Below are 57,671 nucleotides of genomic sequence, written 5' to 3' on the forward strand. Positions count from 1 at the left end.
ACGATTGTATTGCCAGTGCGGAATTTATCCAAATTGACCAATTCCAAAATCTTTGATTTCAGATCATCCAAGTTTTCTTTTTGGCCTGCTGATATAAAAATTGTATCTGGGTGACTTGATTTTAACTCATTGATAAATTGTTGATTAGCTTTATCTATCTTATTTGCTACTTTAAGGAAAGGTACGCCAAGGTTTTCAAGCTTGTTGATATCTCTACTGATCTCTACCATATCTGTGTCGCCGAGATCAAACAGATAAAGGATCAAAGAGGCCGTCTTCATTTTCTCTTGTGTACGACTTACACCAATGGCTTCAATGGTATCGGTGGTTTCTCTGAGTCCAGCTGTATCGATGAACCTGAATATAACTCCACCAATGTTGATTTCGTCCTCTATGAAATCTCGTGTCGTCCCAGCGATGTCAGACACGATAGCTTTTTCTTCATTGAGGAGGGCATTGAGTAGGGTGGATTTGCCGGCATTTGGCTTTCCAGCAATGACTGTCGGCACACCATTTTTGATCACATTTCCCAAGTCAAAGCTCCCAATCAGAAGTTCAACTTCACGGAGTAGTTTTTCTACCAATATTTGCAAATCATCCCTGCTGGCAAACTCTACATCTTCTTCTGTAAAGTCAAGCTCCAACTCAATCATGGAAGCAAAATGAATCAGCTCTGCTCTCAATTTTGATATCTCACCACTAAAACCACCCCTCATCTGATTCAATGCAGCTTGATGTGAAGCTTCTGAATCTGAATGGATAAGATCTGCAACTGCTTCTGCTTGCGCCAGGTCAAATTGACCATTGAGAAATGCCCTCTGTGTAAATTCTCCTGGCTTAGCGGGTCTGGCTCCTTCTCTAATCAAGAGCTTTATCACTTGATTGACAATATAGGAAGATCCATGCGTTGATATTTCCACCGCATTTTCCTTGGTAAAAGACTTCGGAGCGATAAAAAGTGAGACCAATACTTCGTCAATGATTTTTTCACCATCTCTGATCGTACCGAAATGTATGGTATGTGAGTCTTGTTTCTCAAGATCTTTTCCTTTGAAAACTCGATTGCACATGCTAATAGCATCTTTTCCTGAAAGTCTGATAACTGCGATAGCACCCACACCTTGTGGTGTAGCTAAGGCCACTATTGTATCTTCTTTTTCGTGTAACCTGAACATCATTATTTAGTAAATCGCTTCACAATACCATCCAAACCTTCGATAAATGGCTTTGGTTCACGATAACCAGGCAATTGTGTGATATTCTCCATGGTGGCATCCATGACTACAAAATTTGGGAAAGAGGTCACCCGCATGGTTTTGGCCATACTTGCTTCTGTATATTCTTTGCCTTTGAAGCTAAACTTTCTGTCAGTCTTTTCAGCATGAAGTTTTACAGGGTAGAAATTTTCATTGACGTAAGCTATTACCTCTGAATTAGTAAATGTCTCTTTGTCCATCTTTTTACACCATCCACACCAATCCGTGTAGACATCTACCAAAATCATCTTAGGACTAGAGCTTGTTGCCTTTGCAGCTTCTTCAAAAGTCATCCATTTGATATCTTCTTGGGAAAATGCCGCTGCACTTACCCCGAAGATAAAAAGCATAAATACACTAATTTTTTTCATAGGTCAAATTTAACAATTTCTATTTCTGATTATACGCTTTTTTGCCAGTAAACTTCAATTCATTGGCTCAATCGGTTCTTAATGGTCAATATCCATAAGTATCCAATATCAATTTATATCGGAAGTCAGATAAATCGGAATTTTGTAATGTTATTGGCAAAGTTCCGTATATCCATATTTCTATTTATTCCTAACGATATAGCTTCTATAAGGGATACATGATTTTACATTCATAAAGAAATCTTACCTATTTTATAGCTTTCAAAGAGGGGTTATCTGAATTTTTCTATAAAGTATGCATCTTAAAGTATTAATTATTTAACAAAAAATTTCAATATATTTACATGGGTAAGTGAATAAAACCAACTCTTAACGCCAACTAATCATGATGAATTTTACAAGCAGAGTTTTATTGCTATTTGGAATTTTGATTTTCAGTTTGACAAATTCTTATTCCCAAACAGCACAAGGGACTTGGAAAGGTGACTTAGCTGTAATGGGTCAAAAGCTGCCACTTATCATACACCTCAATGAATCTAATGGAGAATGGGAGGGAAGTATAGATAGTCCAAGCCAAGGAGCGATGGGAATTAAGATGAGCAAAGTACTTTTTGATGGCATGATGCTTAGTTTTGAGATGAGCGTAGGTAATGCATTCTATGAAGGGGTAATGGTAAATGAGGAAATTAAAGGGAACTTTTCACAAGGGGGAATGAAGCTACCTTTGGATTTCAGACGCATCAGAGATGGAATCGCTGATGAAGTTATGCCAAGGAGACCACAGCATCCTGTTGAGCCATTTGATTACGAAATCAAAGAAGTAAGTTTTAGGAATGACCAAGCAGATATTATGTTCAAAGGTACACTTACGACCCCGTCGGATGAGGATTCATACCCTGGTGTAATATTAATTAGTGGATCTGGCCCTCAGAATAGAGACCATGAAATGATGGCACATAAACCCTTTTGGGTGATGGCTGATTATTTGACATCACGTGGTATTGCTGTGTTGCGTTATGATGAAAGAGGGGTAGGTGAGTCTTCGGGTTCTTTTGCTGACGCCACCACGATAGATTTCATGGAAGATGCAAGTGCTGCTATAGATTTTTTGAAGAAGCAGGATAAAATAAACCCTGATCTTATAGGGGTAATAGGTCATAGTGAAGGAGGATTGATTACTTGGATGTTGGGTGATGATAGGGATGATTTAGCTTTTCTCATATCTCTGGCGGGTCCTGTCATGCCTATCACGGAAATGATGAAAAAGCAAACTGAAGATGTGACCAGGGTAGCAGGAGCGAGTGAAGAAATCGTCAAAATGATGACAAATAGAAACCAAGAGGTCTACAAAATAATCGTTGATAGTGAAACAGTTGAAGAGGTGAAGCCTAGAATAAAGGCCTTATTTGAGCAGGAATTAAAAGAACTTAATGTACCTGAATCTTTATTTGAATCAGAGCTTGGCAAGTTACAGCAAGCTTATGAAGCAAAATTAGATCTATGGATGTTGAATTTTTTGAAAATGGATCCCAATACGTATATTCAGAATATAGACATTCCTACTTTTGCTGCTTTTGGTTCTAAAGATCTTCAAGTCAATGCTGCTCAAAATGCAAATAGGATATCAGAGATATTTGAATCTAAGTCAGATTTACTTACTTTGAAAGTGTATGAAAATCTTAATCACCTATTTCAAGCAGCTCAAACAGGTGCCATAGATGAATATGCGAAAATAGAGGAAACGATAAATTACCAACTCCTTGAGGACATTACAGACTTTATCTTGAATCAAAATCCTACAGCAGCATCATCTCCACGATGATCTGCACCACCTTCTAGTTTTCCATTAGAAAGTTTCAATATGGCATCAACTTTTCCAATGATAGGGGAAGGTGATTCATTGATAAGATATCCCTTACTTTTCAGAGCATCGAAGGTCACTTGAGTGAAGACATCCTTTTCAAATCGAATTTCATCGGGAAGCCATTGGTGATGAAATCTAGGTGCATTCACTGCCTCTTGCATGCTCATCTCAAATACGATCACATTGAGAATCGCTTGCACTACAGAGGTCATGATGGTGGATCCCCCTGGTGTTCCTACGATCATAAGTATTTCGCCATCTTTTTCTACTAAAGTTGGTGTCATAGAGCTGAGCATCCTTTTACCAGGTTCTATTTTATTGGCTTCCGCACCTATAAGTCCGAACATATTAGGCACTCCTGTTTTTGCAGAGAAATCATCCATTTCATTGTTGAGGAAAAATCCCAATTCCTCTACATACAACTTGGATCCATAAGCACCGTTTAGTGTTGTAGTAATGGCCAAAGCATTGCCAAACTGATCCATGATAGAGTAGTGGGTAGTTTCATCACTTTCTTGAAAGTTGATCTGCCCATGTGCTACATCTGTTGATTTTGTAGCTTGATCCCAATTGAATGTACTCATTCTTTCTTTCAAGTAATTTTTGTCCATCATTTGAAGCGTAGGAATGAAATTGAAATCAGGGTCACCTAAAAAGAAGTTTCTGTCTGCATAAGCTCTACGCTCAGCTTCGACCAAAACCTGAATATATTCAGGTGAATTATGACCAAAATTCTTTAGATCAAAGCCTTCGATCATGCCTAGTATCTGAGCGATAGTCACACCGCCACTGCTCGGTGGAGCCATCGAAGTAATGGTATGACCTTGAAAGTCAAATTGAATAGGTTCTCTCCATACTGCCTCATAAGATGCCAAATCATCTAGGGTAATAATTCCACCATTTTCTGTAAGGAAATCGACTAGTTTTTGAGCTGTCTCACCTTTGTAGAACTCATCTCTTCCGTTAGTAGCTATCCTTCGGAGTGTTTGGGCTAATTCAGGGTATTTGATAGTATCACCAGCCTGGTATGTCTTTGAAAACTTGGAATTTGGACCATTTACTTCTGTTAATATCGATAAATTTGCCTGTAGACTTGCAGCTTGTCTTTCGGTGACTACTACGCCTTTTTCTGCTAAAGAAATGACAGGGGCGAGGATTTTTTCAATCTGCAAGCTACCATGCATACGATGAACTTCAAAAATCCCCGCGATGGTCCCAGGTACTCCCACAGCCAAGGCACCTGTGGTACTTAGCCTTGGAATGACGTCCCCATTTTCGTCTAGATACATATCCACTGTGGCTGCAAGTGGAGCTTTTTCCCTATAATCTATTGACCCTATCTCTCCATCAGCCTTTCTGAAAACCATAAATCCACCACCTCCTAAGTTGCCTGCAAATGGGAATGCTATGGCAAGAGCTAGCTCAGTGGCTACCATGGCATCAAAAGCATTTCCACCTTCTCGCAAAATGCTAACACCTACCTGTGATGCCTCTTTTCTGGCAGATACTACCATCGCTTGCTCTGCAATCAAGCCTGTGATTCGTGTCTCTTCCTTAATAGGACTGCAAGATGCGATCAATATACTACATCCTAAAAGGTGGTGAATGAATGGTTTCAAATTCATAATTTTAATCTAAAAGTGTATCGTTGAAAAGTTTTAGTATTCTCTTATATTCATCTGTCCAGCTACTTGGTTCTACAAAACCGTGATCCTCTACAGGATATACAGCCATTTCCCAGTTGTCTTTGCCAAGCTCAATGAGTCTCTGGGCTAATCTGACTACATCTTGAAAATGAACATTCACATCTATCATACCATGCGCTATCAACAAGTTGCCCTTCAAACCTTCTGCAAAATAGATTGGCGATGACCTCTTATAGGCAATAGGATCATTGAAAGGCTCATTGAGTATATTGGAAGTATAGCCATGATTGTAGTGAGCCCAATCAGTCACCGAACGCAAAGCCGCTCCCGAAGTAAATGTATCAGCAGCATTGAATAAGGCCATCAAGGTAATAAAACCTCCATAACTTCCTCCATAGATTCCTATTTTCCCTGCTTGAACTCCATGCTCAGAGATTAAGAAATTTGCCCCATCGACTTGGTCTGATAGATCTTTTCCACCCATGTGTCTGTAGATGCCTGTTCTCCAATCTCTTCCATATCCAGCTGATCCTCTGTAGTCAATATCTAATACAGTGTACCCCATGTCAGTTAAGAGATTATGAAACATATATTCTCTAAAATAACTAGACCACCATTTGTGAACATTTTGTAAATAACCCGCTCCATGTACAAATATTACTGCGGCGCCATTGCTTTTTGATGGCTCTGGTTTATATAGTCTAGCAGGTACATTTGCTCCATCTTGGGCCTTAAAGGCAACCAGTTCAGGGTCTCTCCAATTATACGCTTTGAAAGCTTCACTTTGACCGTTAGTCAATTGCTTAGCTTCCGACTTTGTGTCATTTGGCTTTAAATATAGCTCCCAAGGCTTATTGCTATAAGAGTACAATATTGCTATATGCTTTTCATCAGGAGAAAGAGACACGTCATTATTTCCAGTCATGGAAGTCAATTTTTCCATTTTTCCACCCATTAGGGGCATTCTATAAAAATGCCTCTCTCCAGCATGTACCTCAGATGTGGTGAGGTACCATGATTTCATGTCTTTAGAAATAAATGGACTGAACACCTCATACTGACCATTGGTCAAAGCTCTCTTTGAACCTGAATTTACATCTAATAAGTATAAATGAGAATATCCAGTCTCCTCAGATTGGAAATAGATATGCTTGTTGTCTGGTAACCAACCTAAAGTTCCTCCACCAAAAGAAGAACCAATTCCAGGTCCTGCCACCCAAGCTTCATCTCGCTGCCTATCCAACACTTTAAGTGATCCATCTTCAAGGTTGATTCTAGCGATCCACCTGTCTTTGTTGTCATCTGACCTGATGTTTACAATTGCATGCTTCCCATTGGGTGAGAAAATTGGTGATCCTAATGACACGCTTCTTTCTTTAGCCTCCCAAGTTTTCTCGGGGTAATCTTTGGTATAGTCCGGTAAATCAGTAATTCCTTCTAAATCTGATGTACTGACCTTATACACTTTTTCATTATCAATATCATAAATAAAGAGCTCTACTTTGGAAGCTTCGTCACCTACTTTGGACCTGGTATTGATATCTGTAGTATAGCCAGAAGCGTGTGTATAATCTGGGACTACAGTTCTCTTGTTTTCAGCTCGAATGAATTGTAAAAATGTGGCATACTTTTCATCAGGACTAAGCTGGAGACTCATTGCTTGTCCAGTTCCCAAGTAATGTGCAAACTTTTCTTCTTCTGCGATTGCTTCTCGGTAGATTTTTGAAGCCTCTTTAGCCTCTTCTCGTTCTTTGACTACTTGAAGGAGTTCTAAGTTATCTTTCTTGAGCCAAGTTTCCCTTTCGCCCATTTTTTGCTCTTCTCTACTTACTGGTTTGTTGCCTGATTTGATATTTGTCTTTTTCTCTATTTTACCTGTTTTTAGGTCCATAACATACAAATTACTTGACATTTCGAAGCTAATCAGGTCTTCGTTAGCGAGGAACTTTGGAGAGCTGATTCTCTCTCCGAGATTCAAAACTGTCTTTCTTGAGTTAGTAGCAACTTCAAAAAGTATGATATTACCATCCTCAACAAACAATTTTTTGCTTTGATTTAAATTTGAATTGGTAAACCTAGGTACTTGTTTCTTTTGCTCTTCTAAACTTACTTTTTCAATTTTTCCAGTAGCATTGATATTTATCTTATACAGCGAATCAGCAGGATTACCTTCAGGATTATAATTAAAGTAAATGTTTTTACCTTGCTCATCCCAACTTACACTAGAGGGGAAGTTACCCATCCATTTTGGATCTTGCATGATATGCTCTACGCTCAATTGAGTTTGTGCAAACCCATTTGTAAGGGATATAAGAATGATCCCAAATAACAGTTGAATTTTCCTCATATTTTTTGAATACATTTTTTTCAATAATAGGCAATTCAGTCGAAAAATCTTCTAAAAGTGTATAAATGGTCAAAAGGATATCGGAACTGATGAATTATAAATGATTTCTAATCTAAAAGAAACCTCCAAAAATAGCTCACTTTTAATCCAAAAAGTTTTATAGTGTATTTAAAAATTCTTTTAATTCTTTCTCAATGATTTCTAAATCTGATTTGAGTAGCTCATAAGTGGATTGAGAGTTCTCTAGATCTTCTTCAATACTTTCTAGAAGCTTTCTTGTTTGTATTGCTCCAATATAACTCATACTAGGTTTGGCTTTATGACACTTACGTTTGATCAAATCATAATTCTCATCATTATAAAATTCGTCCAATTTTTTTAGGTCTTGAATGTTGGTATCTATTATGATCTGAACCATCTCCTTGATCATCTCAACGTCATCCTCACCAAAAAACTGGAAGATAGTCTGGGGAACTACAATTTGATACATAAATTTGCGGTTTGAATAAATTTAAATGTTTTTTGTAACTAAAACAGCCAAGGTTACATGCTCGAAATTTAGAATATTTTTTAATAAACAGCTATTTTATTTGTGCTTTTTAGTCAAATCGATTATGTTTTTTCTGATTATACGCTTTTTTGCCAGTAACTTAAATTCATTGGCTCAACAGGTTGCTAATGGTCAATATCCATAAGTATCCAATATCAATTTATATCTGAAGTTAGATAAATCGGAATTTTGTTATGTCATTGGCAAAGTTCCGTATATACATAATGTTTTTTTTGTTGAGGATATAGTTTAATTTTGTATCACAAAAAATTATCCAATCCTAGTAAGTGCCGAAGATGAATAGAAACAAAGTCATATTTCTAATTTTAGCAGTTTGTTTTCTTCTAGCAATGTTGTGGATAGGTTATGACATTTCTACTCGTACCACATTTCCTGGCTCTAAAGGAAATCTGAAAGAAAGAATGGCTCCAAGCGAATCAGACACACTTCCTGTAAAAGTGATTGAAGATTAACCCATCATTTCTTTTGAAAAGTAGTTTAACTTGAATATCCACAAGATCAACAATACTTTATTTAGAATATTTACTTTAGGTTTAAGATATTTTGATCTTAGATTTTAATTGTTGCTAATCCAAAATTGAGGCAAAAATTCTATAAAGTATTGATAGGGGCGCGAAAGTGAAGAATAATAAACTTAAACATTGTGCATCATATAAAAATTAACCATCTATTAAAAATTTTGCAAGAATCTGGCATTGAAATCGAAGAGGAGTTCCACCTTGAAGTCAATCCAGCCTATGTAAAAGGAAAAGGAGAAGAAATACTTCGTGAGGTTTTATCATTACTAGATGGTAAAGTGAGTCAACTTCCTCTACTAGATCATCTCAAGTTTGATTTCAAAATCAATAGAAACCTATTTGTTTATGATGATCAAGTACACTTTAATAGGTATAGGTTAAGTACTTTTAAATCTGATCTTTATGAGTCATTTTCATACAACTGGGTAGAGGCTTATAAAAGAATGTGTAGGACATTTGAAAGGGAATGTTTGAAGTCTGGTATACAGACAAGGATCTGGGATGGACCTCCCATAGCTGAGAAAGTTTTTGGTAAATCAGAGGTAGCAGGTGATCTTTCAGGCAATGGTTCATCTGGGTGGAAACTGAATGCTTACAATGATGCACAATATGATCTTGTGAGCAGGCTGCACGGATATAAACTTATAAGAATCCCACTTTATGAAAATTTGATGTTAGGAGGGAGTTTGAAAAAGATTGATGATCTTTTGCTCAATCCAAAGGAAGAATCATTTCAAGCAGTAAGTAACTGGTTAAGACGAAAAATAGAACAATGATTTTGTTAAATCTTGAGATAAACAACCTCTTTTTAAAAAACGAATTTTGATGGCAAGCTTAGATAATTCAAATATCTAAGGCAGTATTTTATTTTACTTCTAATGAAGTAGAAATAAACAATAGAATAGATAAATCTAAAAAAATAACCACTTGAATAATGAGGGTCTGACACAATCTCAAGTTATTCAGTGGCTATTAATCATTTAAATTAACACAGGTCACGATTTAATCTTTTAAAATCGATAACGCCTTTGATTACTAACTCTCCTGTGCCTTTCAATGTGGTCACAGCAACATTTTTTACAGAATTTGCTAAAACACTTCCTGTGTCAGCAGTTCCTTGAAGTGTGGCCTTTAATCCACCCTTGATTCCGTTTACTACATTAGAAATGATAGGTATACCCATAGTTTTATGTTATTTTGGTTAATATGAAATGTTAATTTAATATTTTATCATTAAAAAATGAAATAAATTTAAAGAGAATTTTTAAAAATGTATTTTTTAATTAAATAAACCAAACTAGGTACAGGCTTCTCTGAAAGGGAAGTGGTGTTTTGCGAACAGTTGCTTTATAGAGGAGTAGCTTATCTGTCAGGGAAGTATTCGGTTTAGTCATTATGCTGTCGTTTCAGGACGAATGTGACTTGTGATAGTTTCCTGTGCCAAGGCTGAAGGCCTTTTACACCTCTAACCCAAGGCAGCGCCTTGGGTGTATTAGACGACTTCCTAACCTCCGCCCTGAAGGGGCAACATATAGTAATGTACCTTACCCTCAGCTGGATTATCGTGTGGTTTTTCGTAATACCATAGTCTAGATAAAAAAATCCTTCTACTCTTAATACAACTAAACCAATTCCCTCAGATCTACAGGTACGACACGCGAAACACCAGCCTCAATCATCGTAATTCCGTAGATAATATCAGTGCTTGCCATGGTTCTTTTATTGTGAGTGACTATGATAAATTGAGATTCCTTGGAAAAAGTCTGTATGATGTTATTAAATTTATCAATATTGGCATCATCAAGTGGAGCATCTACCTCATCGAAAATACAGAATGGGGCAGGTTTCAAAAGATAAATGGAGAAGAGTAGGGAAGTGGCCGTCAATGTTTTCTCTCCTCCTGAGAGTTGATTGATCGTCAAAGGTCTCTTTCCTTTTGGTTTAGCCATGATTTCTATCGGGCTATCCAAAGGATTTTCTGGATCTACCAACCTTAGATCGCAATCATCTTCTTTGGTAAACAAAGACCTAAACACCTTAACAAAATTCTCTTTAATTTTTTCAAATGCGTCAAGAAATGTTTCTTTGGCTACTTCATCTATTTCTTTAATGGTTTCGATGAGAGAGTTTTTAGCTTTGATCAAATCCTCCCTCTGTGATGTGATAAAGGTATGCCTCGTTTTGATTTCCTCATAAGCTTCCATGGCCATGGGATTGATAGGACCAATTTTCTCTAGTTTTTCTTTATTTTTTTGTACAATCTGCCTGATTTGTGTATCATCCATAGTCAGATAATCTTCATCTATGGATGGATTTTCTTCCATGAGCTGGTCAAGGTCAATTTCAAATTCTACACTTAATCTTTCCTTCATAGAGTTTAGCTTTAGCTTTACTTCATTGAGGGCATTCGTATATTCTTGGATGATGGTGTCTATTCCTTCTTTGCTTTTCTGCAATTCTCTGATTTGTTTGTCATTGGTATCTATTTCACCACGGGAAGCATAATAGTCCTTTTCAGCTTCGTTTACACCTTTTTCTATGCTTTCTTTTTCAGCGTAAAGTTCAATAAGTTCATCGTCTTTGATCTCATTATTGTCTAGAAGGGTTCTTACTTCTTGCTCAATTGAACTTTGTTCAAGTTGTGATTTCTCTATTCTCTCTTTACTGCTTTCGAAAGCACTTTTCTTAAAGGAAATTTCCTGCTCAAGACTAGTTACTTTATTATTTTGCTGATGAAATAAGATGTTATCTTGATTGAATGCAGTAGATTTTTGACTCAAAAGCTCTGATTCAATTTGTAGTTGTTCATTGAGCGTTTCGAGTTCTATTTCCAAATACTCAAACTTCGCTCTTTCATCATCAAGTCTTGGAGTGATTTCATTGAGACTGTTTTCTAACTCTTCAATTCTCTCTAAGATATCTTCTCTCTTGTTGGCATTGGTAGAAAGCATTTCAGCCAATTGCTCTTTTTTGGTACGGATAGAAACGTACTCTTGATTGATTTCGGCAATTTCTGCTTGAAGTCCTTCAATAGGAAGTTTGTAACTTACTTCTTTGAGTTTGAGTAGATCAGTAAGCTTGCCATCCAAGTTTGATCTAGTTTGACTTACTTTTTTGCTCAGTTCTTTGATGTCCTTTTCGAGTTTCTCCAGGTTTTTGGCCCTACCTATTCGTTTTCCTTCAAAAAGTCCCACCGAACCGCCAGATATACTGAACTTCCTTTTGGTGAATTTTCCGCTTTCAGAAATAAAAATACTTTGGGCATCCGTAGGGAAATCATTGAATTCACCCCTTACCAAATATACATCATCAAGGATGAAAGAGATGAGTTTAGCATATTTTTCATCGTATTCGATGATTTCAGTGGCAGGAATTGCATTTGGAAATAATTTGGATTGTGATGATTGGAATTTATCAAAATCAGCCAATACAAAAAAGTTTGCTTTTCCTCTGGCCGCATCACTTAGTAGATTTACTGCTGCAATGGCTTGCTCCTGAGTGTCTACGACATAGTAGTTCATGTAGCCTTCAAGGAAGTTCTCAATGGTCACTCGATATTTTTCCTCTGTAGTAAGAATATCAGAAAGTAGCGGTGTATCCTTGCTCCATGATGTATTTTTCTTGAGGAACTTGATGGCTTCTGGAAATCCCTCAAGGTTTTCTACCAATGATTTTGTTAGGTTAAACTCATTTTGTTTGGCGTCAAGTTTTCTAGATGATTGGGTTACTTCTTCCCTGATCATTTCTATCAGCTTGTTGAGTTCTTCTATTTTCCTATTATGATCCTCTTCCCTAGATTTGAGTTTGATAAGTTCTTCTTGGCTTTTGTCTAGCTCTTCTTTCAAAATCACCAGCTTATCTTCAAAGTCAGCCAAGTTGGCTTCTTGAGAATAATCATCTGAGGCAGTTTTTTCTAATTCTTGTTTTAAAGTAGAATACTGTATCTGTTTGATTTCCTTATCTTTGGATAATTGATAGACCAAGTCCTTTTTTAAGGCAAATTCTTTATTGAATTCCTTCTGCTTTTCTTGAATTTCAGTGTAAGAAGTTTTTTGTTGATCATAATCAACCTTCAGTTGCTCTATTGTGAATTCCTTTTCTGCCAAGATCTTTCTTGCTGATTCCAATTCTTGCTCTAAGGATCGAATACTAAACCCAGCTCTATCATTTGACTTTCGGTCAACATCTATTTGCTCTCTAAGTTTTTGAGCTCTATCTTCTAAAAACCTTAATCTTTCATTCTTGATCTTTTTATCAGACTCAAATTGCCTGATTTTATTGACATGCTCATTGAGTGTCTTTTGTCTTGAGCTCAACAATTTTTCTTTGTGAATAAGCTCAGATTTGACCTGCTCAAGCATGGATTCCTTTTCAGAAATCTTAGTGCTGAGCATAATTTTCTTATCACTCTCCTGTTCAATTTGTTCATGTAACTTGATCAGAGAGTCACTGTGAGAGGCTACTGATTTTTTGGCTAAGTTGATACTAGCGATTTTGTATTCTTGCTTGATTTCAAAGTATTTTGCCGTTTGCTTGGCTTGCTTTTCAAGGCTTTTAAGGTTCTTGTCTATTTCAAAAAGTACATCTTCGACTCTGTCCAAGTCACCATCAGTGTCTTCCAACTTTCTCAAGGTCTCTTTTTTTCTAGCTTTGAATTTTGAAATTCCAGCTGCTTCTTCAAAAAGGTCACGCCTAGAGTTATTCTTATCATTAAGTAATTCCTCTATCATTTTTAGTTCAATGATAGCATAGCTGTTGGAATTGATACCCGTATCCATAAATAGGTTAGTGATATCTTTTAGCCGGCATGTCACACCATTGAGCAAATATTCACTTTCGCCACTTCTATAATACCTCCTAGTGATGGTCACATGGGTATATTCAGTAGGAAGTAAGTTTTTAGTATTTTCAAATGTCAAGGACACCTCTGCTAAGTTGGTAGGTTTTCTATTTTTGGTACCGTTAAAAATGACATTCTCCATCTTATCAGATCGAAGCATTCTTGATTTTTGTTCGCCTAATACCCAACGAATTGCATCAACTACGTTGGATTTGCCGCAACCGTTAGGTCCAACCACTCCTGTGATTCCTTTGTCAAAATGAATCACCATCCGATCTCCAAAACTCTTGAAACCTTTTATCTCTAGCTTACTTAGCAGCATGCTTCCACTTTTAAAATTTGAATAGATAGCAAATTTATAACTATATTAGATTCATCAAAAAGAAAAAATCGTGGATAACATAGGAAACGTCATATATGTAGTCGCTATCATCATCTACTTCATATACACAGCCATCAAAAAAGGTGGTAAAGATATCGCTCAACCACCATCACCTCCAGAAAATCCCACAGAAGATAGACCAAGACCACAATCTTTTGAAGACCTGCTCAAAGAGATCAGAAAGGGACAAAATGAAGAGAGAAGAGATCTTGAAAATACCGGCCAAGGTGATGCTCATATTCCTAATCGAACGAAGCCAGTTCAGACGAGTTCAGACAAATATGAGGGCGAAAAAAAATATGCATCAGCCTTTGATAAATACTCTGGCACCATCAGTAAACATGAAGTGCCAAAGTTGCAAACACTTGATGAACAAGTCAGGCTTTCTTCAGACCTAATAGGTATAGGAACTGTAGGAGAAGACATAGATAAGAGGCAAAAAGGTGCTAATCGGTACAAAAAACTCTTGCAAGATCCTCAAAACGTAAAAGATGCGGTTGTTCTCAGTGAAATAATGAATAAAAAGTATTTCTAAAAAATTTGTCTAAACATTTCACATTTTAAAAGGTAATACTCTCATCCAATAGTAAATACCTTATCGTAAATGTGATCATGGAAAATGTAGACAACTTCAAAAGCGGGAGACTTAGTCAAGAACGACGAGCTTTCCTCAAAAAATCAGGAGCAATCACTATCATGTCGCTCTTTGGAGCCAGCTTTTTCACTTCTTGTGGTTCTGATGACGATTCTCCCAATGGTGGCAATACACCAGCAACCCCTCAGAATGGGATTACAGTAAATGACAGCTCTGTAGTAATAGATTTAAGTCAAGTGCCATCATTGAGCAATGAAGGTGGTTGGATTTTGATCACTTCTGCAAGAATGCTTGTCATCAATGTAGGTAGTGGGTTCAATTCTCTAACATCGGTCTGTACCCACTCAAATTGCGATAGAAATTGGTCACTTAACAATAATCAGTTTGTATGCTCTTGTCATGGCTCTAGGTTTACTACAAGTGGAGCCGTAGTCACTGGTCCAGCTACAAGACCACTTCAGTCGTTTTCAAACAGCGTATCAGGTAACACACTCACTATTAATAGAAGCTAATGAAAAGGGTCTTTCAGCTCATTATCATTTGCTTTATCACCACTCTAGCAGAGGATGCTTTCGCACAGGTGTACAAGACGGAGAAGGGAAAAGCAGAGTTCCTGTCGAAAGCTCCTCTCAATGAGTTTGTAGGTACTTCAAGCAATCTCAATGGATTGATAGATGTGGACAAGAACTTGGTTGATTTTTTTATAGACTTGAATACCCTCAAAACAGGAATCTCTTTAAGAGATAAGCACATGAGGGAAAATTACCTAGAAACTAAGAAATATCCTTTTTCAGAGTTTACGGGAAAGTTCAAAACCCTCCCAAAATTTGATCAAAAGAACCATGATGAGGTTTTTGTAGTCGGAGTTTTCAAAATTCATGGAGTTGAAAAGCAAGTAGAGATTCCAGCGAGTGTTCAAAAAACTTCTTCAAATGAATTGGCATTTGAATCCAAATTTGTCATAAAGCTTTCTGATTACAAAATAGCAATTCCAAAAGTGGTTTTTTACGAATTGGCAGAAGAGCAAGAAGTTACAATTTCGGGCGTTTTAAAAAAATAAGTATGAGCATCAGGATTTTATTATTGATTTTGTTCTTTACCCAGCCAGTAGCAGCACAGCTTGAAAGGAAGTTGGCGGTAGAAGATGGTGATGTAGACCTAATTTTCCATGCCCCAAGGCACATCAATTTGCTGACTGTTGAGCCGATGGCGAAGAAAGATTTGCATTTTGCTATCATGCATACATTTGGGACTTTAGATGGAGGAATCAGAAATCTTTATGGATTGGACAATGGAGCTAATATCCAATTTAGTTTTGAGTATGGAATTAGTGAAAAATTTTCTCTAGGTGTGGCAAGATCAGGGTTAGATAAATTTTACAATCTATACGGTCGCTATCACCTTGTCGCTCAGCGTAATGATGATCGCATACCCGTATCTATCTCCTTGATGGGCGGAGCAGGTGTCAATACATCAGATTACAGTTTTCTTCCAGCTGGCAATCCTGAGTTTAAAGACAGAACCAGTTATGCAGCTCAATTGATGATTGCTAGAAAATTTTCAGATAGACTCAGTTTACAAATATCACCTTCTATGGCATACTTTGTAAATCCACTAGAGGTATATCAGATTCAAGGAGATCAGCAGCTTTTTCTTGCAGTAGGTATCAGCTCCAAATACAAAATTACAGGAAAATCTTCCTTAACTTTTCAGTATATCCCAAATCTAAATAGTGATTTAAGAAATAATATAGGCCTTGGAATTGATATAGAGGCTGGAGGACATGTATTTCAGATGTATTTTGTGACCTCTCCAGCACTCAATGAGCAATATCTGCTGGCTGGTGGTAATGGTGTACCAGGGGAAGAGTTTCGAATTGGATTCAATGTAAATAGGATTTTTGCTACTGGAAAAAGATAATTTTGGAAATTTAAGACAATTACTGTCATGAATTAGTTTAAATTAAAGTGCCTTCTTATATTGTACATTGATTCAAAACAATAAGAAATGGCAAAAGCTGGAACTGTAGAGCAACAAAAAATACTTAGGATTTTTAAGCTTATCAATTTATTGAGATCGAATATTGGAAAACCCGCTCACAAACTGGCAGAGACACTTGGCACTGATATTAGAACCATATACAGGTATTTCAATTTGTTGGAAGCTTTAGGGTTTCAGGTAATCAAAGAGCATTCGAAATACAAGATTGTGGACAGGGTTCCTTCTCCTGATAGTTACAATTATGGGACTTTTTCGGATGAAGAAATTGCTTTTGTTGGAGGTTTGCTTAAGAAGTTTTCTAAGAAAAATCTGATGAAAGACAGTATTTTACAAAAAATAAACTTAAGGTCTGATTTTGTACAGAATGTAAATCAACTTTTCAATGCAAATTTAGGGAGGTTTGTTGATTTACTCTCAGAAGCCATCAAGTCCAAGAATCAAGTTTTACTCAAGGATTATTACGCAGCAACGAGTGATACCTTATCGGATAGGTTGATTGAGCCTGTCAACTTTAATAAGAATTTCGATGCGATTCATGCTTTTGAAATAGAATCACAGCAGATGAAGATTTTCAAAATTGAAAGAATAGGCGAGGTGATGCTAACCACGAAACCATATGAATTTGAAAGTTTGCATTCGGAATTAGAACAAGGACTGTTTGGGTTCTCGGGAAAGAGTATTTTCCACGTCCACTTACTACTGAGCAAAAGAGCATACCAATTGATGATGGAGGAGTATCCAGAAGCTAGGCAGTTTGTTTATATCGAAAAATTCAAAGATTATCATTTCAAAGGTGAAGTACCCCAGCTTCCAGGACTAGCAAGATTTATTTTAGGTTTACCTGGAGAGATTACCGTCATAGAAGGAGATGAGTTGAAAGAATACCTTACTGCACAGATAGAAAGGATGAAGTTTTGGGAGTGAGATTGAGAAACCCTCTATGTTTCAAATTTATAAATGGTATAAAATACTTTGAAGATTCTAAGATAATGGGTTCAGTTTCGATTGGAAGTAATTTTTAACAAAACTGAGTATTTCACTGGCGTAAAAGTTTGTAATTAACTTGCAATGATGGTTGATTTAATTTAGGGTTACATTGGTTAAATTATTCAACTGCTCAATGTATGACTCTAAAAGTCCTTTGTCTCCCGAACTGATATTTTCATCGTTTTGAATTGCTTGATTGATTTGATCGTATCTTGTTAGGTTTTGAATTTTGTCTGCTGCTTTTTTGATAAAGTCTATATAGTTCACGGGAATATCTGTGTTTTGACTTATCTCTTCTTTGGAATTGTTTTTTATGCTTACCTTTTCTTTCTTTTTGCTATCAATTTTATATTTGGTTAAATCTAAATCTACTTTGTTGATCACTGGCTTAGATTCAACCAAAGTTTCTGCTTTCTCATATTTGTCTCCCTTCATTTTTAGATAGTGGGATTTTAGTTTCAAAGTTGTTGGCACATGTTTTTCAGCATTTCTAATTTTCCTTACTTTTTCTTTGTCTTCAAGTGATATAAAGTTGGCATCATCTAATTGTTTATCAGTTACATCTGGAACTGATTGCTTATAATCTGGTATTACTTCATAATAAACAATTCCTCCTGACAAGACAGCTATTTTTATGATTTCTTCTGCTTCCTTCAAGTGTGTTTTATTACCTTCTTGAGAAAGTGGTGTCATATTTTTCCATTCACCAGGCCCATGTATATTGTGATTCAGCAAGTGACCACGGATATAATAGCTTCTACCACCGTCTCTTCTTAAAAGTAAATCATCAAATATGGGATGTTTACTTTGAGTAGGTTCACTACCATTCGCTCCTTTTTTTGTCAAAATTAAGGCCTCCATTTTAGTTCCCATTTCATTTTCCATGTCTCCATAGATTATATTGGATTCAGGAAGTTCATCTTCATTGATACCGAATAGAATTCCCGCATATTGTCCTAAATTTTTGAGTTCATCATCTATATCTTTTTTCTTTTTTTCTTCCAAAGCTTTATCTCCGCCAGTAGATTGATTTTTCAATGTATCTATTTTTTGTGCTATAGTGACAGCTTCAGATTTAGCTTTAACTTGATCAACTTTTGTTTCATCAATTGCTCTATTGCTGATAAACTCTGCGAAAGTTTGTGGAGTGCTAGCAATCATTAATACAAAATTTGCTCCAACTGGTTTGAAAAATAATCGATGTTTTTTATTATCCTGGGCGTTGAAATCTTCATCAACACCTCTCAAATCCAGTTTGGTTCCATCCTCTTTCTTACTTTCACCTATGCCAATTTTTGCTAAAAATCTCTTTCCCAAATCCTTTATTTTGACCCATAGTTTTTTGATCGCTTTTCCAACTCTTTCTCTCAGTTTATTGATGATAGCGATGACTTTATTGGCTAGTCCGCCGATTCCTAGGAGGTTTGCCAAAAATCCAATAACCAATGGTACAGTTCTAGCAAGGGCATTTTCTATGGTATTGGCTACTGCTGAAATACTACCTGAAGCGACAGCTCTCACACTTTCTACAAATGCACTTACCAATTCTATGATTTGAGTAGCTTTTTGTACAAAAAATGTCACTACATCTATGATAGCCATGGCTGCTTTGATAAATGCACCAACAGGTGAAAGCATTCCCATCAGCCATTTGATACCAGCACTGATGATGGTATCTCTTATCATGGTTTTGATACCTTCAATGACCATTTCTTTGAGGTCATTGAATTGTTCTTTGATATATTCCCATAATCCTGCAAGTCCCTCATTTTTCAATATCATGATGATTTCAAATCCTGTTTCCAAGGCTTTCATGATGGGCTCACCAATGACTTGGACACCTATAGACCTCACCCTGTCCCAGGTGAATCCAAGTATCTGACTTACCAGAGAGAAGATGCCTTTCAAGGAGAATATATCTTCTGGAAGCTGTATGCCTGCACCGCCCATTGCTCCTGTGAGCCATCCAATCAGCCCCGCTTGAAGGTGAGTCAATATATTTTTACCAAAGTTTTCCAATCCTAGGGCAATGCCACCAAACAAATTCCTCAAAAATCCTATAGGATCATTGATGATCGTCTGCACAACATCTGCAATTGCACTTAATAAGTTTAAAAACATGTCTTTCAAGGCGATAATGACGCCAACAACTTCACCAATAGCATCCAGTGCCATATCAATCAGTCCTCGATTTTCAGCTTGCATTTCTTCTATTCTGGCATCCACTTCTTGCAAGCTTTCCATATATTGAGCTGCCAAGGCATCAATCAACTCTGTTTGCCTTTCATTGACTGTTTCATTCAGGCTATCAAATTGACTTTGTATGGACTCTGCTGCTTCGGTTCCTATACTTTGAAGGTTTTCTGGTAATTCTGCGACATATTGAGCTACTTCGTTTCGACCTTCTTGTATGGTGTTTTTGGCAAGATTGAGATCATTAGCTACTGTATCAGCAATTTTGTCTAATGCTTTGTCCAGGTATTTGATATAGATATCTCTGCCTTCTACAAAAAACTCATTCACTTCATCTGGCATGCCAGCAAATTTGTCATATACCCATCGAGCTGCTCCATCTACGCCACTATATCTTCTCGCTCTGTAATCTCTCATGCTCACTTCAACAAATTTCTCAAACAGTAACTTTGCTTGCGTCGCTGCTGAGGTAAACATCTGCGTTACTTTTTCTTCTAAAGCTTGCAGGATGTTTTCTACCTTGGATTTAGTGCTTTCATAGATTGCATCGATATCAGCAGCTATTCGTGACCTCTCGGCGGAGTCATGATCACCAGTTTGGCTTTGGGTTTGGGCAAGTTCATCAAATGATGCTTGACGATCCCCATGCATAGCTTGTAGTTGCTGCTGACTGAGAGCCTCGGCTGATGTGGCTGTAGCACCAAGCGTAATTTGTTCACTAGACCTAAATTGCTCTGGCGCACTGCTCGAATGCTCTCTGGCAGATTCTGTTGCCGATAGTGCATTTGAGAAGCTAGGTTCATTTGCATTTGCAAGTTGCTCATCATTGATATGGTGAGTCTCCATCTCATGGCCCACCTCATTCAAATTATCTTGAAGTGGTGTACTCACTTGACTTTCTGGCCTAGGTTGAGGCATGGCTCTATCAGCAGAAATACTAGATGGAGATTCTCCTATATGTGGCTCTGGGATATCTTCAATTTCTCTAGCAACTACTGCGTTCAAATCTGGTTCAGCTTGACTAGAAGCTGCAATAGGCCCAGCTGATTGCTCTTGTTCTTGATTAACGAGAGTAGATGCACCATCTTGAATCTCTGATAGATTATTGTGCCTATCAAATTCCGTCGCTTCTTGAGGATTTTCAGGAAGCTGCATTTGCTCAATCTTAGCCATCAGCGCAGCTTTGAAACCTATGGCATCAAAGTCTCTAGGTTCTTGCTCAGCCATCGTCTCTACTTGGTTCGATTGCGCAGCACCTTCTAGTTCATTGGAGGCTAGTGGAGCCGCTCTTTGGGCATTTTGAGCAGTGATCGTTGGATCTTCATGCTGAGTAGTACGGACGACCACTTGTTCTGTAGAATTGATCAAAGAGGCAAAGGCAGGATCCTCGAGAGGAGAAAGGGGATAAGTGCTTGATGATTCCTCTTGTACTTCTCCAATTGGTAATACTGCCGGAGCTACTGACTCAGCAATTGGACTTTCTTTGGGCTTTGACATTTCTACTTTTGAAACATCAGCATCTGTTTGTCCTGTGGATGAAAATTCGGCATTGCTTTCTCCATTTTTTTTAGGCACCAAAAATGGGTTATTGTCAAAATTTGAAAAGTCTTCTTGCCTAGAAATAAATTCTTGATCTAAATCAAGCGATATGTCTGACCATATAGGCTTCTCTACGAATAGCGTATCGCCTTCGTGATGCGAAGCATGACTAGCTTTTGTTTTTGGCTTTTCTATATGAGTAGCTACAGCAGACATTTTTAAAGTTTACCAATCCACATATATTGGTTTTGAAAACCACGGTAATTTAACAACACTTATGCTCCATGGCAGATTTTCTAATAGTAGATCCTGAGCCATTCTTTTTACAACTAACCTATGATTGTCTTCTTCTAGTTTGCCCTCTCTGAGAAAAAACAAGTCTCTCAAGGCTTCTGGAGAGGTAAATTTTAACCTTTTCCAGTTTGATAGAATAGCGTTGAAAAGATTAGAAATTTCTTCTTTGATACTTTCTTCTAGGATGAAAAATCTATCAACAGGATAGTTTTGAGGTATACCACAGAGGTATTTTTCAAAAACCAGTTGATACTCTGGTGGCTGCTCTTTACCACTTGATATGTAATGTAAAGCATGAATTGCTAAGTCAATTTTATCTTTGGATACAGACTTTTTTTGATCCAAAACTTCTATTTTTCTAAAGAAATTCTCCAAGAAAGGATGTATGATTATCAAGCCAGCGTTTTGAATGTAATGGACATTATTATCAATTTTCTGCCTAATGTCTTTGGTGTCAGCTTTTGACATAGCATCATACTGATTTTCAAATTTAATTTTCAATATTGAAGTGAGGTTGGCCTTGTTAGAACTGACCTGCCCATGTTTCAAAAGACTTACAATTTCTTTATCTGAGTACCTAATACTAGGTTTCAAGGGGCTAGTTGAAATATTTGGAAATAGGCTAGTAACTAATTTCGATAAGAAAGCTAAGATCTCAATTTTAGGCTTACCGAAATGCTTTAAAATTGCCTTTAAGAAAAAGGTTGAATTTTCTGAAAAATACCAATTTCTATAAAAAATCAATGCAAGTGTCAGTGCCCTTTTTACAGCATCGGTCTCTAGTATGATAATCCTTTGCTCAAACAAAGACAAATTCGTATCATGGCCCAAGTTCAAAAGTTTAATGATTTGATTGTTTTTAAATTGGAAAAGTAGTCTTAGAAATGTATTTGGTTTATTTCTCAACAGTTGCTTGATGCTTTGTAGCTGTTTTCTATTTTGTGGCTTATTTTCTTTAAACTCTAAGAGGTTGTGCAAATAAACATTGATATCAAAATCACTCGGGCAATACCATGGTAGTCTTCCTGTAGTTAGGTACTCAAGCAGAATCTCCTCGGACTTTATATTTGTACGATGATCATTACCCTGCTTTATAGCATCAGCAATAAGAATCTCATCTAATCTACTTTTGAGCCTTTCTATCAATTTTTGTTCCGTCAAAAATGCTTCATTTTGATTCAGAAGCATATTTTCAATATCGATTTCAAGATTGACATTCTCAAGTCTGACAACCTCATCAAATTGATATTGCAATAAAAGTTTTTCCAATATAGGAAGCACATAATGATGTACAAATCCATCAACATCTCTCATAATTTGCTTTGATGTCAATTTGGATTTGATATGAATATCAAATTCAAGCTTCTCTATTAAAACTTCATTGCCTATCATTATCCTTCTTATTAAGAATTGGACAATTTTGATAAATGCATGACAATTGGGTCTTCGCTCTTGTCTACGCCCATTTTAAGTCGGGTTTCTATAAGCTCTTTCACAAATGGGCTTAACGTTTCAATTTTCTTGCGGTATAAGGAATGCTCCGTATGCCATTCTATCGTATTTAATACCATCGTAAATGCCCATTGATACTCTTTTGAGAATCTTTCATCCAAACACAACAGCATGGCATATACCATCAGCATGGAAAGGATGTACACTTCTAATAAATCTTCCCTATATTTTGAGTATTCCTCTTGAAAAATTCTGGAGTTTAAGCTTTCGAAGGTATACCTAGCCATGTCCAAGTTTCCAATTTCCCTTCCATTTAAGAAATTTTCTGGTGCCTTTTCATACAATAAAACTACTTGCTGTAAATAGGTCAAATCATTCATTAATGTTTCACCGATTTCTTTTTGGTTTACATATTTGACCATTTGTTTTTTGTAATCATTCAATCGTTCCTGAGCAGTTGAACTGCATTCAAATTCATTTTTCTCCAAATGCTCAAAATCTAAAACGGCTGTTTCTACACCACATGGCGTTTGAATGCTTAATAGGACTTCATTTTTTCCAGATGGTACACTTTTTAAAATCAAGCGATCAGAACTTTCAGCATCTAACTTTTGACTATTGAGATACCATGTGAAATTATTTACTGAAACATTAGAGCTAATGAAATAAGAGTTCAGCTTTTCGTCAAACTGGTAAACTAACTCGACCACCTCTCTAGCTAAAACCTTGATAGTCTGATCTATCAACTTTCCGTTTATCATGAATGAGATGGGGCTGTTGAAAGCTGTAAATGCGGCAGATATTATCAGTGAAGAATCTTTGATACTCAAACCAGCATAATTGGATTCCAGAGTCACTTTTGTATTTTGTGGTACGGTAGCAAAAGCTACAGCAACCTGCTGCTTTGGATGCTTACAAACTTGATTTGGTATAGTAAAGACGACTGTTTGGTCATTATCTTTAGGACTGATGGACAGTTTTGCACTAGCTTTTTCACAAGCTGTGACCACTTCTAATAGAATTGTAATCTCCTCCTTCAATTTTTCTTCAATGATCAATTCATCTGATCTTGTACTTTTTACCTCTTTACCATTTATAGACCATTGGTATTTGTTGGTATTTATATTTGATTTGACAACATGGATTTCCTTTTGCTCATTGTATTCATACGATAGTGAAAGATTTCCTTTTTGAAGTACGGTCAAAGTCTTTTCTAGTAGTTTTTTATCAGTCATGAATTGAATAGGAATTTCAAAAGACTTAAAATTCTTATCGACCTTTATAGCATGTTTTTCTATAGAAATTCCTGGTAGTGGATTAACCAATTGAATATCCGCATCACTTGGATCAAGTTCAAAAGGTACAGATATGGTTTCATCGGCGCTTTTACAAATGACTGAATCAATATTGAATTTTACTTCCTTCACTTTCTCAACTGGAGGTGTGACCATAAATGAGATCGCGGGTTGTTTTGAGCAGCATCTATATGGTAAGGCAAAGTCTGCAATGACTGAATTGTCTTTACTTTGATAGAGTAACACAAAAGTACCTGCCTCTGGAACTCCTGCCATATGTTCTAGTCCTGGGTGTTGCGCCACAAAATTTTCAAATTTTGTGGCATGCAAGATCATTTTTTTTCTCTCGTTGATTTCTAACAATATTACTTTCAAGAAATCAGCAGCACAACAATTCTCTTTCAATCTATTTAATATCGCAGTATAATGTTCCTCGAAGTTTTTTCTTATATAATCATTTTGAGGGTCGTTAATCGTTTCGGTGATCAGGCTGAATGCATCATTGGTTAATGTACACAGATTCTCTAATGCACTTTCAAATAGTCTCAGACTGTTTTCATTGACAGCGTTGATATCCTTGGGGATACGATTGATGTATACATTGATTGCAGCCATCAGTCGAGTAGGGTAGGTGACCCTTATGTCTTTGTCTATCTGTAACCATTCGTTGAGGTTAGGTATGACTTTCTTTATATCTGATTCAAAAACTGCAACATAATCGTGATATGATAGATTGGTATTTACGTACTGAATAGATTCAAAACCTTTTCCTATATCTTCGGCACCATCATAGACTATCAAGCTATAGTATGAAGGGTTAATTTTTGAATACTTAGTGGCTTCGGTTTCATATTGGATATCTGACGAAGTTTTCTTTTCCTCAGTAATGGGACTTGTACTAGATGACCCTAATTTTAAAATTGATGCTATGCTACTACTTTTCGATGCATATCGTTCGTCTTCTATCATGACATTTGCATATCTTGATGATGCATAACTAGCAGGTAACTCAATTCCGACTATTTCTCTTTCAAAAAAATCTTTGATATGACCATGTCCTCCATCAGGTTTTGTACTAAAACCAGTCAAAAAAGCACTAACCGTTTGGAGCAAACAGCTCTGTTGAGCTTTCCATGCTGAATATTGGGCATGAAGGTCTTGAAAATGTATGGGATATTGGTCAAGATTGATATCATCTATAACGAGGTCAGCATTGAGGCAAATCACATCAAAGTTGAGCCCATATTCTATGCGTTTCTGATTTATAGTAGCAAGTGCATTAGCCCAATTTTTTGAATAACTTCCTTCTATTCTTACAAAATCCAAATGGCTTAATTGCTGACGAAATCTAGATTCATTGTTGATACTTTGCTGATCAAGATCCGAAAGACCAAACTTCCAGAATGATCTCAATGCCTCATTTGATGTATAGTATCTGGGAATTGCTTTATCACTTAAATCAGCTCGTTGTATTGAAGGCCGCAATTCAATTGCCAGTGTGTTTGATTGTTGGTAATTGTTGATTTTAGCTTCAAATCTATGAAGTAAAGAAGTAATTTTTGATCTGATGTCATGATCACTTGAAATGGCCTTTGATTTGTAAAATTTGTGTCTGTAAGTCGTATCCTTATGATTTCCAAGCAGCAGATGCTTAGGAAAGGCATCAATGGGATGGTTGCATATGGAATCTAATTTTAATGTAAGATTCAATATTTCATTGTACGTGCTTATCAAATCCGTCAAAAAATTGTAATTATATTGACTATTTGGAAAAACTTTTGGAGTATAAACATTCTTGCTTCTTAATATTTCAGGGATTTGAAAACCCAATGCTGTATGCAAAGTCCCAAACAAGTCTAAACATAGTTTATTGAACTTCGTAGCCGTTGACAAACATACTTGGTTATACTTATTGAGGTCAATTTTACCATCATTAGAGATCAATTCTTTGGCTAATATTCTATTGATTTGAAAATCAGGCTGAGGTAAGCCTTTTATTGCTTTGAATTGCTGAAAAATGGCATCCTTTGGAAGTAAATAATTCTCTACATCCTTTGCATGGATCATGAAGTATTTAAGATTGAATGTTTCAGGTATCCCCTGACTATCGCAATCAGTTGTATTACAGACATCGTAGGGTTTGGAATAATTTTCAAGGTAGAGCACCACGACCATATCCGTGATATTTATTTCTGTTAGCTTTTTGGCGCCTGATGAAGCTTTTATTTCTGATGCTGTAAGTAGTTCAAAAATAGGTATATAGGATTTTTTTTCATCCAAAAATCGAGGATATTCTACCTTGTGGTTATTAAAGGGAGCATATCCTACAAAATCAATTTTAGGAATTGTAAGGGCTGTTGTTATCTTATTCGCAACTTTAGAATGAAGCTTAATCAGGTCACCATCTGTAGTCAAAGCGGACCCTTGACTTATGGTCAAAACCTGATTATCATAACTGACATCAAATCCACAAACTATTCCAGCACCAGTGAGAGCAAGTCTCGAAAGTCTATCTTGACTATCAAGATAATGTATGAGCAGATTGAGTTGAGCTGCTGTAAGCAACTGATTATCTGCAAATGATTTATAGCCTGAAGGAATGTCGAAGAGTTTCATGACTTTGGATTTAGAATTTGCTAAATATTAGATTTACCTAGTATGATTTTTCCAGCCATGTCATTGTTATCACAATCATGTAACTGTCCTGGTAAATAGTAATTATTAAGATTTTGAATGGCATTGATAAGCTGAGGTAGGGAGTTTTGCTTTCCTGAAGCTTTTTCCTCTAGAAAATTCTTGAAATATGTTTCAAATTGTAACAGATCATTTTGCTCAGGCTCTACGGTGTTTTTCCTATGTCCCACCCAGCAAATCTTTGCTAAGATATGAGCTGGAATTTCACGCCTGATCAAGTTTTCAGCAAATTTTCTAAAATTTATATCAGAGAATCGTTGCGTATATCCTGGTAACACAATGCTCAACCTAAACGAATAGGGATCGCTGCTACAAGATTTGGTACAATCATCAGCGCAGATGGTAAGGTAATGATCCTCTTTGACCTGATTTTTACCCTCAGGGAGCAATAGAATATGTTCTAAAACATGTATTCCTTCATCTGAAAATGTAAATGCTAGAAACTTTAATGTTTCCAGAACTGCGTTTCTGACTTTTTCCAAAGAGTTGAAAAACCTATACTGTCTTGCTATGATCCTTTTGGGATCATTGACAGATTTGATTCTTGGGTTGATGATATTGAATGAATACTTACCGTTTTCGGATTTCACCAATTCCACTACATCTACAGTCTTCCTTTTGAAATTACCATTTTCAATATTTGAAATTGCAGCTTTATCAGAGTTGATTGCTTTATAAATGTTTTGGTACATTTCTTTTTCTGCATCATGAAAGCTGTCATAGTTTTCTGTAGCAGTCAATATGATTTGGTTGTCATCATCTCTTATTCTCCATCTGTATTGAGTGGCATTTACTTTATAGAGTTCTACATATTTCTCTGTGATCGTTTCCCTTTTGTACGAATTGTCGGCTGACATCTTGATACCTAGCAATCCGGCAATTCTATTTTCTAAGCCAGATACATTGGTGCTGTTCCAAAGGTTATCTGCACTTTGTTTATAGTAGAAGAAAGCGCCAGCTCTTCGACTGCTGATATGATCATAGTTTTCTAAAAACGATTGCTTGTTGGCGTTTACAATTTCCTCTGAAGAGTCACCATAAATGTTTTTCATCAGAAATGCATAATTCCCAAAGTTCTCTGCAAATCTTGCAATCAGGTGATTTTTGATCGTAGATATTCTCTTTGCCTTGTTGTCGAATTTATCGAACAGTGTACTAGGATCAAAATCTTCAAAATTTGCAATTAGGTCTTCTATTCCCTTCATACTGGAAACTACTTGTGTAAAATAGCTGTCTTCAAGATTATTTTGTATAGCAAGTTGTTCTTTTACTCGCTCAAGCTGCATAAAATAACTAGCTAAAACTTGATCAAAAAATAGCAAGTAAGCCTTCAATTGTTTCACTTGAGCATGCCTAAGTGGTGGTTCATTTGTTGAAATACCATGTATGCCAATACCATAGTTATCTGGGAAATTCAATGAAATACTTTGATAACCACTTAGCTGATAGCGTGCTCCTTCAGGCAATTGAAGTGTATTATTAAGTGTTTTGTTTTGTAGTGATTGGGCAATATTTTTATATAATAAATTTTTATAATCCTCAATTTTTTTGGGACTCATATTGATTGGTAAGCCTTCTTTTTTGAATGAAAAAGTACTTTGATTTTTACAAATTGCAGGCTTATGATTTGGCTTCAAGCAAAGATTCCATGCGTCTTCATTTCCTTTTGAGTCTTGACAAAAGCTAATGCTAATATCATGGATAAGCTGAACCCCATCAATCTGAAGTATAAGATTGATCAAATCACTTAATCTAACTGCATTTCTCAATTGACTTTTGGTCAAGTCATCATCTAGGATAAAGCCGTGATTCAGGAGCGGTCCATCAAAAATAGTCGTGATAGGATGACCAAGTTGTATCATTTCCCCTAGGGAATACCATTTAATTTTCGGTGAAAAATAATCTTCAATAGTCAATAAAATCTTAGCTTGTATAAGGTTTTCATCAGCAGTTGGATGAAGTTCGATGTCTGCACATATCTTTACTTCTTGTTTCTCTATCTTTTTGATATCAACCAAGTCTTCACACAGATTGCGATTTGCATGATAAACATTTCTAATACTTTCGATTAACTGTCTTTCATTTTCAATATTATCATCCAAATCTAACCATAAAGTATAAAGTCCTTTTACTGGTGTCTGATGAGTAAGATCTTCTGGAATTCCTTCCAAAATCTTATTGCTTAGGCTCACTTTTCCATCTTTACAGTTGACATAAAGGGTCTTAGAAAAGGGAGCTAAAAAACAATTATTGATTTGAAGAGGTGCTACATCCAAAAAGAGTTTTCGATAATCCAAACTAGTCAAAGCTTGATTAGTCAAGATTTGATGTGCTTCATAGAATTGTCTAAAATCATCATCAGAATGGAGAAGATCGGAAATTGGCATATTGATTCTAAGCCCTAAATCCGTGATGGCATAGCACAAAATCTCCAAAGTTGTAATCCCAGGATCATGGGTATTGTAATCTGTCCATAGTTTTCCTCCAAACTGCTCTATATATTCGATTCCCTTTTTTCTAAGAAAATCAAAATCCATGTCATCTAATGATTGAAGATTTTTCGATATCGTAAGGTCAGAAAGTGCCATAATTTTAGACTTTGCTACAGTGATCTTCGGATAGGTTTATGCTGTGTAATATATCGCTAACTAGGATATTCTTTGGTGAACTTGGTTTAGCTGAATGGCTTTCAATCTTATTATTTACCTTCATCTCAAACTTTGAAATGTGACTTATATATTCAAGATTTTCAATAAAGTATATGATTCTGCTGCGATGGTACTCTCTATTGAAATCTATAGGCCGATCTCTTTCAAACGCCCATGGTGATAGGTGTCGAGTGAGGTCTTCGTTCAGTTTAGCTTGGTAATGGTTGAAGTCCAATCCCTTATTAAGAACAATATTCACATTGATGCTCACTATTTCATACTCAGGATTGATGACATGAAGTTCTACTGATGGGCTAGTATGCAAGCTTATGAAAGCTTTGATCTCATCTAATTTGGACCTGCTGACTCTAGGGTAGGTGATAGCGTCCAGATTGATTTGCTTGATAAAAGGAATGACGACAATAGTTACATGTCCTGGTGCATTGAAGCAATCAGGCTTGGAATGGTTCAAGCATTTTACAATCATCAATTCAGGAAATTCCTCCAAGATAAGTTGCTCAAAATCCCACATGGTGATAGCCCTTTGTTTGTGCCTCAATCTTTCAGACGCTCGCTTATAGAAGTCTCTGTCCAACTCAATACTTCTTCCTCCAAAGCTTTCGTAAGGTTGATAGACTCCCTTTATTTGGGGAATGCGTTGCTCGATTTTTGAGATGGTTTTGCTGGGTAGTGGCTCTGGTAAATGGTTTGCAGAGAGAGGGTTTTTCAACTTAAGCTTTATCGCCTGTGCATGAATGTTGAAGCATTTGCTCACAGCATTATGTTTTGTATCGATGGTCGCAGAAAGCCAAACCAAATTAGGTTCAAATACGGAATTGTTTTCATCAAGAATTTCTGGTAGAGCAATTTTAACCAAACCAGATCTTAAAAAATTGTTCGTTTCATTCACTAAAATGGCATTATCAGGTAATTTTTCCCACTTATTTTTGGACAAAATGTGCCAAGAGATAGGCGATGAAATAGATTCAAGAGGATCCTCAGTACCTTCATCCATTTGGAAAAGTAATGAAAGTATATCTCTAGATTTGCAATTCTTTAGACCTAGAAATAACTTCCCGGAGGGAGTATAAGAATTGGGAAGTAAAGTTTTGTGCTCCATTTTACCGATCCCAAAGGGGTGAATGTGATAGACACTCACATCATTGCTATTGCTTGAGAAGTCTACTCCTGCATGATAGCTGAATTCCAAATCACTAGCTAAAGGAGTATAAGGTTCATTTGGCAATATCTTCTCAGCGTCATTAGAGGTCAGTACCATGGCTAAAATCTTTGGGTAGATCTCGTGCAAGAATGAATTTTGAAGGTTGACTCTGATTTTTGAAGTCGGATAATTCTTAATTTGATCGACTAATTTTAACCGAAAAGAATTGTTGTCATTTTGAAAGAGTTGATTACTATCGGGATTGAGATTCCGAATTTTAATCCCATTTTCGAGCAATTCGGTGGATACTTTAAAATCATAAGCTCCATTTACAATTTTGGTACTTTGTGTATTATTTTGTTTCAGTTCTTCATTTTTTTCTAGTTGCTTTTTAGTTTGCTCATCAATACTTCCTTTGTTCCGCTTGATCATTTTTATAATATTGTCCTGTTCTTTTTGAAGTAGATAGGCATGTCTTATAGAATTTGCAAAAGCACTCGAGGAAACAGGTTTTTTTGCCTCTTCGATATAGGCTTGATAATGATTAGCAAAATCTTCAGGTGTATTTTTCCAATCAAATGCTAATTGCAAAAATGTACAATGCTTAGAAAATGCCTCTGGATAGGAAAAGCTAAAGCTAGATCCCTTGAACGGCCTAGTGGTAAAGGGGTAAAATGGTTTTTGAGGATTGATCTGGGTATGGTCATTTTCTAAAAGGATATTTTTTACCTCAGTGACCTCAACATTTACTTTAATATTCTGAATAGCCTTACTGCTAAGTTCTCGGAATATAGAAAAACCAGTGGGTGAGTTGGTATCAACTTTAAACTTTACACTTGGACTTTCATTTAATTGAGGTACAGAAGATAAGATACCAATAGGGGGAAAGTTACTATCCAGCTCAATTGACAATATGAACTTTCGGTTATGTGAAGACATTTGACTGATCAATGCCGGGTTGATAACAATCCAATCTTTCGCAGTAGAAATTGATAATTCTACATTAGATTTGAATTGATTGATATTGAAGCTTATGCTTTGATGAAATTCAAAATCTAAAATTATCAACCTCTTGCCTTCCTTCAATTCAAGTATGGGAGAGCTTAAGATAAAACCTAAGTTTGGTTTGAATGAATTTGAGTCAGCTAGTGAATCATCAGGAGTATAGCCAAATGGCCACCAATTTTCACCATTCTTGATAAAATCACTTTCCTCCTCTGCGAAGTCTTTTATTCTGAAAACATTAATAGCATTTGAGTCACTAAAAACGTTTCTTATCGCCTCGATTTCTATCTTATTGATACTAGATTCATCTGGATTGAAATAAAGTAATGGCTTGCCATCATTACTTTTTCCTGCATTGAATGTTGTATTTGCTGGTATTTGATACTGGAGCATTTGCTTGGCCAGCTCAATGATCACATACACGCTATCTGCTATAGGCTTCTTCTTTTCTAGCTGTAAGACATTCTGATAGTAGAAATCTAAATGCCTCTTGCTTAAGTCATTAAATCTGTCTTTACTTTGATCCAGAAGTTGTATAAATGCCATGAAGAGCGTCAAGTGTGGAGATAAATCTCCTTTATCTTTGAACTCTTGAATGGTTTTATGAAGAGCTTCTTTGATTGAATTCTGTTCAAATGTATTTTTGAATTTGAGGCTAGCCTCACTTAGGTTCAATTCATTGAAAAAGTCAGCCCAATGTCCATCCTTGATATTATCTTCATTGAAAAAATTCAGTTGATAAGCTAAGTTGTAGGCAAATAGAACCCAGTCCTCATGATCGAGATCTATGAGTTGGGTTTGAGAAGGATCCAAATCGGTCAAATATCGATTAGATTGGCTACTGCCATTTCTCATCAAAATGTTTAATATTTTTGAGTCAGGTTTGCTCATTCTTTATTCATATTTCAATTCCTTCATTTTTATAAAAAGGGAAAACCATATTCCTTCTGGAGTTTGTCGCTCTTACTAGGTAAGCTATATTGATAATCACTTTTCCATTTATTATTTGATCTTCATAGATATCGATTTTTTGGACTGCTATGCGCGGCTCATAATATAGTATAGCTGTCTTTATCAAATCTGAAATGTAAGTGATCAAAGTTCTGTCTAATGGGTTAAATAGAAGTTCTTGCAGATTGCAACCAAAGTTTGGATGCATAAGTCTCTCGCCTTGACTGGTAGAAAGCAATATCTCTAAACTGCTCTCGATATCACTTTCAGCCTCTAGCATGTTGACTTTCCCTGATTGCTTTTGAAAGGTGGGTGGAAATGTCCAACCTCTGCCTAAGAATGGTTTTTGATCACTCATATTATCCTATTAAAACTGTGAATTCACCTGCCATGATGCTGCCCCCATGAGCTGTAGCATCACCCATACGAGCGGCGGGCATGCCATTGATCAGTACCGTAGAAGAACCTGCGATGATGCTATCTGGTGGCCCTGTACAAGTCGCCATATCTCCCACACGAGCAGCAGGCATGCCACCGATCAAAACTGTAGGCTCCCCCGGTGGAAGTATGGGGCCTCCCACATGCGGTACTGTCCCAGTGACCATTGGGCAAGTGTGCATATCGTTGATTCTTGCGGCGGGTAAACCCATGAGCTATTATGATTAATTGATCTGAACTATGCTCCCTTTAACCACAGTGGAAGCGCCACTGCTTATTTCTGCTCCAGCATTTCCCTCAAGTTTAAGTTGAGAGTTTGCACTGGCTTCGATATTCATTCCTTCAAGCTTGAGCTCTCCTGATGCTTTGATAATTAGGTCTTTTCCAGAGGAAAATTCAATCCCATTATTATCCATAATGATTTTGTTCCCATGATCATCCTCCAATGAAATTTGATCAGAACCTTCGTCTATATTGATTCTTTTACCACTTGGACTTTCGATACAAATAGTCTTGGAATCATCATTGAAGGTGAGTTTAAGTTGACTTCTTGTAATGATACCTTTTTGGTGATTGTCGTCCGTTGCAGAAATAGGGGAGGGCTTGGCACTGCTATGTAAAGCACCTAATACAACTGGCTGATTTGGGTCTTCATTTAGAAATCCCACGATCACTTCATCGTTGATTTCAGGTAAGAAAGAAATCCCTCGGTTTTCGCCAGCATCCAGTGAACTAATTCTACACCATATTCCTTCATCTTCCATGTTGATGATTGGAATTTTTACCAAAATTTTGTCTTCTCCATCAGGATCTTCCAATTGACTCACAATACCTATTTGCAAGCCTTTTATCGCAGGGAATAATGAAGATGCTGGTGGGCTATGTATGGGGTAGGTTTCAGAAAACCACTCTGGATTGAGTCCGAACTGAACGTCTACTGTCCAATTTCCATCTTGAATCTGATGATATACACCAGACACCCAAGCTTTACCAGAAAACCTATCACCCACACCTTCAAGGGATATACAAGAGTCTGGAAGTACCTCTGGTATGCCTTGAAACTTCACACGACCACGTATCTTGGAGAGCGTTTGGTACTTCATCTTGGCATCACTCCATGATTGAAGCATTTCATCTGCTATATTTCCTCCATTTTTCATTGCTAGATCTTCTATCCCTATGACTGATGCCAATTCAGAATGACTGAAATTTCCATGCAATGGAAGATTTTCGATATCACTTTCTGTGCTTACTATCTCTTGCTTAGATTCATCCCATGATGTGGATCTTACCTTTTTGAATTGATTTCTTGCGTCCATTTCAGCCTCGAACTCAAGCATATTGGCACCATAAGTCAATTTTTGAATGGATTCATTATCTATAGAAGGAGATTTGATATGAATCTGTCCATCTGATATAAAACAAAGCTTACCACAGGCTTGAGCACGTGTGACTACAAAGTCCCAATCAGTGCATTGGTATTTCACAAGCTTTTTGTGCGAATAATTGGTATTCTCTATTTCAGCTTTCAATTCATATTTTGATATCAAGGTGTCGATGGCATCACTATCACTGATGTCATGAAATGTTTGTGAACTACTCGCCACAGTCATCTTGACTGCCATGTCCTTACAGGTGATTATGAGCAAAGAAGAGCTTCCTTTTACTTTGATTTGGTGCTTTATTACAATTCCTTTGAAGATTGTCGCTTCGTCGTTGTGATACCCAGCTGTGATCACCACAGATTTGCCAGGCATCAGCTCTGCCATATTGCTAAGTTCAAAATCTCTAGAAGACGGATCTCCATCTAGAAATATCAGGCTAGCACTAGGTATCTTGTTTACTTCCTTGTAAACTGATGCCCTGAGGAGCTGAAATACACTAGATAACTGCGTGCCATCTATGGCAACTGTGACAGTAACTAGGTCTGCACTTCTACTCGTACTGATAGTTTCTGAATTACTCATTTAGCCATTTTTTCTAGAGGTGGAAAATAGATTTTCATACCGATTTTTAAGGTTCTGAAATCATAGATCCTGTTTGCTCTGGCGACTTCCAAATAGTATTTTGAATCACCATATATCCTATATGCCATGAGTGGAAGCGTATCTCCATTTTTGACTTCTCTGTAATGCGTGAGGTCAGGCGACTGATTGTTTTCTATAGCTACACGAAGGTTGTCTTCAACAAAGCCTATTAGCTTTATACTCGCAATTGCTCTAATTGGGGTTCCATCAGCCTTGAATAGCTTAAAATTTATATCCAAACTATTCAAGACGCCTTTGAACAATAGAGAACCCCATGCAATTTTCAAATAATTGGGACGGTGCTGCTCACCCTGGTAGTCAAATACTACTTTCTTAAAATGCTCTATATCATCTATGATACCATTCTCAAGTAAAGGGCTATCCAGCAAAGCACCAGTGCGATCAAAAAGAAACTCGAAAGTTAGTTCCTGAGGTAAACTTTTGGCAAACTTTGGTGCTGTACTACTTGTTCCAGGTGCTTGATCTTCATTTTGGACGGTAGTATAGTTAAAGCTATAACTTTCAGGATTGAGCAGTGCGGTATAAGTTCCTTCAGGAACTTCATCCTTGAATTCTTCATCACTGTACGCCTTGATGAACATCTTACTTAATGCACCCGAATTGACCATTATCTTTCTTTTTTTCTTGCTATAGTTTCCATTACTGCTTCTACCACTTCCTGTAGGATACCATCTGAGGTATTGGAATCTTTCTGAGGTTTATCCTTCTCTGGAGTGACATTGATTTTAATATGCAGTTCTCGGATTTCAATTGGCATTGGCTATTTGATTACTTTGAAATAATTGTATCTAAGTTCCAGAGTCTCTATCATGATTTTGCTTTCCATGGCGTTGAGATCTTCGATGCTCCATTTGACAGGTAAGGCATTCACTACCGACCAGCTAATAAGTGGCTCATGTTTATCATTGAGTAGTTTGATAGTCAAATCTATAGGTCTAAATTCAAAATCCTCAATGGCTTTTCGACACCAATCTATAAGTTGAGAATTAGGCACTAAACCTCTCTTCAAAACCAAATTGCTAAATTTGCTTCTCAATGGAATAGCATGTTTGAACCTGTTTTCACCACCTTCGATTACTTCTTCTATCTCAATTTCTGAATTGAGTCCTGACACACTTTGGAACTGCATGTCAAGCTCTTGATCAGATAATCCAGAGAATTCTACTTTGAAGTGGAAGCTTACGGGTGGATAATAGGTCATGCTCAATCATTTGAAATGGTAAGACCCTCGTGCACTAATTCCATCGACTCAATGGCTACTTCGTTTCCATCGGCCTTTAAATCAGTGGATTGAATCTTGGTAGGCCAAGCATTCTTAATTTTCCAAACGACTACTGGTTCGTGCTCCTCGTTGAGTAAAGAGATGGTCACATCCCTTCTGTCAACTTTGTTCATAGAAATGGTTTTATACCATTCAAAGTATTCGTTATCAGAAGCAAAGGTTCCTCTCTTCAAGGTGATATTTGCTTCTTTTTTTAGACCTGGCATTTTGATTTTGCCATATTCTTTACTTGCACCATGCCGATACTCTATGACCTCTGTTTCCACGTCAAGACCTGATACCTCGGTAAATCCGATTTTTGTTCCACCCCATTCTACTTGAAAGTGGAATTTTGATAATGGATAGCTCATTTTATTGCTGTTTAGGAGTTTTTATGATTTTATGATTCTTGCATTTTGTGAGAGAAATTCAAAACAATGAATTCGGCAGGTCTTACTACAGCTAGGCCTATTTCGACTATCATGTATCCGTTTAGAACATCTTCCGGAGTCATTGTTTGGCCTAATCCAATTTTCACATAAAAAGCATGGTCAGGTGTTGCACCTGCGAGTGCTCCAGCTCTCCATTGTAAAATCAGAAAATTCTCAATCATAGCCCTAACTTTCACCCATGTATTGGCATCATTTGGCTCAAAGACAAATTGCTCTGTGGCTTTTTTGATGGATTCCTCAGCCATATTGAAAAACCTGCGGACAGGCACATACCGCCACTCGTTATCGTTACCAGCGAGTGTTCGTGCTCCCCAGACCATGATTCCTTTTCCAGTAAAAGGTCTGATGGCATTGATAGATTTTCCTGCCACTGTGTCGATATTCAATCCATCTTGAATATCTCGATCTATCAATGTGGTGACATCGACGACATTGTTCAAGGTATGATTTGCTGGGGCTTTCCATACACCTCTGGTACTATCGACAGTTGCATATACTCCAGCAATGGCTGCACTAGGGGGTAGGGTAAGGTATTCATTGGCTATGGCTACATAAATGTTTTTTAACGCTGGAATGGATTCAATAGCAGCCTCTTGTCTGGTTTTTACCATATTGTCCACCGTGTCTCTTATAAAATCTATAGAAGATCTCAATATTGCCCAATGACTTGCAATATCAGCGATATGAGGAGAAATCAATGCTATTTCATCTTCACCATCAGTGAAATAATCGGTAGGTGAATCTGAAGGATCAACTGCTAAATTAATCCCTGATGAAGAATTTAAAGTAATAGTTGAACCTAAACCATTCTCGCTATCTGCAATCATCTTCCTTAACTCCTCAATAATTTGATGTATGGACCCAGAATCAATTGAATCCTCCAAGTTGGCCTCTAAAGATTCGAATAAAAAACCATCTAAACCTTTGTGCTTTAATGTAATATTATTTAGAGTTCCTTTGTCTATTGTATCACTAATCATGTCTATGACTTCTAGATAAAAATTCAACAGGTGTTGCAGATTAGTTCTTGAAGTATTCAACCTTAAGGTATTAGCCAGACTTTCGAACCGATTTTCCAGAGAAGTGAAATTATTAGTTTTGATAGCATTGAGCGCATTATTGATAGCTATTTGATCATCTATCAGATTGTCGAGTTCATTGGCAAGGCTTTTTGCTGCATTATCCTTCACCAAAGAAGAAAGTGTTACATCAGCACCATTTGATTTTATCTTTCCTTTGATGTCTTTGTAATTCACCTGTCTTGGTAAGTTTGTTTTGAGCCATGGTGAGTAAGCTGCTCCATATTTCAGGAAGTTCATCCCAATGCCATTTCGAAAATCATCTACAATCTCTGAATAGCTTTTGGCCTGATTTTCTTTCAGGTCAAAAATGCAAAAGCGGTCTTGAAGATCATTGCATTGCCGTAGCATTGCGGTGTGAAGATCATTCATCGCTGATTGGTTCATCATGGCAGCATCCGGAGCAAGGAGGATGGTAGGCTCATCTTGTTTTTTGATGGCGGATAATCCCATGAGAAGTCCTGAGGTATCTACCCCGTTTCCGTTTTGAATGGTGTCACCATAATTTCCCACAGATACTACATAGCATGGACCTCCACCATTTGCATAAAAAAGTCGAATGGCTTCGTACATGTAATATTTATCCTTGATATCAACGGAAGAGACTTGATTCAAGGCATTCAAGTCTATTGAATCCACTGTGACATCTGGAGCATCCCCAAAAAAACGCACATAATCTAATACTGAAGTGATTCTCGTGGGTTTATTTCGCAAATCTCCATTGGTGATTTTTTGCGCTTTTTTTGTGTATCCTATGAAAGCAGGGATTGCTGTTTCTACTTGTGCCACAGAAGGTGGGAATTTTGAAATTTCCCTCACATAGACACCGGGGGTTTTGTACGTACTTGCCATGGACTGATTGATTTTTAGTTGTTTATGAATATTTCTGAGTATGCTTGATTGCCTTCGATTGCGATTTTTGTATTACTTGGATTTGGAAAGTAGCAATCGTAATCCTCCATTCCATTGAGTTCTGTTGTAGTCAATGGGATATAACCTGTTTTGGTAAGGGGCAGTGACTGACTAGTGGTCAAAGATTCTCCTGACTTCAATATGTACTTCCAGATAGTGGCTCTGTTTTGAAATTGGATTTTATAGGTTAGATTCTCTTTTACTTTGAATTCATCTTCAATTATGCTCATGTCAGCCAAAGGTGTTTTGGCTTTCAGAGAAATCACACCTATACATTGGCTAGGAAGAGGGGATTGATCCACTAGATTATGAACTAGTATATCACGAGGTATAGCATGATTCTCATTGATGATGCTACTCTTGATAAATTCCATGTGGGGTAAGTAATCCCATAAGGGATGGTTTGTGATCATGAGAAAATGATCACGCTTCCAATCTAATGATGTATAATTGAGAAATTCAATGTCACGAAGCACCAAATAAAATTCAAGCGTTGTATCAGCACTAATTTCTATCAAAGGAATATTGTCATGATTGAGTTGTCCTATCAAGTGTAATTCGAAGTTATTTTTCCGAAGGACTAACCGATGGTTTTTTATCAATTGCTTGGTTTTTGGAGTAGGAATTACATTCAAAAAACTACTAAAATCATATTTAGCGAGCATTTCAGCCTTTTCATTTTCATTTAAATCTTCAAATGACGTTTGACCTTTGTTCAAAAAGTAATTATGAAAAACCTGTATGGTAAAAATTGGACTATATGTAAATTGACGGGCCATAATCAGGTTGTTTTTAAAGTTATCTGAGTGATTATCGGAGCTTGTAGAAGTGGATTTTTTAATTCAATCAGGACTACACTTATTTTATAGATGACAGAGAGTGTTTGTTTTCCTCCAATTGTGCCCCAGATTTGATTCAATTCATCAAAAGAAGGGGTATATAAATCAACAGTTATCTTAAAATCTTTAAGGTTTTTTAATTCTTCGCTGTCTCTATTGAAGTAGGTGTTTTTATCTGTAAAGATTCTTTTGCTTTGAAAAAATGCTATGATAAAAGACATGTTTTTCAATGCATTATCATAATCATTGAAATTGCTACAGCAAAGGATAAAAAGATTCAAGGGTACCTTACTGTTGAGCTTTTGACTTTTGGCACCGACGGTTACTACATTTGGGACATTCTTCAAAGTAAAATCTTCCACCATGTGAAGTAGGGATATGACAACCTTGTCCGCATTAGCATCGTCAATGTGCTGTCCTACATGGTCTAATTTCACAATACTAGATTGTTCAGTATGCTCTCGAAATGCATTATCTAGATCTGATGAAATTATATGTAAAGTTTCGTATAGCATATCCTTTCTAAATAATTTTACCTTCTTTTTTGTATTCCCTTTTTATCCCTTTGATAAGTGTCTCATCTTTAATTTTCTTTTCGCGTCTAGATAGCGTTTGTAGACCTGCATAATGAAGTACATTGATGATGTTTGCCCCATTCAAATCGTATTTTCTGGCAAGGTTTTCTACAAAATCCATGTTTTCAAATGGCAACTTCTCAGGTATAGAATTTTCCCATATTCTAATTCTTTCTGCTACTTTCGGCATTTCAAACTCAATAATTGTATTAAATCTTCGGGTAAATGCACTATCTATATTGCCTTTGAAGTTTGAGGCTAATATTACGAGACCTTCATGATTTTCAATCTTTTGTAATAAGTAAGATACCTCCTGATTGGCATATTTATCATGAGCATCTTTTACATTGGTTCGTTTACCAAAAATGGCGTCTGCTTCATCAAAAAAAAGTATCCAATCTCTATCTTTTGCTTCATCAAACAGGAAAGAGAGATTCTTTTCTGTTTCACCAATGTATTTTGAAACTACTTGCGATAGATCAATTCTATAAACATCCTTATTGGTAAACTTGCCTAACAGAGTTGCAGTTAGGGTTTTTCCTGTGCCTGAGGGACCATAAAACATAGCGATAAAACCTCTACTCACTTTTTTACCTAGAATTTTATCAGCCAGTAGCTCATCGTTGTGTTCTAGCCAAATTTTAATTTCACTGATTTGCTCATTAGTATTTGGGCTTAGGATGAGATCTTCCCATTCTAATTTAGTTTGTAAGCGTTGAGCAGGAAACTTGCTACTGACTGAGGGCTTGTAAGTTTTATTGAAAAGAAAAAGCTCTACATAGTTTCGATTCATTGACAAAACTCCACTTGTAAAAGGATCTGAGTCAGCTACTGTATTGGTGATGATATTTTTTTTGAAGAAAAGATGATCTTCATCTAGAAGCTTGAGGTATTTTAATCTTAAGATTAAGCTTTCACCTGCCAGGAGAAAGAGGAGCAAATCGCCATTTGGCAATATTCCTCGATGATTTTTCCCTTTTACTCCTCCCAGTAATGGATTATCTATTTGTCCCTGCATGGATTCTTTGAAAATTGATAATAAAAAAATAGGGTTTAGGTAGGGGGTCAATGTTAAGAGAAGGAGAATTATTTCTTCAATCGTAAGCTTGTATTCTGCAATGAAATTGTCAAAATATTCACCTCCAAATGATTGGACACTTAAGTCTATCTTTAGCTTGGGATTCTTACCTCTGAAGCTAAATACATCAGTTAAAAATTGATTAATTAACCCAACATCCATAAAAGATGGTTTTAAAATAGTAATAGAAACAAAACTGAACAAAACGTGGGATACAAAACTCTTATGGAAATGGCTATAAAGGGGAATAACAAATTTCAATAAGAAAACCTTTGAGCATTATACTAAAGGACCTGAAGTCTATTGCGAGATTGTTAAAAGTTCAAGCTGTTTAAAGTAAACCTAACAATACCAATTACTTTCAAAATATGTTTCAATAAATCACTTTGTATTTATTGTAAAATCTTCAATTTTCTAAGAGCCTAAAAAGTCAAAACTTAAATACTATTCTCAAAAATAATGAATTCAAATCCAGCCAAAATGATGGATTTGAACTTATAAATCATCAATTACCTAAATTTAGTAATTATTCAATCAAATAAAAATTTATCCTACATTTTTTTAATAATGCAAGTTGAATGTTTTGAAAATGTAATGTTTAGTAACAGGAATGTTTGTTGCCACCTTAAAAACTTGATTAAAATTATTTGGTTCAAGAAAACTAAACAAGCATGGGAGGTAGGGCAGCAAGCTATTTTGAAAAATCCTGTCAAGCAATTTATCGAACCACAATCATTTTGGAGAAAGATGCAAGTTGGATTGGCTTGACAGGATGTTGATTTTTTGAATGGGAGTGTTTAATGCCTGATGATGATTTTCGTATTACTGGTGCTCATCTCTCAGCAGATCATTTACAGTTTTTACAGGATTGAAGGTAATTAGAGGAACTTCTACAAAAATTGTATTCCATCCTGCCATTGCACCATTCCAAAGACCTGGTAGTTCCAACGCTTTAAGTTCTCTACCACTTTTTGATTTTTCGGTTATAAATCCAGTCTTCATATCTCTGAACATTAATAAGTCGAACTTTTTACCCTTGTAATCTTTTGTGCCACATACCAAGTCAACTGGATTGAAATGTGTAGATTGCTGTACAAGAATTCTGAGCTTCGGGTCTTGCATATTGATCTGTGCTGTTTCTGCAATCTGCAGAGATTGACTTCCATCTTCCTCTTTCACCCAAAATGGTCCCCCTCCTGGCTCGCCTGTATTTTTCACCATACCACATACCCTGATAGGTTTATTAAGTTTTTGGAAAAGATGCTTACCTTTTTCCATGTTCGACATTTTGTCGAAATCCTCGGATAGGTTGATCCCAAACTCTTTTTGGAGGAGAGAAATGGCTGTATTGATGGTATCTTCTTCAAAATCATTTTCTAAGGATTCTAATGCTTTAAAAACCTGATCTTGAACATTTAAAAGCATTCCTCCTAAACCAATTTTAAATCGTTGAGTAGTGTCTTTGATTCTATCAGGGACTACATTGTCAATATTTTTGATAAATATCAAATCTGCATCTACTTCATTGAGGTTTTCTAGCAATGCGCCATGTCCAGCGGGGCGAAAGAGTACTTCTCCATGCTCTTCAACAAAAGGACTGTTGTCCTTATTGACCGCAATGGTATCTGTACTTTTCTTTTGCTGGGAGTAACTAATTTCAAACTTAGTTTGCTCCTTATCTTCTAATTTTTGTTTGATTTGGTTTACTTCAGCTTGAAACTTTTCTTCATGCTCTGGAGAGACCGTAAAATGAATTCTGACCGTATTTCCGTGGCCCTTGGCATATTGTAAACCTTCTATGAAATGCTCAAAAATTGGAGTTCTATTTTCATCTTCATATTTATGAAATTTCAATAAGCCTTTCGGTAAAGAGCCGTAGCTTAGACCCTTATCTTCTAATAATGTTGCTACAATCTCTTTGTATTGCTTATTTTGAATAGCTTCCTTGATACTTGATCCTTTAGCTTTCAAAGCAATGTCTAAATCGTCATAAAATGCAAATTTTCTAATATTGATGATGAATTTCTCCGTGAAAGGACTTTTTGTCAAATCTCCATCTCCCTCTAAAAATGAGAAGAGGTCTTTGAACATTCGGGAGGCTGCACCACTAGCAGGGACAAATTTTAAAACTTTCAGATTTTTAATTTTTTTAGAATAGCTCTTTTGAATTTCATTCAATTTGGACTCTGAGAGTTGCTTTATGCCATTGTCTGTGGTGGCAGGTGCAACTATTGGTAAAAAAGGAAAACCCTCTTCAAAATGGGTGATTTGTGCCTTTGCTTGATCTAAAGACATTCCCTGAGCTAAAATTTGCTTTTCAATCTCTTGGTTCATGATACTTCAATTAAAATTTTGTTTTCAATATAAATATTGATTTTGGTAAAATAAAAGGAATCCTCTATCAATAATTTAAGATTCGAAAACTTACTAGTTCAGAAGTAGTTTTCTGGGCAATTATATTGAGGCTGTGATCCGTAACTTGCAAAATCCTTGGATATCCTCCAGTAACTTGAGCGTCTCGCATGAGTACTATCAGATTGCCCGAAGGTGTCAGTTGTATGGTACCTGGGTATACAGGAGCAGTTAATATATCTGGGATTTGATGGATAAGATTACTCTTAAGTTGGATCCCCATACGACTTGTGAGTTTGCCAATGGTGAATTTGTGTTCATGCAGCTGCTGCTTTATGGCTTCGGGTAAAATATCCCAATCAGGACCAGGGTACACATCTATCTTATTGGTTTCGAACCATGCATGGGTCAGTTTTGGGTGAGAATTTTGGGGAATGGCTGCATCTGGATCTGTTGTGTAGTGTATAATGGTGTCTTTACTAGCTACTTTTTGATCACTAATTCCTTCAAACCAGCTTCTACTTTCCAAAATAATGGGACTTAGAATACCACCTTTTACTCCCATGTAGAGCCATTGTCCTTTTATAAAATGTCCTATACGAACTCGATCGTTTGGCTGAAGGTATAGAAGCTTGCCGATGGGCTGTGGAATTTCATTGAGAAATATTTCAGCAAGCGCACCTGTAAACACGACAGTCGCAGCCATTTCAAAAACCATTTCAGGTCCTAGCAAGGCCATCTCTAGTACTGCGGCTTCCTCTCCATTGTCTAAAAGTAAATTAGCAAGACTGTATGAAAACTGATCCATGGCTCCAGAATAAGGTACTCCAAAGTCTGCATAACCAAATCTGCCATGATCTTGAACTGAGGTCAATAATCCTGGTTTAATGAATCTTATTTTGGAATTTGATTTAAGCATTTTTCCAAATATATTGACCTTCCGACACTTCTTTTGCAATGAGTTCATAATCCGAAACGGATACTGACTCAAAAATGATGTAGTCCCCTTGGTCAGGTATTACTGGTGGATTGAACCTCAAATCAAAAAACTTCAAAGGCGAACGTCCTATGATATGCCAGCCACCTGGACTTGGCATAGGGTAAATGCCAGTTTGCTCCCCACCGATGCCTACAGAACCTGCGGGGACGTAAATGTCAGGGTTGGACTTTCGTGGAAAATGAAGACGTTTATCAAGCCCTCCTAAATACATGAACCCCGGCAAGAAGCCATAGAAATGCAACTTATACTCTTGAGAAGTATGCATGTGAATCAAATCTTCTAAATCAAGACCCTTGCTGACGCAAAACTTCCCAAGATCTTGTGCCAACGATGTATGATAGCATACGGGAACTAGCCATTTTTTTGGGTTGTATGGACATAAGCTTAAATTTGTGATTTGTAAGCTATCTATTATTGAATTGAGCTCTGATCCTTTCATCTCTTTTGCAAACAAAATCGATAAAGTATGGTATCCCATTCTAATTTCGTATATAATCATACGATTTTGCTCTAGCAAGGCATTTTTTAGCGTAATTTGCTCTTCAAGAATGTCCACGGAAATTGCATTAGGCCATTTGATCTCAGCGAGATTAGGTTGGATCAATCTCCAAGAAATGTTCATACTTTAGCTTTGAATGTATTATAGATAACTTTCACAATTTCAAGTACGCTGGGATTATCACCATGTATGCATATCGTATCAAAATTCATTTTTATGGTTTTGCCAGAAATTGTTTTGACACTTTTGTTTAGAACCATTTCCATCATTTGATTTTTCACTTTGGCATGATCTGTAAGTAATGCAAGAGGGTGAATTCTTTCAACTAGTTTTCCATCATCGGTGTAGCTCCGGTCAGCAAAAGCCTCTCTTAGGATCTTTATCCCCGATTCAATGGCTACATTTTCTATGACGGATTGAGGGGGAACGTATAAGTTTAGATTTGAAAAATTAGTTTTCATCATCTCTACAAACCATTGAGATTCTTGTGGGTCGATGCTTAGTGTATTATAAAGCGCTCCATGTGGTTTGATGTGGTTCATTTCGACTCCTTCATTTTCGCATACGCTTTGAAAGGTAGTTATTTGTTGGGCAATGACTTTTTGAAATTGATCTTGAGTTAATACAACATGTTTTCTACCAAAATTTTTTGAATCTGGATAGGAGGGATGAGCACCTACTTTTATACCATATTTTTTACAAATCTGTATTGATTCTCTCATGCTATTAAGATCGCCAGTATGCCCACCACATGCTATATTACAACTACTTAGATATGGGATCAATGCTTCATCATTGCCCACGCCTTCTCCAATATCAGCATTTAAATCAAATGGAAGTTTGTATTCATTCATCAAATCAAAAATAACCAATTTTTATCACTACAAAACTGAAAAGCCATGTATAAATTGGAAGCTTCAAAAGTTTTGTATATAATTAGCTTTTTACATTTTGATAAAACCTATGATGACCGAAAAAAGGAAATTAACTTTGAAGGATATTGCCAAAGCTCTTGGGCTATCTGTTTCTACTGTTTCACGGGCACTTAAAGCTCATCCAGATATCGCTAAAGAAACCATTGAATTAGTAAAAAAGTATGCAGAGGACAATCATTATGTTCCCAATTTGCTTGCAGTGAATTTTAGAAAAAGCCGAACTTATAACCTCGGGTTGATAGTACCAGAAATAGTCCATCACTTTTTCTCAACTGTAATCAGTGGCGCAATAAGCGAAGCCAACAGTCAAGGCTATAATATATTAGTGACCCAATCGAATGACCTGCTTGAGGTAGAAACTAAAGCAAGTCAAATCATGCTCAATGGAAGTGTAGATGGACTTTTGATATCTATTTCTAATGAAACTACCACGGCAGAGCATTTGAATGCATATTTATCAGAAGGCAAGCCCATAGTTCAATTTGATAAAATTACCGATCATTTGTCATGTCCCAAAGTGATCGTTGATGATTTTGAAGGAGCCTACCAAGCCACTACACACTTGATCAGTCAAGGATACAAGAGGATAGCCCATATACGCGGAAGAAAAGATGTAAAAAACGCTTGTGATAGGTATGAGGGATATCTTCAAGCTTTGAGAGATGCAAATCTACCAACAAGTGATGATTTAGTAATGTGCTGTAGTGCCATAAGTGAAGAAGAAGGCTATAGTTTTACGGCTGAGTTGATGGAAGGTCGCACTCCTCCGGATGCAATTTTTTGCATCACAGATTTGGTTGCTTTTGGCTCATTGAAGTATCTGAAAGAAAAGGGTTATGCTATCCCCGATCAAGTAGGTTTGATGGGCTTCAGCAATTGGATGATTTCGGAGACAACTACACCGACACTCAGCACCGTCAATCAACACGGCTACGAAATGGGTAGAGAAGCAACCAAGCTTTTGTTGCAATTGATCAAAGATCAGAACTTGAATAGCGAAGATACTACCATTTTGAAGACGGAATTGATCATTAGAGAGTCGAGCATGAGGCAAAAAGGGTGATCAAAGTCATTGATGATCCTGATTTTACAGTCAGATTGATTTACAAAAAACACAAATGAACGCAATCATAATAAAGAATTCACATCTTAATTTTATATTTTTGTTCAGATTCTAGTAAGTATGCAGTTATTATTCTCACTTCTTTCATTTACTATTCTGTATGGCCTTTTGATACTCTCGATTTATCCTGAGCGATATTTGAAGAAAATTAGTCACAGAATGCATCACAAGAAAGCACCAGACCATGAGAAATTCGCTCTTGCTGGCCCTATTTTTTTATGCTTTTTGATTGGTTACATTTTGGCTTCTACTGCGGTCTATTTTATTCATTTTGATTGATGATATTGTATGTAAAAAGAATTAACACACTGATGGATAAAATTAAAATTATAGTTAATTAAAATTTTCATTTTTACATTGAAAAACTGTCAAGTATTTTTACCTTAGATAAACACTAACCTAATTTTTTGTGAAAGAACCAAAAACTTTACCTTTAGTATTAGATGAAGCATGGCTAGAGTCTTGTGCATCAGCTATCAGTGAGAGATATCAGAGATATTTAGAAGTAAAAAGTGCTATCGAGAATCATTCAGGTTCCATATTGGAATTTGCAAGAATTCATGAATACTATGGTATCCACTTTGAGAAATTGAGAAATGGATGGGTGTACCGGGAGTGGGCACCAGAAGCCCATAATTTGTTTTTTATGGGCGATTTTAATGGTTGGAATCGATATAGCCATCCGATGAAAAGAAATCATAGGGGAGATTGGGAGATTTTCCTTCCTTATGAGGAGTACAAAGGGAGGCTTTCTCATGGTAGCAAGGTGAAAGTTCATATCGAAAATCAAAAAGGCGCTTTTGATAGAATCCCCGCCTATATCAGAAGGGTAATACAAGATGAACAAACGCATGATTATGCGGGACAAGTGTGGTTTGGTCCTAAGTTCAAATGGTCGGACGGAAGTTTTGAGTTATTCAATGTCAAAAAGCAACCTTTAATTTATGAGTGTCATGTGGGTATGGCATCTGAGGCTCATAAAGTTGGGACTTATCTAGAGTTCGAAAAAGAAATCCTTCCTAGGATAAAGCAAGCAGGCTATAATGCGATACAACTTATGGCTGTGATGGAACACCCATATTATGGCTCATTTGGATATCATGTATCAAACTTCTTTGCTCCGAGCTCACGATTCGGTACACCAGAAGAGTTGAAAAGTCTAGTAAACACCGCCCATGAGATGGGTATAGCAGTGATCATGGATATAGTGCATTCTCATGCCGTGAAAAACATCAATGAAGGACTCAATGAATTTGATGGTAGTGATCATCAATATTTTCATGCAGGACCTAGAGGCTATCATGAAGGATGGGACTCCAAGCTTTTCAATTATGGCAAATGGGAAGTATTACAGTTTCTATTGAGCAATATTAGATACTGGCTAGAAGAATTTCACTTCGATGGGTTTAGGTTCGATGGTGTTACATCTATCATTTATAATCATCATGGAAATATCAGTTTTGATGATCCAATCAAATATTTTGATGAAGGAGTAGACCAAGATGCCATTACGTATTTACAATTGGCTAATGCACTTATTCATGATTTGAACCCAGATAATATCATTATAGCAGAGGAAGTGAGTGGCATGCCCGGATTGAGTAGGCCCATTGAAGACGGAGGGATTGGATTTGATTTTAGACTAGCTATGGGTATACCTGATTTTTGGATCAAGACCTTAAAGCATAAGCTAGATGAAGAGTGGGACATGTTTGAGCTATGGCATGAGCTTTCCAATAGACCTCAAAAAGAAAAGACAATAGCTTATGCAGAATCTCATGATCAAGCACTAGTAGGAGACAAGTCCATTGCTTTTTGGCTAATGGATAAGGAGATGTATTTCAATATGGGATTAGAAGATGAAAATCTTGTAATCGATAGAGGACTGGCTCTACATAAAATGATCAGGTTAATTACCATTAGCCTTGGAGGTGAAGGATACCTCAATTTTATTGGGAATGAATTTGGGCATCCAGAATGGGTAGACTTTCCTAGAGCTGGAAATAACTGGAGCTATCAATACGCTAGAAGACAATGGTCTCTTAGAGACAGTGAATCCCTGAAGTATAAATTTTTGGCTGATTTTGATCAGCAAATGATCCAAAAGGTCGATGACTTCAAAGTTTGTGCTGCGAGTCACGCCCAACAGTTGTTTTTGGAACCTCAAAAGAAAATTTTAGCATTTGAAAGAGCAGGGTTGATATTTATTTTTAATTTCCATCCATTTGAATCTCTATTTGGATTTGAAATACCAGTGAGCAAAAAGGGGAACTATCAAATCATCCTTCATACGGATGAAGAGGAATTTGGAGGATTTTCTAGATTAGATAAGTCGCTGAAATATAAGACAGAAAGTAATGCTACTTTAAAGTTATATTTACCTAGTAGGGTGGGAATGGTGCTGAGGAAAGTTTAAGTATCATGGAAGCTTTTGTGAAAATAGGATCATTGAGAATTTGCTTTGCAAAAGCTGTCAAGTTCTCAATGTATTTTATATTATAGGCATTTCCATGACGATATCATCCATCACATATCCATTCCCAATATCAATAACTTCACGTTTGGTCTCTTTAAATCCAATAGCCTTATAGGCTGCGATTGCCTTTGTATTATTGACATTTACATTGAGGTATATCAATACTGAATGATTTATTCTTGCATGGGTAATGACTTCATTGATTAGCATTCTACCCAGGCCTTTTCCTTGCGCTTCTGGCATCAAGTATATTTTGTGAATTTTGGTCTTGCCGTGATGTTGACCGTCTGATTGATATACACAAAATCCCAAATTGTCTGAACCTTCTTTGGCGATCAAAAAAACATGAGCTTCACTGTGAAATTGATACTTTAACTTTTCTAAATCATACATCATGGTCATCATATAGCTAATCTGGTCCTTTGAAAGAATGGCATCAAATGTTCTAGGCCATATGATGTCAGCCATTTCCTGAATTGATATTAACTCATGTTCTTGAGCAGTATTAATCTCTATCATGGGAATAAAATTAAAGATCTTTGTTTGAATAAGTGTGTTGACAAACACAGATTTTGATTCAGAAGTCTTTTTTTTGTTGAGCAAATCATGATTTCTAATGAAAAAACGATAGTCACAAATCTCAATAAGGTATTCGAATCTTGACGTGTGTTTCTAATAAATATAAAGAAAAGTTACCTTTATCTAAAGAAGAGGAAAATGATGATGTCTATAAGTCAAAAAATTAAATTTCAGGTTTTCAATGCAGAACTTGAGTTTCAAGCTTCAAGAAGCAGTGGACCAGGAGGTCAAAATGTAAACAAAGTAAATTCTAAAGTTCAACTATTTTTTCATATCGAAAAGTCACAATTTCTTACAGAAGAAGAAATGCAAACTTTGTTGGAAAAATGGGGCAATAAAATCGATAGTGAAGGGAAAATTATGTTCCTAAGTCAAGAGAAGAGATCTCAGATACAGAACAAAGAACAAGCAATCAAGAAGTTTTATGATGCTTTATCAAAAGCATTCGAGAAAAAGAAAATAAGAAAAGCTACAAAACCAAAAAAGTCAGCCATCGAAGCTCGGATCAAAGCTAAAAAATTCAAAGGAGAAAAAAAGCAAAATAGGGGAAAGGTGAATTGGTGAGAGCTTCAAGGTAATGAGGACATTGTATTGAGAAATTGAAATTATACAAAATTTGCTTTTATATTTGTCAAGTTATGAAAGTATTAATAGTTGAAGATGAGATAGAAATAGCTAGAGGGATTCAAAGCTACTTTAAAGACTCTCCAATGGTCATGGAGGCAGTCTCAAATGTCAGGGATGCTTCAGATAAAATCAATCTTTACAACTATGATTGTATACTTTTAGATATTGGCCTACCAGATGGGACAGGATTTGAAATTTTAGAAGAAATCAAAAGGTTGAAAAAAACGGATAGTGTGATCATTATCTCAGCCAAAAATTCACTTGAAGATAAATTGAAAGGGTTGGAAATCGGAGCAGATGATTTTTTGACTAAACCATTTTATATGGCAGAACTGGCCATGAGGATCACGGCGGTCACCAGAAGAAAATCTTTTGATGGAAATAATGTGGTAGAATCTGGTGGATTACACTTGAATCTGATCAAAAATTCAGTTCATTATAATGATATAGAAGTTGAGCTGACACCTAGGGAATTTCGCTTGCTACGCTTGTTCCTTTCTTCCAAAGAAAGGGTTCTTTCTAAGACCGCTATTGCTGATCACCTGCTTGGTGAGCAAGTTGACTTTGTAGATGGGGATAAGTTAGTATATGCACATATCAAAAATTTGAAGAAAAAATTGCAGACAGTCGGTTGTCCTGATTATATCAAAACCGTCTATGGGACTGGTTATAAATTTTGTTTAGATTGACTGAATCGTAATTTTCATGAAGCTTTTAAATAAATCATTAAAACCATTTACACTACTTACCTTTGTTTTACTAATAATCAGTATACCTCTATTTTATTTTGTAGTGCTGTACATTTATATAGTAGATGCGGATCAGACCTTGGCTTCAAAAAAAGTCCGAATAGAGGATCAGTTGAACCATTTGTACAAAATTCCAAAAACAGCTATTTTAAGAATAAGACTACTTAATGAGCTCGATATAGGCTATCAAATTTATGATTTGGATACCATGTCGTACCAATCAGAAGGAGATCGATTTTATACTGCTGAGCGTTTTGATCAATATAGCAACTCCATAAAGCCTTATCGATATCTAGAATCTGAACTCGATATTTTTGGAAATAGATATCTACTCAAGGCAGAAGTAGACATGGAAGAATATTTTGATGTGATTCCATATACCACCATCGTGGCAAGTATATTTTTTCTTCTCATTCTGATCGGTTATTACATGATCAATAGGTTTGTAGCCAGAAAAGTATGGAAGCCATTCTACAAAATTTTGAATGAACTCTCAAGTTTAAAGATACAAAATGGAGAAAAATTGAGTCCTATAGATTCAGACATTGATGAATTTATAAAACTTTCTGACAACCTACTGTATTTCACCAATAGAAGCTATTCGGCATACAACCAACAGAAAGAGTTTACAGAAAATGCAGCCCATGAATTGCAAACGCCTTTAGCCATCATACAAAGTAAAGCTGAATTACTACTGCAAACTGAGTTGACCGAAAGTCAGCATGAATATCTCAGTCAAATCAATCTGGCAGTCAGTAGAATGAAAAGATTGAATAAGAACTTATTGATGCTTGCCAAGATTGAAAACAAACAATTTATAGTCAATGAAAAATTAAATTTATCAGCGATACTTTTGGAAACTATAGACTTGTATCAGTCAAGTTTTGATACCAAATCTATACGGGTATATACAGAAATCGACGAAGAGATATACATCAAGGGAAATAGAGCATTGATCGAAACCCTTATCAATAGTCTATTGACAAATGCAATATCTCATAACCTGAACCATGGAAGGATGAATTTGATATTGAATAGGAAAAATTTATTGATTCAAAATTCCGGAAAGTTGACTGCTTTAGATGGTGAAAAGATTTTCAAAAGATTCAATAAAGACAATAAAAGTTTTTCTGGCAGTGGATTGGGGTTGGCCATATGCAAAGAAATTGTGATTCTTCATGATTTCAAAATCAAGTATAAATACATCAATGGGCTTCATTCTTTCAAGCTATGGGATTTTGAATAAACTATTAATTTCAAAATTTAAATTTACTTCACTTGAATCGTACAATATTAAGATCAAGATTTAATGATTTTTTTCAACTTCTAATTTTATTCTAAATTGATTTTGATATTTAGGGCGTCTTATAAGTTGAATGAAACGGCACCCTATGATTAAACTTCTACAAATAGCTTTAATACTCACTTTACTCAACATTTCTAGTGCCTTTTCTCAACAATATATCATAAAAGGAAAAGTTACTGATGCTGGCTCTAAAGAGACGCTTCCATATGTCACAGTGATGGCTGGTCAAAATGTCTATGCTTTGACTGATGATAATGGAAGATATGAGATAAAGATTAATTCTAATGTTGCTCGTACCATAACCTTGACAGTTCGTTTGGTTGGGAAGAAAACTGAGCGGTATGAGCTGGAATTGAACCCCAGTCAAATGGTTGTCCAAAAAGATGTCGTATTACAAGACAATGACAATTACATGTCAGAAGTGGTCGTTACTGCGAAACGAGACGATGACAATGTATCTGTGTCAGCATTCAAATTGGGCAAAGAAGTCATAGATCAGTCTCAAGCCAATAGTTTGGCAGAACTCCTACAGTTGATTCCAGGACAAGGTATCCAAAATCCAGATCTTCAAAGTGGACAAACGATAAATTTCCGCTCGGCCAACTCGGGTCAATCATCTTTGAATAATTCATTTGGGATATCCATAGTGATGAATGACAATCAATTGAACAACAATGCCAATATGCAGGGAAGAAATCCTACTCAAACTGGAAACTTCAGTAGTTTAGGTGGTGGAACAGGTTTTCGAAACAGTAGTTTTGAAGGTGGAGAAAATCCTGCGGGAGGTTTTGACTTGAGGCAAATTGCAGTTGGTAATATTGAGTCAATCGAAGTGATCCAAGGGGTAGCCTCCGCAAAGTATGGAGACTTATCCAATGGAGCTGTGATCATAGAAACATCTGCTGGAAAATCTCCAATTAACGTATCGATTAGACAAGCGCGTGCTGACCAGAACTTTCAAGTATCAAAAGGATTTCAGCTATCCGATAACCATTCTATACATGCAAATATCGACTATCTATATAGCAGACCAAACCTTCGAGATGAAGTCAAATCATTCAAAAGAATAGGTGGTGGATTGATGTGGAGTGCTTTTATCGGTAAGAATAAGCTGATCAAAAATACCCTTGATTTAAGATACAATACTACTTTGGATGATTTCCGAATAGATCCAGATTTTGCTTCTGAAAGAATTGTATACTATGAAAGAAGAGGACAGACAATCTCAAATAGAACCTTTTTCAATTTGAAATCATTAGTTTTCGATAATTTCAAAGTTAATTTTTCTTATAATGGTAGCTATGACTATGCCTTTACAGAGCAATTTGTAAATCCAGGAGTACTTCCAGTGACGGGATTTTTGGGATTAGGTATCAATGAAGGTACTTATCACCCCTCTTCCTATTTGACTACGAGAGCTATCGAGGGTAGGCCATTAAATCTATCTAGTCGAATCGATTTTGAAAAGGTATTGGGGAATAACAAAACGAGTCATAACATCTCATACGGAGCGTCCTATAGATTTGATGGTAATTTTGGTGCTGGAAGGATTTTTGATCCTACTAGACCTCTGAGGACATCAGGTTCAATTTCCCAATTTGGAAATGAAAGACCTTTGAGTTTTCGGGAGACAAATCCTTTTATGGAGCAGTTTGGCCTATATGTAGAAGATAGAATTTCAGGTAACTTATTTTCTAGGGCTTATAAGTTTACTGCGGGCTTGAGATTGGACAATCAAGTCGGTAATTGGAGCTATTCACCCAGAATCAATGCTAGCTATAAAGTTAGCGAAGACTTGCTTATTTATGGGGGATTTGGACTGTCATTCAAAGCTCCAGGTCTAATTCACCTATTTCCAGGTCCACAATTTCAAGATATTCCATTGATCAACTATTTCAATGGTAGAGAAGCTGAATCTCTCTTTCTGGTATATACCTATCAGCGTCCAAATGATGCAAGTCAATTGAGGCCTATGAGTACTAGGCAAAGAGAAATTGGCCTAAAGTATAAAAAGGGCATTTTTGATCTAGGAGCTACAGCTTTTTTGAACAACTCCAATAATGGGTTTTCTGTAAATATTAATTGGGTTCCTCTTGACATTCCTGTATATGAGATTACTGAGCTGAGAGAAAATCAAAAGCCAATCTATCAACCTACTTCCGAATCAAGAAGATATGCTGTAGCTCAAAGATCTATACTCAACAGGTCAAATGATAAAAGTTATGGATTTGAATTTTTGTTTTCTACTGAGAAAATAGAGTCAATCAATTCATCATTTCAATTTATGATGACTTACTACGACAGTTATTTTTTTACTGATGCTCTTCAATATCAACAGAGAACCAATTATCAATTGGGAGATCCGTTTTGGTTTGCTGTATATGGTGGTACCCAAAGTCAGAGTGGTAATGCTAAAGGTATGTTTACAATCAATCACCATATTTCAAAGCTAGGCTTGATCATGGCTTTGAGAGGAGAGGTGTTTTTGTATAATTATATCAGGTCTTTTCCTTCCACGGATAGGGCAGTTGGCTACTTGGATGAGAACTTGGAATACTTCGAAATCCCTGAAAATGAAAGGGACAATTCAATCTACGATGTAATGAGTAGGACAGAACAAAGAGGACAATATTTTAGAGAACCAAAATTTGTCTACTACAACGCACATTTTAACATGAGCAAAAATCTAGGTAAAGGAGTAAGGTTTACATTTTTTGCCAATAACTTCCTGAACATTAGACCAGAAAATCTTGATCGAACAACAGGGGTTTTCCTTGGACTACTCAATCAAGATCCATATTTCGGACTTGAATTAAAATTCACTTATTAACTTAAACAAATAAATTATGAAGCAATTCTTTTCTAAATTTTCCTTTTTTGGACTCATTCTAATAGCTATCGCATGTGGCGAGCGTGATGATACACCCCGAGTGGAACCAACTAATGTGACCATCCAAACTACTTATAGCGATGATTTTGATAATAAACCAGCTTCATCGGTTACTGTAAGTATTAGAAATACTACTTCACAGCAAGTATTCGAAGGAGTGACTGGTGCAGATGGAACGTTGTTGCTAGAATCAGTTCCAAGTGGTCTATATGATATCACTGGCACGATTACGATGAGTTCTGAAGCATTCTTTAGCTTTGCTGGATATCTTCCTGATGGAGATGAAGTAGTATTCAATGCCAACATGACTGCTGTTCAAATCAATCCCAATGCATCTTCATTTGTACTAGAGCTAGTTTCTGGTAGATTAGGAAGCTTAGTCATCAAGCAAGTGTATTTCGCTGGATCTGATAGGGTAGATGGTGCTCAGTTTAGAGATCAATTTATTGAAATTTTCAATAATTCTACAGAAGTGCAGTATATGGATGGTTTGTATATCATGGGTATAGCTGGTAGAAATTCCAATACACCTGCTGACTTTACACTTCCAAATGGTCAGTGGGATTGGTCAAAATCAGTGGGTATGTCAGCGACTGGAGATCCAAACAATGACTATGTATATCCAAAATGGCTTTTCCAATTCCCTGGTTCTGGACAGCAATATCCAGTTCAACCTGGTAAAAGTGTAGTTTTAGCCAGCACTGCCCTAAATCACAAAGCTCCTTTCACTGGGAATAATGGAACTACTATTTCTGTAAACAATCCTGATCTGACGGTAGATCTAAGTGGTGCAGATTTTGAAGTTTATCTGGGCAATGACGTGCCTCAGCCTTTGGCATCAGACCTTGATAATCCAAATGTTCCAAATATGCTAAACATTCTCTGGATGGGTACTGATTTGATCCTTGACAATAATGGACGTGAAGCAATAGTTCTGATTCAAAGCGATGTTGACATTAGAACATTCCCTAGGTATCCTACTCCTAATACAACAACGATTGGAAATAATACAGTTCTAAGACATCAAGTACCAAAATCATTGGTGATAGATGGCGTAGAAGGCCAGCCTTCCCCAACCAATCAAGTCCCTAAAATGCTCCCTAACGATATTGATGCTGGTTTCTTCTATGTGCCTGGTGGTGCATGGTCATCAGAAGCTGGTATCAGATTGACCGCAAACTCATTTGGTGATAGAAAAGTATTGAAGGATTCTAACAACTCTGAGAATGATTTCGGTGCTAAAAAAGCTAATCCAAGAGGATTTCTTGATTAAAAATAATGTAAAAATTGAGGGAAGAAGATCCTTCCCTCAATTTCTATGATTCTTGTTTCCTTCTAGTTAGGACCAGTCTTTAAGTATGAAAAAAATTATCCTCTTTTGCTACACCATAGTCTATATCAATATAGCTCTCGGACAATCAGATTCTTTGAAAGAAAAGTTTCTGTTGAAGAGTACGCAGAATTATATTGAAAACATAGCACATCTTCCGCTTAGATCTTCTCTTGTTGGAGGTGAGTTTGGATATAGTGGTATATTTTGGAGTAAGACAGATGGTGATTTTCATACTGTTCAGATGCCAGAGAATAGTAGAACCTATGGTTTTTCATCCATGGGAAACAGATCTGTCAAGGGTTGGATGATAGAAGGGAGATTTCAGTATCAAAATCAGCGTCAAGATAGCATAGGGTGGAAGCAGACCAGAGATGTGTTTTCTAATCCATATTACTTTAGCAACATCAAGAAAGGCAATTGGCGAAATGTTGTTTTTGATTCCTATGTCAATGCGAGTAAATATTTCTTCGACGAAAAAGTGGGACTAGGCCTAGGGGTGGATTATTCTC

General features: G+C 36.5%; 44 protein-coding genes (2 of these 44 only partly in view). 16 read left to right on the forward strand and 28 right to left on the reverse strand.

The features are described 5' to 3' along the window. Positions 1–1,178: the 5' portion of a tRNA uridine-5-carboxymethylaminomethyl(34) synthesis GTPase MnmE gene (mnmE, locus tag MM214_RS00665; protein WP_241290863.1), read on the reverse strand. Its footprint begins 205 nt before the window's first position; the window shows 1,178 of its 1,383 coding nt (coding positions 1–1,178); it begins with the start codon at positions 1,176–1,178; its stop codon lies beyond the left edge, outside the window. Next, positions 1,178–1,627 carry a thioredoxin family protein gene (locus MM214_RS00670; protein WP_241290865.1) on the reverse strand — a complete coding sequence of 150 codons (450 nt, stop codon included), beginning with the start codon at positions 1,625–1,627 and terminating at the stop codon, positions 1,178–1,180. Before MM214_RS00670 ends, mnmE begins: the two co-directional genes overlap by 1 nt. Before the next feature lie 385 nt (positions 1,628–2,012). On the opposite strand from MM214_RS00670, the gene MM214_RS00675 reads away from it, so the two are divergent. Further along, positions 2,013–3,449 (forward strand): alpha/beta hydrolase family protein, encoded by a 1,437-nt coding sequence (locus MM214_RS00675; protein WP_241290866.1) that lies wholly within the window; start codon positions 2,013–2,015, stop codon positions 3,447–3,449. Here the strand turns inward: MM214_RS00675 and ggt are convergent. From ggt to MM214_RS00690, 3 genes are all read right to left on the reverse strand, one after another. Beyond that, positions 3,416–5,116: a gamma-glutamyltransferase gene (gene ggt / locus MM214_RS00680; protein ID WP_376856752.1), complete on the reverse strand. Its 1,701-nt coding sequence runs from the start codon at positions 5,114–5,116 to the stop codon at positions 3,416–3,418. The genes MM214_RS00675 and ggt overlap by 34 nt on opposite strands. A gap of 4 nt (positions 5,117–5,120) precedes the next feature. Continuing rightward, complete coding sequence (locus MM214_RS00685) at positions 5,121–7,484, reverse strand: S9 family peptidase (RefSeq protein ID WP_241290868.1); 2,364 nt, start codon at positions 7,482–7,484, stop codon at positions 5,121–5,123. Positions 7,485–7,641: 157 nt separating this feature from the next. Next, positions 7,642–7,974, reverse strand: a complete 333-nt coding sequence (locus tag MM214_RS00690) for an Hpt domain-containing protein (RefSeq protein WP_241290871.1) — start codon at positions 7,972–7,974, stop codon at positions 7,642–7,644. Between the two features lie 356 nt (positions 7,975–8,330). On the opposite strand from MM214_RS00690, the gene MM214_RS00695 reads away from it, so the two are divergent. Together MM214_RS00695 and MM214_RS00700 are read left to right on the forward strand one after the other, a co-directional pair. Next, the gene (locus MM214_RS00695) at positions 8,331–8,507 is read left to right on the forward strand and encodes a hypothetical protein (RefSeq protein ID WP_241290872.1); all 177 of its coding nucleotides are present in this window, start codon (positions 8,331–8,333) and stop codon (positions 8,505–8,507) included. 191 nt (positions 8,508–8,698) lie between these two features. Continuing rightward, the gene (locus MM214_RS00700) at positions 8,699–9,349 is read left to right on the forward strand and encodes a DUF7255 family protein (RefSeq protein WP_241290874.1); all 651 of its coding nucleotides are present in this window, start codon (positions 8,699–8,701) and stop codon (positions 9,347–9,349) included. 209 nt (positions 9,350–9,558) lie between these two features. Here the strand turns inward: MM214_RS00700 and MM214_RS00705 are convergent, their stop codons facing one another. Both MM214_RS00705 and smc read right to left on the reverse strand, forming a co-directional pair. Continuing rightward, positions 9,559–9,756 carry a hypothetical protein gene (locus MM214_RS00705; protein ID WP_241290876.1) on the reverse strand — a complete coding sequence of 66 codons (198 nt, stop codon included), beginning with the start codon at positions 9,754–9,756 and terminating at the stop codon, positions 9,559–9,561. A 439-nt stretch (positions 9,757–10,195) separates the two neighbouring features. Continuing rightward, positions 10,196–13,735: a chromosome segregation protein SMC gene (gene smc, locus MM214_RS00710; protein ID WP_241290878.1), complete on the reverse strand. Its 3,540-nt coding sequence runs from the start codon at positions 13,733–13,735 to the stop codon at positions 10,196–10,198. 70 nt (positions 13,736–13,805) lie between these two features. On the opposite strand from smc, the gene MM214_RS00715 reads away from it, so the two are divergent. From MM214_RS00715 to MM214_RS00735, 5 genes are all read left to right on the forward strand, one after another. Next, the gene (locus tag MM214_RS00715) at positions 13,806–14,330 is read left to right on the forward strand and encodes a hypothetical protein (RefSeq protein WP_241290880.1); all 525 of its coding nucleotides are present in this window, start codon (positions 13,806–13,808) and stop codon (positions 14,328–14,330) included. Between the two features lie 77 nt (positions 14,331–14,407). Beyond that, positions 14,408–14,902, forward strand: coding sequence for a QcrA and Rieske domain-containing protein (locus MM214_RS00720; protein WP_241290882.1), 495 nt, complete (start codon positions 14,408–14,410; stop codon positions 14,900–14,902). Then, positions 14,902–15,450 carry a YceI family protein gene (locus MM214_RS00725; protein ID WP_241290884.1) on the forward strand — a complete coding sequence of 183 codons (549 nt, stop codon included), beginning with the start codon at positions 14,902–14,904 and terminating at the stop codon, positions 15,448–15,450. Before MM214_RS00720 ends, MM214_RS00725 begins: the two co-directional genes overlap by 1 nt. Before the next feature lie 2 nt (positions 15,451–15,452). Continuing rightward, the gene (locus tag MM214_RS00730; RefSeq protein ID WP_241290886.1) at positions 15,453–16,310 is read left to right on the forward strand and encodes a DUF5777 family beta-barrel protein; all 858 of its coding nucleotides are present in this window, start codon (positions 15,453–15,455) and stop codon (positions 16,308–16,310) included. Between the two features lie 87 nt (positions 16,311–16,397). Further along, on the forward strand, positions 16,398–17,315 hold the full coding sequence (locus tag MM214_RS00735) for a helix-turn-helix transcriptional regulator (RefSeq protein WP_241290888.1): 918 nt from the start codon (positions 16,398–16,400) through the stop codon (positions 17,313–17,315). A 156-nt stretch (positions 17,316–17,471) separates the two neighbouring features. Here MM214_RS00735 and MM214_RS00740 read toward each other — a convergent pair whose 3' ends face one another. From MM214_RS00740 to pxpA, 20 genes are all read right to left on the reverse strand, one after another. Then, positions 17,472–21,326, reverse strand: a complete 3,855-nt coding sequence (locus MM214_RS00740) for a phage tail protein (protein WP_241290890.1) — start codon at positions 21,324–21,326, stop codon at positions 17,472–17,474. A 9-nt stretch (positions 21,327–21,335) separates the two neighbouring features. After that, positions 21,336–22,796, reverse strand: a complete 1,461-nt coding sequence (locus MM214_RS00745) for a contractile injection system tape measure protein (RefSeq protein ID WP_262916560.1) — start codon at positions 22,794–22,796, stop codon at positions 21,336–21,338. Positions 22,797–22,807: 11 nt separating this feature from the next. Further along, positions 22,808–26,767: a hypothetical protein gene (locus tag MM214_RS00750; RefSeq protein ID WP_241290894.1), complete on the reverse strand. Its 3,960-nt coding sequence runs from the start codon at positions 26,765–26,767 to the stop codon at positions 22,808–22,810. 20 nt (positions 26,768–26,787) lie between these two features. After that, complete coding sequence (locus MM214_RS00755; protein WP_241290895.1) at positions 26,788–29,433, reverse strand: YegP family protein; 2,646 nt, start codon at positions 29,431–29,433, stop codon at positions 26,788–26,790. Between the two features lie 4 nt (positions 29,434–29,437). After that, positions 29,438–32,551, reverse strand: a complete 3,114-nt coding sequence (locus MM214_RS00760) for a baseplate J/gp47 family protein (protein ID WP_241290897.1) — start codon at positions 32,549–32,551, stop codon at positions 29,438–29,440. Positions 32,552–32,558: 7 nt separating this feature from the next. Beyond that, positions 32,559–32,969 (reverse strand): GPW/gp25 family protein, encoded by a 411-nt coding sequence (locus MM214_RS00765; RefSeq protein WP_241290899.1) that lies wholly within the window; start codon positions 32,967–32,969, stop codon positions 32,559–32,561. Position 32,970: 1 nt separating this feature from the next. Next, positions 32,971–33,261, reverse strand: a complete 291-nt coding sequence (locus MM214_RS00770; RefSeq protein ID WP_241290901.1) for a PAAR domain-containing protein — start codon at positions 33,259–33,261, stop codon at positions 32,971–32,973. Between the two features lie 12 nt (positions 33,262–33,273). After that, positions 33,274–35,016 (reverse strand): type VI secretion system tip protein VgrG, encoded by a 1,743-nt coding sequence (vgrG, locus tag MM214_RS00775; protein ID WP_241290903.1) that lies wholly within the window; start codon positions 35,014–35,016, stop codon positions 33,274–33,276. Further along, positions 35,013–35,705 (reverse strand): CIS tube protein, encoded by a 693-nt coding sequence (locus MM214_RS00780; protein WP_241290905.1) that lies wholly within the window; start codon positions 35,703–35,705, stop codon positions 35,013–35,015. Before MM214_RS00780 ends, vgrG begins: the two co-directional genes overlap by 4 nt. After that, entirely contained in the window at positions 35,705–35,854 is a 150-nt protein-coding gene (locus tag MM214_RS00785) for a DUF5908 family protein (RefSeq protein ID WP_241290907.1), read from the reverse strand. The genes MM214_RS00780 and MM214_RS00785 overlap by 1 nt, the downstream gene beginning before the upstream one ends. A gap of 3 nt (positions 35,855–35,857) precedes the next feature. Beyond that, positions 35,858–36,298, reverse strand: a complete 441-nt coding sequence (locus tag MM214_RS00790) for a phage tail protein (protein ID WP_241290909.1) — start codon at positions 36,296–36,298, stop codon at positions 35,858–35,860. A gap of 2 nt (positions 36,299–36,300) precedes the next feature. Continuing rightward, complete coding sequence (locus MM214_RS00795; protein ID WP_241290911.1) at positions 36,301–36,729, reverse strand: phage tail protein; 429 nt, start codon at positions 36,727–36,729, stop codon at positions 36,301–36,303. 29 nt (positions 36,730–36,758) lie between these two features. Continuing rightward, a complete protein-coding gene (locus MM214_RS00800; protein ID WP_241290913.1) occupies positions 36,759–38,741 on the reverse strand; it encodes a phage tail sheath family protein in 1,983 nt (660 codons plus the stop codon). Positions 38,742–38,755: 14 nt separating this feature from the next. Continuing rightward, a complete protein-coding gene (locus MM214_RS00805; RefSeq protein ID WP_241290915.1) occupies positions 38,756–39,580 on the reverse strand; it encodes a hypothetical protein in 825 nt (274 codons plus the stop codon). A 2-nt stretch (positions 39,581–39,582) separates the two neighbouring features. Next, positions 39,583–40,155, reverse strand: a complete 573-nt coding sequence (locus tag MM214_RS00810; RefSeq protein WP_241290917.1) for a DUF4255 domain-containing protein — start codon at positions 40,153–40,155, stop codon at positions 39,583–39,585. A gap of 7 nt (positions 40,156–40,162) precedes the next feature. Then, on the reverse strand, positions 40,163–41,455 hold the full coding sequence (locus MM214_RS00815; RefSeq protein ID WP_241290919.1) for an ATP-binding protein: 1,293 nt from the start codon (positions 41,453–41,455) through the stop codon (positions 40,163–40,165). A gap of 660 nt (positions 41,456–42,115) precedes the next feature. Continuing rightward, positions 42,116–43,627 carry a DUF4301 family protein gene (locus MM214_RS00820; RefSeq protein WP_241290920.1) on the reverse strand — a complete coding sequence of 504 codons (1,512 nt, stop codon included), beginning with the start codon at positions 43,625–43,627 and terminating at the stop codon, positions 42,116–42,118. 67 nt (positions 43,628–43,694) lie between these two features. Next, positions 43,695–44,564 carry a 5-oxoprolinase subunit C family protein gene (locus tag MM214_RS00825; protein ID WP_241290923.1) on the reverse strand — a complete coding sequence of 290 codons (870 nt, stop codon included), beginning with the start codon at positions 44,562–44,564 and terminating at the stop codon, positions 43,695–43,697. After that, positions 44,557–45,267, reverse strand: a complete 711-nt coding sequence (locus tag MM214_RS00830) for a 5-oxoprolinase subunit B family protein (protein ID WP_241290925.1) — start codon at positions 45,265–45,267, stop codon at positions 44,557–44,559. The genes MM214_RS00825 and MM214_RS00830 overlap by 8 nt, the downstream gene beginning before the upstream one ends. Continuing rightward, complete coding sequence (pxpA, locus tag MM214_RS00835; RefSeq protein WP_241290927.1) at positions 45,264–45,998, reverse strand: 5-oxoprolinase subunit PxpA; 735 nt, start codon at positions 45,996–45,998, stop codon at positions 45,264–45,266. The genes MM214_RS00830 and pxpA overlap by 4 nt, the downstream gene beginning before the upstream one ends. 109 nt (positions 45,999–46,107) lie before the next feature. On the opposite strand from pxpA, the gene MM214_RS00840 reads away from it, so the two are divergent. Further along, positions 46,108–47,142 carry a LacI family DNA-binding transcriptional regulator gene (locus MM214_RS00840; protein ID WP_317208377.1) on the forward strand — a complete coding sequence of 345 codons (1,035 nt, stop codon included), beginning with the start codon at positions 46,108–46,110 and terminating at the stop codon, positions 47,140–47,142. 469 nt (positions 47,143–47,611) lie between these two features. After that, entirely contained in the window at positions 47,612–49,618 is a 2,007-nt protein-coding gene (locus MM214_RS00845; RefSeq protein WP_241290929.1) for an alpha-amylase family glycosyl hydrolase, read from the forward strand. Positions 49,619–49,693: 75 nt separating this feature from the next. Here the strand turns inward: MM214_RS00845 and MM214_RS00850 are convergent, their stop codons facing one another. Next, complete coding sequence (locus MM214_RS00850) at positions 49,694–50,197, reverse strand: GNAT family N-acetyltransferase (RefSeq protein WP_241290931.1); 504 nt, start codon at positions 50,195–50,197, stop codon at positions 49,694–49,696. 198 nt (positions 50,198–50,395) lie between these two features. Here MM214_RS00850 and arfB point away from each other — a divergent pair, with 198 nt between their 5' ends. The 6 genes from arfB to MM214_RS00880 form a co-directional block, all read left to right on the forward strand. Beyond that, positions 50,396–50,821 (forward strand): alternative ribosome rescue aminoacyl-tRNA hydrolase ArfB, encoded by a 426-nt coding sequence (gene arfB / locus MM214_RS00855; protein WP_317208379.1) that lies wholly within the window; start codon positions 50,396–50,398, stop codon positions 50,819–50,821. Positions 50,822–50,895: 74 nt separating this feature from the next. Continuing rightward, complete coding sequence (locus tag MM214_RS00860) at positions 50,896–51,573, forward strand: response regulator transcription factor (RefSeq protein WP_241290932.1); 678 nt, start codon at positions 50,896–50,898, stop codon at positions 51,571–51,573. 16 nt (positions 51,574–51,589) lie between these two features. After that, a complete protein-coding gene (locus MM214_RS00865; protein ID WP_241290934.1) occupies positions 51,590–52,879 on the forward strand; it encodes a sensor histidine kinase in 1,290 nt (429 codons plus the stop codon). A 145-nt stretch (positions 52,880–53,024) separates the two neighbouring features. Further along, a complete protein-coding gene (locus MM214_RS00870) occupies positions 53,025–55,769 on the forward strand; it encodes a TonB-dependent receptor (protein ID WP_241290936.1) in 2,745 nt (914 codons plus the stop codon). A gap of 16 nt (positions 55,770–55,785) precedes the next feature. Then, on the forward strand, positions 55,786–57,102 hold the full coding sequence (locus MM214_RS00875) for a DUF4876 domain-containing protein (RefSeq protein WP_241290938.1): 1,317 nt from the start codon (positions 55,786–55,788) through the stop codon (positions 57,100–57,102). Between the two features lie 85 nt (positions 57,103–57,187). Further along, on the forward strand, positions 57,188–57,671 hold the 5' portion of the coding sequence (locus tag MM214_RS00880; RefSeq protein WP_241290940.1) for a DUF6850 family outer membrane beta-barrel protein. It continues 1,040 nt past the right edge of the window; the window shows 484 of its 1,524 coding nt (coding positions 1–484); the start codon lies at positions 57,188–57,190; the stop codon falls past the right edge of the window.

It is taken from the genome of Belliella kenyensis (genome assembly GCF_022549675.1).
In the GTDB taxonomy this organism is placed as follows: Bacteria; Bacteroidota; Bacteroidia; order Cytophagales; family Cyclobacteriaceae; genus Belliella; species Belliella kenyensis.

What these genes read in the sequence shown, in the direction of transcription:
- MM214_RS00670 (WP_241290865.1), bottom strand. Translation starts at nt 1,627, where the DNA reads ATGAAAAAAATTAGTGTATTTATGCTTTTTATCTTCGGGGTAAGTGCA.
- MM214_RS00675 (WP_241290866.1), top strand. Translation starts at nt 2,013, where the DNA reads ATGATGAATTTTACAAGCAGAGTTTTATTGCTATTTGGAATTTTGATT.
- ggt (WP_376856752.1), bottom strand. Translation starts at nt 5,116, where the DNA reads ATGAATTTGAAACCATTCATTCACCACCTTTTAGGATGTAGTATATTG.
- MM214_RS00685 (WP_241290868.1), bottom strand. Translation starts at nt 7,484, where the DNA reads ATGAGGAAAATTCAACTGTTATTTGGGATCATTCTTATATCCCTTACA.
- MM214_RS00690 (WP_241290871.1), bottom strand. Translation starts at nt 7,974, where the DNA reads ATGTATCAAATTGTAGTTCCCCAGACTATCTTCCAGTTTTTTGGTGAG.
- MM214_RS00695 (WP_241290872.1), top strand. Translation starts at nt 8,331, where the DNA reads ATGAATAGAAACAAAGTCATATTTCTAATTTTAGCAGTTTGTTTTCTT.
- MM214_RS00705 (WP_241290876.1), bottom strand. Translation starts at nt 9,756, where the DNA reads ATGGGTATACCTATCATTTCTAATGTAGTAAACGGAATCAAGGGTGGA.
- smc (WP_241290878.1), bottom strand. Translation starts at nt 13,735, where the DNA reads ATGCTGCTAAGTAAGCTAGAGATAAAAGGTTTCAAGAGTTTTGGAGAT.
- MM214_RS00720 (WP_241290882.1), top strand. Translation starts at nt 14,408, where the DNA reads ATGGAAAATGTAGACAACTTCAAAAGCGGGAGACTTAGTCAAGAACGA.
- MM214_RS00725 (WP_241290884.1), top strand. Translation starts at nt 14,902, where the DNA reads ATGAAAAGGGTCTTTCAGCTCATTATCATTTGCTTTATCACCACTCTA.
- MM214_RS00730 (WP_241290886.1), top strand. Translation starts at nt 15,453, where the DNA reads ATGAGCATCAGGATTTTATTATTGATTTTGTTCTTTACCCAGCCAGTA.
- MM214_RS00735 (WP_241290888.1), top strand. Translation starts at nt 16,398, where the DNA reads ATGGCAAAAGCTGGAACTGTAGAGCAACAAAAAATACTTAGGATTTTT.
- MM214_RS00740 (WP_241290890.1), bottom strand. Translation starts at nt 21,326, where the DNA reads ATGTCTGCTGTAGCTACTCATATAGAAAAGCCAAAAACAAAAGCTAGT.
- MM214_RS00745 (WP_262916560.1), bottom strand. Translation starts at nt 22,796, where the DNA reads ATGATAGGCAATGAAGTTTTAATAGAGAAGCTTGAATTTGATATTCAT.
- MM214_RS00750 (WP_241290894.1), bottom strand. Translation starts at nt 26,767, where the DNA reads ATGAAACTCTTCGACATTCCTTCAGGCTATAAATCATTTGCAGATAAT.
- MM214_RS00755 (WP_241290895.1), bottom strand. Translation starts at nt 29,433, where the DNA reads ATGGCACTTTCTGACCTTACGATATCGAAAAATCTTCAATCATTAGAT.
- MM214_RS00760 (WP_241290897.1), bottom strand. Translation starts at nt 32,551, where the DNA reads ATGAGCAAACCTGACTCAAAAATATTAAACATTTTGATGAGAAATGGC.
- MM214_RS00765 (WP_241290899.1), bottom strand. Translation starts at nt 32,969, where the DNA reads ATGAGTGATCAAAAACCATTCTTAGGCAGAGGTTGGACATTTCCACCC.
- MM214_RS00770 (WP_241290901.1), bottom strand. Translation starts at nt 33,261, where the DNA reads ATGGGTTTACCCGCCGCAAGAATCAACGATATGCACACTTGCCCAATG.
- vgrG (WP_241290903.1), bottom strand. Translation starts at nt 35,016, where the DNA reads ATGAGTAATTCAGAAACTATCAGTACGAGTAGAAGTGCAGACCTAGTT.
- MM214_RS00780 (WP_241290905.1), bottom strand. Translation starts at nt 35,705, where the DNA reads ATGGTCAATTCGGGTGCATTAAGTAAGATGTTCATCAAGGCGTACAGT.
- MM214_RS00785 (WP_241290907.1), bottom strand. Translation starts at nt 35,854, where the DNA reads ATGCCAATTGAAATCCGAGAACTGCATATTAAAATCAATGTCACTCCA.
- MM214_RS00790 (WP_241290909.1), bottom strand. Translation starts at nt 36,298, where the DNA reads ATGACCTATTATCCACCCGTAAGCTTCCACTTCAAAGTAGAATTCTCT.
- MM214_RS00795 (WP_241290911.1), bottom strand. Translation starts at nt 36,729, where the DNA reads ATGAGCTATCCATTATCAAAATTCCACTTTCAAGTAGAATGGGGTGGA.
- MM214_RS00800 (WP_241290913.1), bottom strand. Translation starts at nt 38,741, where the DNA reads ATGGCAAGTACGTACAAAACCCCCGGTGTCTATGTGAGGGAAATTTCA.
- MM214_RS00805 (WP_241290915.1), bottom strand. Translation starts at nt 39,580, where the DNA reads ATGGCCCGTCAATTTACATATAGTCCAATTTTTACCATACAGGTTTTT.
- MM214_RS00810 (WP_241290917.1), bottom strand. Translation starts at nt 40,155, where the DNA reads ATGCTATACGAAACTTTACATATAATTTCATCAGATCTAGATAATGCA.
- MM214_RS00815 (WP_241290919.1), bottom strand. Translation starts at nt 41,455, where the DNA reads ATGGATGTTGGGTTAATTAATCAATTTTTAACTGATGTATTTAGCTTC.
- MM214_RS00820 (WP_241290920.1), bottom strand. Translation starts at nt 43,627, where the DNA reads ATGAACCAAGAGATTGAAAAGCAAATTTTAGCTCAGGGAATGTCTTTA.
- MM214_RS00825 (WP_241290923.1), bottom strand. Translation starts at nt 44,564, where the DNA reads ATGCTTAAATCAAATTCCAAAATAAGATTCATTAAACCAGGATTATTG.
- MM214_RS00830 (WP_241290925.1), bottom strand. Translation starts at nt 45,267, where the DNA reads ATGAACATTTCTTGGAGATTGATCCAACCTAATCTCGCTGAGATCAAA.
- pxpA (WP_241290927.1), bottom strand. Translation starts at nt 45,998, where the DNA reads ATGAATGAATACAAACTTCCATTTGATTTAAATGCTGATATTGGAGAA.
- MM214_RS00840 (WP_317208377.1), top strand. Translation starts at nt 46,108, where the DNA reads ATGATGACCGAAAAAAGGAAATTAACTTTGAAGGATATTGCCAAAGCT.
- MM214_RS00850 (WP_241290931.1), bottom strand. Translation starts at nt 50,197, where the DNA reads ATGATAGAGATTAATACTGCTCAAGAACATGAGTTAATATCAATTCAG.
- arfB (WP_317208379.1), top strand. Translation starts at nt 50,396, where the DNA reads ATGATGATGTCTATAAGTCAAAAAATTAAATTTCAGGTTTTCAATGCA.
- MM214_RS00860 (WP_241290932.1), top strand. Translation starts at nt 50,896, where the DNA reads ATGAAAGTATTAATAGTTGAAGATGAGATAGAAATAGCTAGAGGGATT.
- MM214_RS00865 (WP_241290934.1), top strand. Translation starts at nt 51,590, where the DNA reads ATGAAGCTTTTAAATAAATCATTAAAACCATTTACACTACTTACCTTT.
- MM214_RS00870 (WP_241290936.1), top strand. Translation starts at nt 53,025, where the DNA reads ATGATTAAACTTCTACAAATAGCTTTAATACTCACTTTACTCAACATT.
- MM214_RS00875 (WP_241290938.1), top strand. Translation starts at nt 55,786, where the DNA reads ATGAAGCAATTCTTTTCTAAATTTTCCTTTTTTGGACTCATTCTAATA.